Source organism: Azospirillum sp. UENF 312511, from assembly GCF_058780635.1.
In genome coordinates, this window is record NZ_JBSNCG010000003.1 from 62,384 (window position 1) to 117,624 (window position 55,241).

The 55,241-nt window shown below is 67.7% G+C and carries 51 protein-coding genes, 1 tRNA gene and 1 riboswitch (1 of these 53 cut by a window edge); of the genes, 19 read left to right on the forward strand and 33 right to left on the reverse strand.

The genetic code is table 11. The features are described from left to right. Window positions 1-82: 82 nt before the first annotated feature. Window positions 83-784, reverse strand: a complete 702-nt coding sequence (locus ACWPN7_RS11620; protein ID WP_038528061.1) for a LuxR C-terminal-related transcriptional regulator — start codon at window positions 782-784, stop codon at window positions 83-85. A gap of 352 nt (window positions 785-1,136) precedes the next feature. Between ACWPN7_RS11620 and ACWPN7_RS11625 the strand changes: the two genes are divergently transcribed. Further along, window positions 1,137-1,799: a LuxR C-terminal-related transcriptional regulator gene (locus tag ACWPN7_RS11625; protein ID WP_103040962.1), complete on the forward strand. Its 663-nt coding sequence runs from the start codon at window positions 1,137-1,139 to the stop codon at window positions 1,797-1,799. A 47-nt stretch (window positions 1,800-1,846) separates the two neighbouring features. Here ACWPN7_RS11625 and ACWPN7_RS11630 read toward each other — a convergent pair whose 3' ends face one another. After that, window positions 1,847-2,419, reverse strand: coding sequence for a type 1 glutamine amidotransferase domain-containing protein (locus tag ACWPN7_RS11630; RefSeq protein WP_038528065.1), 573 nt, complete (start codon window positions 2,417-2,419; stop codon window positions 1,847-1,849). 129 nt (window positions 2,420-2,548) lie between these two features. On the opposite strand from ACWPN7_RS11630, the gene ACWPN7_RS11635 reads away from it, so the two are divergent. Further along, window positions 2,549-3,298, forward strand: a complete 750-nt coding sequence (locus ACWPN7_RS11635; protein WP_038528068.1) for a PRC-barrel domain-containing protein — start codon at window positions 2,549-2,551, stop codon at window positions 3,296-3,298. An 18-nt stretch (window positions 3,299-3,316) separates the two neighbouring features. On the opposite strand, the gene ACWPN7_RS11640 is transcribed toward ACWPN7_RS11635, so the two are convergent. Then, window positions 3,317-4,630: a D-amino acid dehydrogenase gene (locus ACWPN7_RS11640; RefSeq protein ID WP_459198060.1), complete on the reverse strand. Its 1,314-nt coding sequence runs from the start codon at window positions 4,628-4,630 to the stop codon at window positions 3,317-3,319. A gap of 272 nt (window positions 4,631-4,902) precedes the next feature. Here ACWPN7_RS11640 and ACWPN7_RS11645 point away from each other — a divergent pair, with 272 nt between their 5' ends. Further along, the gene (locus ACWPN7_RS11645; protein ID WP_149651602.1) at window positions 4,903-6,444 is read left to right on the forward strand and encodes a sigma-54-dependent transcriptional regulator; all 1,542 of its coding nucleotides are present in this window, start codon (window positions 4,903-4,905) and stop codon (window positions 6,442-6,444) included. Window positions 6,445-6,452: 8 nt separating this feature from the next. Here the strand turns inward: ACWPN7_RS11645 and ACWPN7_RS11650 are convergent, their stop codons facing one another. Further along, window positions 6,453-6,683: an FmdB family zinc ribbon protein gene (locus tag ACWPN7_RS11650; protein ID WP_094306268.1), complete on the reverse strand. Its 231-nt coding sequence runs from the start codon at window positions 6,681-6,683 to the stop codon at window positions 6,453-6,455. A 124-nt stretch (window positions 6,684-6,807) separates the two neighbouring features. Between ACWPN7_RS11650 and ACWPN7_RS11655 the strand changes: the two genes are divergently transcribed. Then, window positions 6,808-7,359 (forward strand): gamma carbonic anhydrase family protein, encoded by a 552-nt coding sequence (locus ACWPN7_RS11655; RefSeq protein WP_149651603.1) that lies wholly within the window; start codon window positions 6,808-6,810, stop codon window positions 7,357-7,359. Window positions 7,360-7,381: 22 nt separating this feature from the next. Here the strand turns inward: ACWPN7_RS11655 and ACWPN7_RS11660 are convergent, their stop codons facing one another. Then, window positions 7,382-8,131 (reverse strand): sulfite exporter TauE/SafE family protein, encoded by a 750-nt coding sequence (locus ACWPN7_RS11660; RefSeq protein ID WP_014240297.1) that lies wholly within the window; start codon window positions 8,129-8,131, stop codon window positions 7,382-7,384. A 346-nt stretch (window positions 8,132-8,477) separates the two neighbouring features. Between ACWPN7_RS11660 and ACWPN7_RS11665 the strand changes: the two genes are divergently transcribed. Further along, window positions 8,478-8,927, forward strand: a complete 450-nt coding sequence (locus ACWPN7_RS11665) for a CBS domain-containing protein (RefSeq protein WP_038528081.1) — start codon at window positions 8,478-8,480, stop codon at window positions 8,925-8,927. Between the two features lie 68 nt (window positions 8,928-8,995). Here ACWPN7_RS11665 and ACWPN7_RS11670 read toward each other — a convergent pair whose 3' ends face one another. Both ACWPN7_RS11670 and ACWPN7_RS11675 read right to left on the reverse strand, forming a co-directional pair. Beyond that, entirely contained in the window at window positions 8,996-10,741 is a 1,746-nt protein-coding gene (locus ACWPN7_RS11670; RefSeq protein ID WP_459198058.1) for a PEP/pyruvate-binding domain-containing protein, read from the reverse strand. Between the two features lie 248 nt (window positions 10,742-10,989). Next, window positions 10,990-11,742 (reverse strand): NUDIX hydrolase, encoded by a 753-nt coding sequence (locus ACWPN7_RS11675; protein ID WP_459198057.1) that lies wholly within the window; start codon window positions 11,740-11,742, stop codon window positions 10,990-10,992. Window positions 11,743-11,934: 192 nt separating this feature from the next. On the opposite strand from ACWPN7_RS11675, the gene pyk reads away from it, so the two are divergent. Beyond that, window positions 11,935-13,398, forward strand: coding sequence for a pyruvate kinase (gene pyk / locus ACWPN7_RS11680; RefSeq protein WP_038528090.1), 1,464 nt, complete (start codon window positions 11,935-11,937; stop codon window positions 13,396-13,398). Window positions 13,399-13,463: 65 nt separating this feature from the next. Here pyk and ACWPN7_RS11685 read toward each other — a convergent pair whose 3' ends face one another. Together ACWPN7_RS11685 and ACWPN7_RS11690 are read right to left on the reverse strand one after the other, a co-directional pair. Next, window positions 13,464-14,153, reverse strand: coding sequence for a GntR family transcriptional regulator (locus ACWPN7_RS11685; protein ID WP_014240292.1), 690 nt, complete (start codon window positions 14,151-14,153; stop codon window positions 13,464-13,466). Window positions 14,154-14,323: 170 nt separating this feature from the next. Continuing rightward, on the reverse strand, window positions 14,324-14,944 hold the full coding sequence (locus tag ACWPN7_RS11690; RefSeq protein ID WP_051658082.1) for a thiamine phosphate synthase: 621 nt from the start codon (window positions 14,942-14,944) through the stop codon (window positions 14,324-14,326). A 198-nt stretch (window positions 14,945-15,142) separates the two neighbouring features. Here ACWPN7_RS11690 and gcl point away from each other — a divergent pair, with 198 nt between their 5' ends. From gcl to oxlT (ACWPN7_RS11715), 5 genes are all read left to right on the forward strand, one after another. Next, window positions 15,143-16,912, forward strand: a complete 1,770-nt coding sequence (gene gcl, locus ACWPN7_RS11695; RefSeq protein WP_103040958.1) for a glyoxylate carboligase — start codon at window positions 15,143-15,145, stop codon at window positions 16,910-16,912. Window positions 16,913-17,119: 207 nt separating this feature from the next. Next, window positions 17,120-17,917: a hydroxypyruvate isomerase gene (hyi, locus tag ACWPN7_RS11700; RefSeq protein WP_038528102.1), complete on the forward strand. Its 798-nt coding sequence runs from the start codon at window positions 17,120-17,122 to the stop codon at window positions 17,915-17,917. 79 nt (window positions 17,918-17,996) lie between these two features. Next, the gene (glxR, locus tag ACWPN7_RS11705; RefSeq protein WP_200476052.1) at window positions 17,997-18,905 is read left to right on the forward strand and encodes a 2-hydroxy-3-oxopropionate reductase; all 909 of its coding nucleotides are present in this window, start codon (window positions 17,997-17,999) and stop codon (window positions 18,903-18,905) included. Between the two features lie 258 nt (window positions 18,906-19,163). Continuing rightward, window positions 19,164-20,426, forward strand: coding sequence for a glycerate kinase type-2 family protein (locus ACWPN7_RS11710; protein ID WP_149651609.1), 1,263 nt, complete (start codon window positions 19,164-19,166; stop codon window positions 20,424-20,426). A 255-nt stretch (window positions 20,427-20,681) separates the two neighbouring features. Beyond that, the gene (oxlT, locus tag ACWPN7_RS11715; RefSeq protein ID WP_137114424.1) at window positions 20,682-21,980 is read left to right on the forward strand and encodes an oxalate/formate MFS antiporter; all 1,299 of its coding nucleotides are present in this window, start codon (window positions 20,682-20,684) and stop codon (window positions 21,978-21,980) included. Between the two features lie 85 nt (window positions 21,981-22,065). Here the strand turns inward: oxlT (ACWPN7_RS11715) and thiC are convergent, their stop codons facing one another. Then, a complete protein-coding gene (gene thiC / locus ACWPN7_RS11720; protein ID WP_407824788.1) occupies window positions 22,066-23,907 on the reverse strand; it encodes a phosphomethylpyrimidine synthase ThiC in 1,842 nt (613 codons plus the stop codon). 116 nt (window positions 23,908-24,023) lie between these two features. After that, a riboswitch (TPP riboswitch) is annotated at window positions 24,024-24,136 on the reverse strand. 204 nt (window positions 24,137-24,340) lie between these two features. On the opposite strand from thiC, the gene ACWPN7_RS11725 reads away from it, so the two are divergent. Beyond that, window positions 24,341-24,529 carry a hypothetical protein gene (locus tag ACWPN7_RS11725; protein WP_038528112.1) on the forward strand — a complete coding sequence of 63 codons (189 nt, stop codon included), beginning with the start codon at window positions 24,341-24,343 and terminating at the stop codon, window positions 24,527-24,529. A gap of 71 nt (window positions 24,530-24,600) precedes the next feature. Here the strand turns inward: ACWPN7_RS11725 and oxlT (ACWPN7_RS11730) are convergent, their stop codons facing one another. Continuing rightward, window positions 24,601-25,863: an oxalate/formate MFS antiporter gene (gene oxlT, locus ACWPN7_RS11730; RefSeq protein ID WP_149651612.1), complete on the reverse strand. Its 1,263-nt coding sequence runs from the start codon at window positions 25,861-25,863 to the stop codon at window positions 24,601-24,603. 453 nt (window positions 25,864-26,316) lie between these two features. After that, window positions 26,317-27,519, reverse strand: a complete 1,203-nt coding sequence (locus ACWPN7_RS11735; RefSeq protein WP_459198056.1) for an MFS transporter — start codon at window positions 27,517-27,519, stop codon at window positions 26,317-26,319. 104 nt (window positions 27,520-27,623) lie between these two features. Between ACWPN7_RS11735 and ACWPN7_RS11740 the strand changes: the two genes are divergently transcribed. Continuing rightward, complete coding sequence (locus tag ACWPN7_RS11740; RefSeq protein WP_492273287.1) at window positions 27,624-28,511, forward strand: LysR family transcriptional regulator; 888 nt, start codon at window positions 27,624-27,626, stop codon at window positions 28,509-28,511. Between the two features lie 270 nt (window positions 28,512-28,781). Here the strand turns inward: ACWPN7_RS11740 and sucD are convergent, their stop codons facing one another. The 4 genes from sucD to oxc form a co-directional block, all read right to left on the reverse strand. Beyond that, window positions 28,782-29,657, reverse strand: a complete 876-nt coding sequence (sucD, locus tag ACWPN7_RS11745; RefSeq protein WP_014241630.1) for a succinate--CoA ligase subunit alpha — start codon at window positions 29,655-29,657, stop codon at window positions 28,782-28,784. A gap of 1 nt (window position 29,658) precedes the next feature. After that, window positions 29,659-30,855, reverse strand: coding sequence for an ADP-forming succinate--CoA ligase subunit beta (sucC, locus tag ACWPN7_RS11750; protein WP_492273288.1), 1,197 nt, complete (start codon window positions 30,853-30,855; stop codon window positions 29,659-29,661). Between the two features lie 234 nt (window positions 30,856-31,089). Continuing rightward, a complete protein-coding gene (gene frc / locus ACWPN7_RS11755; protein ID WP_038528124.1) occupies window positions 31,090-32,367 on the reverse strand; it encodes a formyl-CoA transferase in 1,278 nt (425 codons plus the stop codon). 112 nt (window positions 32,368-32,479) lie between these two features. Next, window positions 32,480-34,051 (reverse strand): oxalyl-CoA decarboxylase, encoded by a 1,572-nt coding sequence (gene oxc, locus ACWPN7_RS11760; protein WP_492273486.1) that lies wholly within the window; start codon window positions 34,049-34,051, stop codon window positions 32,480-32,482. Between oxc and ACWPN7_RS11765 the strand changes: the two genes are divergently transcribed. Next, entirely contained in the window at window positions 33,972-34,235 is a 264-nt protein-coding gene (locus ACWPN7_RS11765) for a hypothetical protein (protein ID WP_492273493.1), read from the forward strand. The two genes, oxc and ACWPN7_RS11765, sit on opposite strands and share 80 nt — an antisense overlap. Window positions 34,236-34,279: 44 nt before the next feature. On the opposite strand, the gene ACWPN7_RS11770 is transcribed toward ACWPN7_RS11765, so the two are convergent. Beyond that, entirely contained in the window at window positions 34,280-34,969 is a 690-nt protein-coding gene (locus ACWPN7_RS11770; RefSeq protein ID WP_038528128.1) for a GntR family transcriptional regulator, read from the reverse strand. Between the two features lie 544 nt (window positions 34,970-35,513). Between ACWPN7_RS11770 and ACWPN7_RS11775 the strand changes: the two genes are divergently transcribed. Next, complete coding sequence (locus ACWPN7_RS11775; protein ID WP_014240280.1) at window positions 35,514-36,215, forward strand: CBS domain-containing protein; 702 nt, start codon at window positions 35,514-35,516, stop codon at window positions 36,213-36,215. Between the two features lie 75 nt (window positions 36,216-36,290). Here the strand turns inward: ACWPN7_RS11775 and ACWPN7_RS11780 are convergent, their stop codons facing one another. From ACWPN7_RS11780 to ACWPN7_RS11810, 7 genes are all read right to left on the reverse strand, one after another. Then, entirely contained in the window at window positions 36,291-37,685 is a 1,395-nt protein-coding gene (locus ACWPN7_RS11780; protein WP_137140486.1) for an NAD(P)(+) transhydrogenase (Re/Si-specific) subunit beta, read from the reverse strand. Between the two features lie 2 nt (window positions 37,686-37,687). After that, complete coding sequence (locus ACWPN7_RS11785) at window positions 37,688-38,122, reverse strand: NAD(P) transhydrogenase subunit alpha part 2 (RefSeq protein ID WP_014240278.1); 435 nt, start codon at window positions 38,120-38,122, stop codon at window positions 37,688-37,690. 13 nt (window positions 38,123-38,135) lie between these two features. Then, complete coding sequence (locus ACWPN7_RS11790) at window positions 38,136-39,326, reverse strand: Re/Si-specific NAD(P)(+) transhydrogenase subunit alpha (RefSeq protein WP_459197647.1); 1,191 nt, start codon at window positions 39,324-39,326, stop codon at window positions 38,136-38,138. Between the two features lie 261 nt (window positions 39,327-39,587). Then, the gene (locus tag ACWPN7_RS11795) at window positions 39,588-40,043 is read right to left on the reverse strand and encodes a CBS domain-containing protein (protein ID WP_200475478.1); all 456 of its coding nucleotides are present in this window, start codon (window positions 40,041-40,043) and stop codon (window positions 39,588-39,590) included. A 99-nt stretch (window positions 40,044-40,142) separates the two neighbouring features. Beyond that, window positions 40,143-41,168: a 2-dehydropantoate 2-reductase gene (locus ACWPN7_RS11800; protein ID WP_014240275.1), complete on the reverse strand. Its 1,026-nt coding sequence runs from the start codon at window positions 41,166-41,168 to the stop codon at window positions 40,143-40,145. A gap of 260 nt (window positions 41,169-41,428) precedes the next feature. Next, window positions 41,429-41,911 carry a GNAT family N-acetyltransferase gene (locus tag ACWPN7_RS11805; RefSeq protein ID WP_149651135.1) on the reverse strand — a complete coding sequence of 161 codons (483 nt, stop codon included), beginning with the start codon at window positions 41,909-41,911 and terminating at the stop codon, window positions 41,429-41,431. 155 nt (window positions 41,912-42,066) lie between these two features. Next, window positions 42,067-42,996, reverse strand: a complete 930-nt coding sequence (locus tag ACWPN7_RS11810) for a histone deacetylase family protein (protein ID WP_459197648.1) — start codon at window positions 42,994-42,996, stop codon at window positions 42,067-42,069. 488 nt (window positions 42,997-43,484) lie between these two features. Here ACWPN7_RS11810 and oxlT (ACWPN7_RS11815) point away from each other — a divergent pair, with 488 nt between their 5' ends. Beyond that, window positions 43,485-44,786 (forward strand): oxalate/formate MFS antiporter, encoded by a 1,302-nt coding sequence (oxlT, locus tag ACWPN7_RS11815; protein WP_492273289.1) that lies wholly within the window; start codon window positions 43,485-43,487, stop codon window positions 44,784-44,786. A 93-nt stretch (window positions 44,787-44,879) separates the two neighbouring features. Here oxlT (ACWPN7_RS11815) and ACWPN7_RS11820 read toward each other — a convergent pair whose 3' ends face one another. From ACWPN7_RS11820 to ACWPN7_RS11840, 5 genes are all read right to left on the reverse strand, one after another. Then, on the reverse strand, window positions 44,880-45,086 hold the full coding sequence (locus ACWPN7_RS11820; protein WP_407825898.1) for a hypothetical protein: 207 nt from the start codon (window positions 45,084-45,086) through the stop codon (window positions 44,880-44,882). 121 nt (window positions 45,087-45,207) lie between these two features. After that, window positions 45,208-46,047, reverse strand: coding sequence for an aldo/keto reductase (locus ACWPN7_RS11825; RefSeq protein ID WP_407825897.1), 840 nt, complete (start codon window positions 46,045-46,047; stop codon window positions 45,208-45,210). Between the two features lie 232 nt (window positions 46,048-46,279). After that, window positions 46,280-46,355: transfer RNA gene (locus tag ACWPN7_RS11830), tRNA-Glu, on the reverse strand. 123 nt (window positions 46,356-46,478) lie between these two features. Continuing rightward, the gene (gene recJ, locus ACWPN7_RS11835) at window positions 46,479-48,278 is read right to left on the reverse strand and encodes a single-stranded-DNA-specific exonuclease RecJ (protein WP_459197649.1); all 1,800 of its coding nucleotides are present in this window, start codon (window positions 48,276-48,278) and stop codon (window positions 46,479-46,481) included. A 103-nt stretch (window positions 48,279-48,381) separates the two neighbouring features. After that, complete coding sequence (locus ACWPN7_RS11840) at window positions 48,382-48,630, reverse strand: helix-turn-helix domain-containing protein (RefSeq protein WP_038528152.1); 249 nt, start codon at window positions 48,628-48,630, stop codon at window positions 48,382-48,384. A gap of 147 nt (window positions 48,631-48,777) precedes the next feature. On the opposite strand from ACWPN7_RS11840, the gene ACWPN7_RS11845 reads away from it, so the two are divergent. After that, window positions 48,778-49,176 carry a hypothetical protein gene (locus ACWPN7_RS11845; RefSeq protein ID WP_456511449.1) on the forward strand — a complete coding sequence of 133 codons (399 nt, stop codon included), beginning with the start codon at window positions 48,778-48,780 and terminating at the stop codon, window positions 49,174-49,176. 167 nt (window positions 49,177-49,343) lie between these two features. On the opposite strand, the gene ACWPN7_RS11850 is transcribed toward ACWPN7_RS11845, so the two are convergent. After that, window positions 49,344-50,348 carry a sensor histidine kinase gene (locus ACWPN7_RS11850; RefSeq protein WP_103041013.1) on the reverse strand — a complete coding sequence of 335 codons (1,005 nt, stop codon included), beginning with the start codon at window positions 50,346-50,348 and terminating at the stop codon, window positions 49,344-49,346. Between the two features lie 134 nt (window positions 50,349-50,482). Between ACWPN7_RS11850 and ACWPN7_RS11855 the strand changes: the two genes are divergently transcribed. After that, on the forward strand, window positions 50,483-50,758 hold the full coding sequence (locus ACWPN7_RS11855; RefSeq protein ID WP_459197650.1) for a transposase: 276 nt from the start codon (window positions 50,483-50,485) through the stop codon (window positions 50,756-50,758). 126 nt (window positions 50,759-50,884) lie between these two features. Beyond that, window positions 50,885-51,979, forward strand: coding sequence for a glycerol dehydrogenase (locus ACWPN7_RS11860; RefSeq protein WP_454018260.1), 1,095 nt, complete (start codon window positions 50,885-50,887; stop codon window positions 51,977-51,979). A 78-nt stretch (window positions 51,980-52,057) separates the two neighbouring features. On the opposite strand, the gene glpX is transcribed toward ACWPN7_RS11860, so the two are convergent. The 3 genes in view from glpX to ACWPN7_RS11875 are tightly spaced (at most 43 nt apart) and all read right to left on the reverse strand, a layout consistent with a single transcriptional unit that may run on beyond the window. After that, window positions 52,058-53,050 carry a class II fructose-bisphosphatase gene (glpX, locus tag ACWPN7_RS11865; protein WP_014240259.1) on the reverse strand — a complete coding sequence of 331 codons (993 nt, stop codon included), beginning with the start codon at window positions 53,048-53,050 and terminating at the stop codon, window positions 52,058-52,060. A 43-nt stretch (window positions 53,051-53,093) separates the two neighbouring features. Beyond that, window positions 53,094-54,401: a homoserine dehydrogenase gene (locus tag ACWPN7_RS11870; RefSeq protein WP_492273290.1), complete on the reverse strand. Its 1,308-nt coding sequence runs from the start codon at window positions 54,399-54,401 to the stop codon at window positions 53,094-53,096. Further along, window positions 54,401-55,241: the 3' portion of an LL-diaminopimelate aminotransferase gene (locus ACWPN7_RS11875; protein ID WP_014240257.1), read on the reverse strand. Its footprint extends 434 nt past the window's final position; only the last 841 of its 1,275 coding nucleotides appear in the window; its start codon lies off the right edge, out of view — the gene reads right to left on this strand; the stop codon is at window positions 54,401-54,403. The genes ACWPN7_RS11870 and ACWPN7_RS11875 overlap by 1 nt, the downstream gene beginning before the upstream one ends.

The window sequence follows — 55,241 nt, forward strand, 5'->3', positions numbered from 1 at the left end:
AAGTCTCCGCAGGCCGCAATGGCGGGCCGGCCGTCTAGCCATAAAGGCATGGTTCGGATGGATAAACCGCTCCGAAGGGGGGTCAGGCGTCCTCGGGGAAGCATCCGCTGCGGGCGGCCACGACGGCGACTTGGGTGCGGTTGCGCACGCCGAGCTTCTGCATGATGGCCCGCACATGGACCTTCACGGTGCCCTCCAGCACGCCCAGCTCCCGCGCGATCTCCTTGTTGGAGTGGCCGGCCAGCAGAAGCTGGAACACGTCGCGCTGCCGGTCGGTCAGACGGTCGAGGATCTGGCCCGAGGGGCGCGCGACCTCCGCCGCGACGTTGCCCGACAGGACGGCCCGCGGCAGCGGCAGGAAGGTCTCCCCGGTCAGCGCCAGGGAGATCGCGTGCTCCAGCACCGCCGTGGAGCTGGTCTTCAGGATGTAGCCCCTGGCCCCCAGCCGCACGCTGTCCACGATGTCCGCCACCTCGTCCGACCCGGAGATGACCAGAAGCGGGCGGTTTCCCAGCACCTCGACCATGCGGCGAACCCCGTCGCGCCCGCTGCGGTCGCCCAGATTGAGGTCGAACAGGACCAGCGTCAGATCCGGCGTGCGGTCGGCGATGGCCATCGCCTCGTCCAGCGAGCCAGCCTCCAGCACCTGCGCGTCCGGGTGGATCTCCCCCACCGAGAGGGCGAAGCCGTGCCGCACCAGGGGGTGGTCGTCCACCACCAGAAATGTCTGCGCCCTGCCGGCCACCGACCGCTCCTTGCCGCGCGTCTGCAGCTGAACTTCCATTGCTTTGCTACCCCATCAAGCCGCCGAAAGCCGCTCTGGAAAACAAAAGAGCCCCAAACCAGCCCGGCTTTCTGTCCAGCGGAAAAGTATAAAGATACCTCTTTTGGACTTTGCAGAAGCGACGCCATGCGAATTTCTATCGTTTCGAAGCCATTTATGATTCATTCGTATCGAGCTTCTTCCAAGCATCTTGCGCCGCTTCCTGTCCATCCGTATAAATCATCGGGACAACCAGCGTAAAGCACGCTTTTTCGATACAATAAAGGCGGCTTTTTTCCCTTTTCCCCGGCGAAACGGACAACGATTGGCGTTGTGCGCTGCTCGTCACGGGTGGCGTCGCGGAGGAGTTTCGATGAGAACGTGGAACGTCATGCTCGTGGACCATGACCGGCTGTTTTCGGCGGCGCTGGGAACGCTCATCAGCGGCGGCCCTTTCCGCGTCTGCCACCACGCCACGACGGTGGAGGATGCCGAGGCGGCCATCGCGCAGGGCGTGCAGCCCGACCTGATCGTGGTGGCCCTGGGGGATGCGACGAACGACGAGGCCGGCGGGGTGAAGCGCCTGCGCGCCGCCACCAGCGCCCGCATCGCGGTGCTGGCCGACGCCATCGCCGACCGCACGCTGTCGCTGTCGCTGAAGGCCGGCGCCGACGCCTACCTGAACAAGTCGATGTCGAGCGAGTCCCTGCTGCGCGCCCTGCAGCTGGTCATGCTGGGCGAGGTGGTCTACCCCACTCACGTCGCCAGCCTGCTGATCGCCAACGCCAACAGCGAACGTCCGCAGCCGGAGCGCGCCCAGCCCGCCAACAACGAGCTGTCGAAGCGCGAGATCCAGATCCTGCGCTGCCTGCTCGCCGGACAGTCGAACAAGGCCATCGCGCGCAACCTTCACATCACGGAATCGACTGTGAAGATGCATTTCAAGAACGTGATGCGGAAGATCAACGCCCAGAACCGCACGCAGGCCGCGGTGTGGGCGATCCAGAACGGCCTGTCGCCGCTGGCGTCCGTCTAGAGAGTTCGTCCCCTCTCCCAGCGCAGGGGAGAGGGGACGGTGCATCGTCACTCCGCCGCGTGGCGGTGGCCGCCATGGCGGCCTTCGGCGAACTCCTCCACCATCTTGCGGCAGAAGGCCGGCAGATCGTCCGGCTTGCGCGAGGTCACCAGCCCCTGATCGGTGACCACCTCGCTGTCCTCCCAATTCGCCCCAGCGTTGCCGAGATCGGCCTTCAGCGACGGCCAGGAGGTCATGCGCTTGCCCTTCGCGCCGCCCGCGTCGATCAGCGTCCAGGGGCCGTGACAAATTGCGGCGATGGGCTTGCCCGACTGGACGAAGCTGCGCACGAAATCGATGGCTTTGGGCTCCAGCCGCAGCGCGTCGGGGTTGATGACGCCGCCCGGCAGAACCAGCGCGTCGAAGCCGCCGGGGTCCGCCTGATCGAGCGTGACGTCCACATCCACCCGGTCGGCCTTGTCGTGGTGGTTCCAGCCCTGGATTTGCCCGCCCTGGGGCGCCACGATCCGCACCTCGGCGCCTTCGTTGCGCAGCGCCTTCACCGGTTCGGTCAATTCGACCTGCTCGAAGCCGTCGGTCGCCAGAACGGCGACGGTCTTCTTCTCAAGTTTTCCTGCCATGGGATCACCTCCTCGGTTGGCCTGTCCGGTCAGCAACCGGCGTACCTCTGGGGAGTTCCCTCTGGAACCGCCGCGCACCCCCCATGTTCCCTTTGACGGACCGCGCGTCACAATCGGGAGCACAGACCCATGCGTTACAGCGGCACTTCGGCGGGCATCCTCGCCGCGTTCGCCATCGCCACGTCCCTGACCCTGGGCGTTCCTCAACCCGCCCAGGCACAACCCTCTCACTCCGCCGAAACGGTGCGGACCACGGAGGCGTCCTACCCCCGGCTCTACCAGGGCTGGCGGGCCGGCGTGATCGTCGGCACCGAAGTTGAGGGATTGCTCGGCGAGGAGCTTGGGCAGGTGGTGGATCTCGTCGTCGGCCCGGACGGACGGCTGGAAAGCGCGGTGATCGAGGCCAGCGGCATGCTCGACGTCGGCGAGGCGCGCTTCACCGTTCCCTGGCACCAGCTCATGCCCGGATCGGTGGACGGCGTCCTGGCCTATCCCGTTGCCGGCCCCGACACGCTGGACCTGATCCGGCGCCAGCAGCAGGCGGCCAGCCGCCCCGGCGACTGGCGCGTCTCCGCCCTGATCGGCCAGCCGGCCAACACCGCGGGCGACGCGACGGAAGCCGGCTTCTTCGGCACGGTGGAGGATCTGGTGTTCGACCGCAACGGCGCGCTCAAGGCCGTCGTGGTGACGCCGGAGCCGGAGGGCGAAGGCCCCTACGCCGTCGCCTGGAAAGCGGCGGCGCTGGAGCCGGGCCTGACCTCCGTCACGCTGCAGGCGACGCCGGAGCAGGTGAAGGCGCTCGGCTCCTTCGACGCGGCGCGCATGAAGGAGTTCAACACCGCGCGCCTGAACCAGGGTGCCCAGGCGCGCCAGGAGTAAACCCGCGCGAAAACGCGCTTATCGGGCCGCCGGGCGGGCCACGCCGCCGACCGTCGGGCGGCTCGCCGAGGCGGCGGAACGGCCGTAGCGGGCAACGGTCAGCCCGTCCATGTCGATCTCCGTCTGGCGCCCGCCGACCACGTCGGCGACCACCCGGCCCGAGCCGGCGGCCATCGTCCAGCCCAGCGTGCCGTGGCCGGTGTTGAGGAACAGGTTGCGCACCGGGGTCGGCCCGACGATCGGGGTTCCGTCCGGCGTGTTGGGCCGCAGGCCGGTCCAGAACTCCGCCTTCGACAAGTCGCCGCCCGTGGGGAAGAGGTCGCCCACCACATGGTCGAGCGGGCCCCGGCGGCCCGGACGCAGCGTCAGGTCGAAACCGGTCAGCTCCGCCGTGCCGCCGACGCGGATGCGGTCGCCCAGGCGGGTCACCGCGATCTTGTGCGTCTCGTCCATCACCGTGGATTCCGGGGCGCCCGCCGGATCGACGATGGGCAGCGTCAGCGAATAGCCCTTCACCGGATAGACCGGCAGGTCCAGCCCGAACGGCTTCACCAGCGTCGGGGAGTAGCTGCCCATGGCGACGACGTAGGAGTCGGCGGTCAGCGTGCCGGCGTCGGTGACCACGCCGGTGACGCGGCGCCCGTCGCTCTCCAGCTTGCGGATGCCGGTGTTGTAGCGGAACTCCACCCCCAGCTCCGTCGCCACCGCGGCCAGCGCGTTGGTGAAACGGAAGCAGTCACCCGTCTCGTCACCGGGCAGCAGCAGGCCGCCGACGATCTTCTCCTTCACCAGGCGCAGAGCCGGCTCGACCGCCGCACAGCCCTCAACGTCCAGCAGGCTGTAGGGCACCTTGAAGCGGTCGAGGACGGCCATGTCGGTGGCGGCGGCATCCACCTGCTTCTGGGTGCGGAAAACCTGGAGCGTGCCCTTGGCGCGCTCGTCGTAGCGGATGCCGGTCTCGTCGCGCAGGGCGCGCAGGCAGTCGCGGCTGTATTCGGCCAGCCGGACCATGCGGCCCTTGTTGATCTCGTAGGAGCGCTCGTTGGCGTTGGCCAGCAGCTTCAGGCACCAGGACCACATGGCCGGGTCCATCTTCGGCCGGATCACCAGCGGGGAGTGCTTCATCAGCATCCACTTCACCGCCTTCGCCATCAGGCCGGGCGCTGCCCAGGGGGCGGAGTAGCCCGGCGACACCTCGCCCGCGTTGGCGTAGCTGGTCTCCAGCGCCGGGCCGGGCTGCCGATCCACCACCGTGACCTCGTGGCCGGCCTTCGCCAGGAAATACGCGGTGGAAACGCCGATGACGCCGCTGCCGAGGACGATGACGCGCATGTGAAGGCTCCCGAGATCACGGATTTGTTCGCATCCCATTCGCAAACGCGGTGCCAAGTGCCGGAAGCCGCGGAAACGCTGGAGCGGACGGTTTGGCGCCGGACAAAGCTGTACATGAATCGTTACATGGCGGCCGGAAAGCGCTTCCCGCTCCCCTGATAAACAGAGCCAGAACAGAGATTTGTCATCACCGTACAAAAAGCGTTACGGTGTACACGGATGTTTACGGACGCGACCATCGTGGTACACTCATCCCTCCACCGGGGAGAGCCATGCGCATCGACGTCCTGTTTGCCGACCGGGTCGGCATCGCCCACGAGATCCTGGCCGTTCTCGCCAAGCGGCGCCTGAACGTCGTGGCGGTGGAAGTGGACCCGCCGCACATCCACATCGACGCGCCGGAGCTGGACGTGCCGGGTTTCGGCGCGCTCGACGCCGCGCTGCGCGCCGTGCCGGGAGTGGAGTCCGTCACCCCCATCGACATCCTGCCCGGCACGCGGCGACGGCTGCATCTGGACGCCCTGCTGGCCGCACTGCCCGACCCGGTTCTGGCGGTGGACCGCGCCTGCCGCATCGTGGTGGCGAACGCCGCCGCCGCGACGGTCGCCGGGCGCAGCGAGGCCGCCCTGACCGGCGCCGACTTCGGGCGGCTGTTCGGCGACGCCGAGCTGTCCGACCTGCTGGTGGACAACGGATTCCGCCTCGCTGCCGGGCAGGAGGTCACGCTGAACGGCCAGCCCTTTCTGCTGGACGCCACGCCCATCGTGGAGGACGGGCGCTCCGCCGGCGGGGTGGTCACCCTGTTCGCGCCGAGCCGGCTGGGCGAGCGGCTGAACGCGCTGCAGAATTTCGACGAGGGCGGCTTCGACCGTATCCTCGGCGAGTCCGCCCCGGTCCGCTCGCTGAAGGCGCGGGCGGCGCGGGTCGCGGCGGTGGACGCGCCGCTGCTGATCCTGGGCGAGACGGGCACCGGCAAGGAGTTGATCGCCCACGCCTGCCACCGCGCCAGCCCGCGCCGCGACAAGCCCTTCCTGGCGCTGAACTGCGCCGCCGTTCCGGAGAGTCTGGCGGAGAGCGAGTTGTTCGGCTACGCCCCCGGCTCCTTCACCGGGGCGCAGCGCGGCGGCAAGCCCGGCCTTTTGGAACTGGCCCACGGCGGCACCGTCTTCCTCGACGAGATCGGGGAGATGTCGCCCTACCTCCAGGCCAAGCTGCTGCGCTTCCTGAACGACGGGCGCTTCCGCCGCGTCGGCGGCGACCGCGAGCAGACGGTGGACGTGCGCGTGGTCAGCGCCACCCACCGCGACCTCGACGCCATGGTCGCCGAGCACAGCTTCCGCGAGGACCTGTTCTACCGGCTGAACGTGCTGTCGCTCCAAGTCCCGGCGCTGCGCGAGCGCGGCGACGACATCCTCCTGCTCGCCCGGCACTTCATCGCCCGCGCCTGCGCCCAGGCCCGCCGCCCGCCCTGCCGGCTGACCGTGGCGGCCAGCGCCGCCCTGCTCGCCAACCCCTGGCCGGGCAACGTCCGCCAGTTGGAGAACGTCATCTTCCGCGCCGTGACGATGAGCGACGGCGCCTATCTCGACACTGCGGACCTAGAGTTGGCCGGGGCGCGCATGGACGCCGAAACCGGCGGCGAGCCCGCCGAGCCGTCCAGTTGGGACGAGGCGGCGGCGGCGTTCGAGCGCGGCCTGCTGCGCCGCCTCTACCCGCGCTACCCGTCGAGCCGCAAGCTGGCCGCCCGGCTCCACACCTCGCACACGATGATCGCGAACAAGCTGCGGAAATACGGGATACCGGAAGGGACGTGAGCGCCGCGCTAAATGCGCGAGCGTTCCGCCTTGCTGTAGTTGCTGAAATGGCCCTCCGCGGCGGCGGCGCGGCGGGCGGTGTTCAGGAACTTGTCGGCCTTGGTGTCCGGCGCAATGCGCGCCACCTTCCGCTCCAGCGCCGCCGATCCGCAGGAGGCGCAGACGGGCGTATCCGACGAGCGCACCAGCGCTTCGAAGTCGTGGTCGCAGGCGGTGCAGCGGTAGGAGTAAAGCGGCATGGGAGTCCTCACACGGGTCGGGAACCAGGCGCCCCATCCTATCACGTAATTTTCTTATGGGTATAGCGCAGTGCAGCATTCTCACGCCGGCGGTCTGTTCCGCGGTAGGATGCCCAGACGAAGAATGAAGGAGGAACGGGTGATCTACGCCTTCAACGACAAGGTCCCGCAATTGTCGCCCCACTGCTGGGTGGCTCCCAGCGCCACCGTCGTCGGCGACATCCTGCTGGAGGAGGACGTGTCCGTCTGGTGGGGCGCGGTCATGCGCGCCGAAGAGGAGCGCATCCACATCGGCGCCGGCAGCAACGTCCAGGACAACGCCGTCCTCCACGTCGATCCAGGCTTCCCGCTGCTCATCGGCAGGAACGTGACCATCGGACATCTGGCGATGGTGCACGGCTGCACCGTCGGCGACGGCAGCCTGATCGGCATCGGCGCCACCGTCCTCAACGGCGCCCGCATCGGCCGCGATTGTCTGATCGGCGCCCACGCCTTCATCGCCGAGGGCAAGGAGATCCCCGACCGCTCGCTGGTGCTCGGCGCGCCGGGCAAGGTGGTGCGCACGCTGTCGGACGAGGATGTGGAGCGCATGCGCGCCCCCGCCGCCGTCTACCAGCAGCGGTGGAAGAGCTACGCCAAGGGACTGCGCCCGATCACCATCTCCGGCCAGCCCTGACCGGCGCCGGCGTGGGGCGCCCTCAGGCTCCGGCGCCCCTGATGAAGAAGTACAGGGTCAGCCCCACGCCGATCGACACCACCACCCATTTCATCACGTCGCGGCTGACCCGCTTCGCCGCGTGGGCGCCGGCATAGCCGCCGGCGATGGCCGACACCGCCATGACGGCGGTTTCCGGCCAGGACACCGCGTCGGACAGGCAGAAGGCTGCCACCGCCGCGCCGTTCATCAGCGCGGCCAGCAGGATGCGCAGACCGTTCATGGCGTGGATGTCGCGCAGGCCGAACAGGGTCAGCGCCGCCAGCATCAGGAAGCCGATTCCACCACCGAAATAGCCGCCGTAGATGGCGATGACGAACTGCACGACCAGAACGGAGCGACCGCTCAGCCGCAGCCGGGCGGCCAGCGCCGGCATGAAGCTGCCCACCGCGAAGACCGCCGTCGCGAACAGGAGAAGCCAGGGCACCAGCCCGGCGAAGGCGCGGTCCGGCGTGGTCAGCAGAAGAATCGCCCCGACCACCCCGCCGACGAGGCTGACCACGGAGAAGGCGGTGACGCTGACCTCCGTCACGCCACGGATCTCGTTGCGGTAGGCCCAGGCGCTGGCCATCTGGCCGGGGAACAGGGCGACGGTGCTCGACACGTTGGCGCTGACCGGCGGCACCCCGGCGAACAGCAGCGCCGGAAAGGTGATGAAGGCCCCGCCCCCGGCGACCGCGTTGAGAACGCCCGACGCGAACGCCGCGACCATCAGCAGCACCATGGCAAGCATCGCACCCCCACCGTCAGCTTCTTTATGTATTTGGCATGCCAGCTATCGTTGTGGGCACCCTGACAAACGCCATAGGAGGCGGATGAACGCCGAGACTGTGGCTGCGCGGTTCAATAAACGCGTCGCACGAAAAATGCGATTTCGCTGATTGTTTGCTACATTAGCCATTGACGTGCCGTGGCATCTGGTATACCAAATATCCATCACCTGCCACTGCCCGATGCCCAGGTGCCGCCGACGGCCTTCGACCGGCCCGACGCGGTTCCACCGGTCAAGCTCCGGTCCCCCGCGGGGGTCTCCGTGCAGGGCGCGCTTACGCAACCCGCTGTCTGGTGGAGGGCTCGCCATGAAAGTCGCCGACATTCTTCGGACCAAGGAATCCCGCGTCGTCACCGTCCGTTCCGGCGAAACCATCGAGGAGGCGATCCGGCTGATGCGGTCGGAGAACATCAGCGCCCTGGTGGTCAAGGACGTCTGCCGGACCGAGGGCAACGCTGTAGCCGGCATGCTGTCGGAGCGCGACGTGGTCTATGCGCTGCTGGAGCGCGGCGCGTCCGTCCTGAAGACGCCGGTCTTCATGCTGATGTCACGCGCGCCGCAGACCTGCTCGCCCGACGACAGCCTCGTCCACGCTCTGGAGCTGATGGACCGCCACCACATCCGCCATCTGCCGGTGCTCGACGGCGCCACGCTGGTCGGCGTCGTCAGCGCCCGCGACTTCACCAAGCTCCAGCTCACTGAGATGGTCGCCCACGCCCAGCCCCCGGCGCAGGATACCCCGCTCTACGCGCACTGACCGCGGCCCGGAAGCGAAAAGGCCCGTCGTCCCCTCGGACGACGGGCCTTTTTCATGGCTTCAAACCATCACGCGCCAACGCCCTCGTCAGCCCCCTCGGCCCAGCGCAGCAGCAGGGCCACGGCTTCCGGCGGCTCGGGGCGGATCATCGGCACGCTGCCCAGGATCACATGCCCCGCCCCGCCGTCCACGGTGATGATCTCACCCGCCCGGACGGTCAGATCGCCCACGGTCATCACGCCAGCCGCCGGATCGACGCGCAGCATGCGCGCTCCGGTGACGCAGGGCAGCCCCATGGCACGGGCGACGGTGGCGGCATGGCTGGTCGCCCCGCCACGGGCGGTCACCACCGCGCAAGCCACCTGCATGCCGTGCACGTCGTGGGGAGAGGTTTCCGGACGGCACAGCACCACCGCCACGCCCTCCGCCGCCAGCCGGACCGCCTCGTCCGACGTGAAGACCGCGGCACCCGTGGCAGCACCGGAGGAGGCCGGCAGGCCACGGGCGATCACCTCGCGGGGCGCGTCCGGATCTGGAATGGGGCGCAGGCTGTCCGCCAACGCCGGCAGGTCGGCGCGCTGCACCGCCTCGGCCCGCGAAATGATGCCGGCCTGCGCCATTTCCGTGGCGATGCGCACTCCCGCCTCCGGCGTCCGCTTGCCGGCGCGCGACTGGAGGATGAACAGGCGCCCCTGCTGAACGGTGAATTCGATCTCTTGCATGTCGCCGAAATGGCGCTCCAGACGGTCGGCGATGCGGCCCAGCTCGGCGAATGCCTCGGGGGCGACCGCCTCAAGGGACGCGTCGGCGCCGGTCAGCGGCCCCGGGGTGCGCAGGCCGGACACGATGTCCTCCCCCTGGGCGTCGGCCAGGAACTCGCCGCACAGCACGGCCTCGCCGGTGGAGGGATCGCGGCTGTGGGCGACGCCGGTGCCGGAGGCGCTGCCGCGGTTGCCGAACACCATCGCCTGCACGGTCGCCGCGGTGCCCCAGTCGTCGGGAATGCCGTGCACCGCCCGGAAGGCCACGGCGCGGGCGTTGCTCCAGGAGCGGAAGATGGCCGCGATGGCGGCGAAGAGCTGGGTCCGCGCGTCCTGCGGGAAGGGCTCCCCTGCTTCGCGCTCGATCACCGCGCGGTAGGAGGCGGCCACAGCGCGCCAGTCGGAGGCGCCCAGGTCGGCGTCGCGGGTCAGCCCGCGCATTTCCTTGTAGGCCTCCAGCGCCGCGTCGAAGACGTGGGCGCCAACCCCCTGCACCACCGTGCCGTAGGTCTGGATCAGCCGGCGGTAGCAGTCGTAGGCGAAGCGGGCGTCGCCGCTCCGCGCCGCCAGCCCCGCCACCGTCGCGTCGGTCAGGCCGAGATTCAGGATCGTGTCCATCATGCCGGGCATCGAGGCCCGCGCGCCCGACCGCACGGACACCAGCAGCGGGTTCTCCGACCCACCGAAGCGGGCGCCCGCCACGGCTTCCAGCCGGGTCAGTGCCTCCTCCACCTGGGCCGTCAGTCCGGCGGGAAAGCCGCCCTGCCCGGCGCGGTGCCGGCGGCTGGCCTCCGCCACAATGGTGAAGCCCGGCGGCACCGGCACCTCCAGCCGCGCCATCTCGGCCAGCCCGGCGCCCTTGCCGCCCAGCTCCGCCAGCATGCCGCCGTGCCCCTCCGCACCGCCACCGCCGAAGGCGTAGACCCACCGCTGTCCACCGGCTGCCTGTCCATTGGCCGCCGGCAGCGCCGGGTGCCCGGCAACCACGGCGGCACCGACGGCGATGGCGCCGTTGGTGTCGGTGGAGCCTTGGATGATGGACTGGTGGAGCATGGACCTATCCTCGCGTCGGCGTGGTGTTCAGGCACCCTGTGGACATGAACGGAAAATTTCTCCGGTCAAACCGATATCTTATTTCTTCATATTGCCACTTTACGAACTGAGTGCAATGCACAAATAGTCGCATTTGCGACGATAACGCTTCGGCGGCGAAAAAAGGCACGGGAAATTCCGCATAGCGGAATTTTAGGCGAATTGTTGCTCGGAAATTCTGGTTGGAAATGCGCGGCGGTCTCAGGCGATCAGCCCAGCCGCGCCTGCTCCAGGGGGACCTGCGTCAGGGGATAGCCGAGCCCGTCCGGGATGCGCAGCACCGGCCCCTCAGGGGTGTCGGCGGGACGGGGCACAATGGCCGTCAGGGGGTGGAAGCGCGCGGCCTCCTCCATCGCGTGCCGGACCGTGCGGCAGCCGGCCAGACGCAGCAGGGTCATGCGGGTGGCGAAGACCAGCGACAGCCGCTCCGCCTCCGCCTCGACCAGGATGGCCCGCGGCGTGCCCCAGAATCCGGCGACCGCCTCCACCCCGTCGACCACGGCAGTCTGGCGCGGCGGCGCCTTGGCGAGGAAGAACAGGGTGTCGTAGCGCCGCCACACGCTCTCCGGCGTGACCCAACGGGCGAAGGGCACCAGCGCCGCCACGTCCGGCTCCAGCCCCGCGGCCAGCAGCCGGTCCAGGAAGGTCCCGCCCGACGCGCTGCGCAGCCCGTCGAGAAGGGCGGCGTCCACCGTGCCGCCGGCCAGCAGGAGGCCGCATTCCTCGAACGCCTCGCGGATCGCGGCCATCCGCTGCGGCATGTCGTCGGTCAGCGGCAGGGACAATTCCCGCCAGGGCAGCTCGCTGTCCTCCGCGTCCAGCCGCCCGCCGGGAAACACCGTGGCGCCGGGCGCGAAGCGAAGGTCGCGGTGGCGCTGGATCATGAAGACCTCCAGCCCGTCCACGCTGTCGCGCAGAAGGATCAGGCCGGCGGCGGAAAGCGGCTCGACAGGCGTGTTCATGGCATCGTCCTGGCTGATCGCGGGCGCCCAGTGTCGGCCCAGGGCTCACCCCCGGTCAAACCAACCGTGTGACTTCCCGCTATGTGGAAAAGCCATAGCGGCGGTTTGACCCCCGCCCTGCCCCGGTCGCAGCATCACCCCAAGCACCACCCAGTCATTGTCAAGTCATCGCCCTCTCAGGAGGCCCGCGCCATGCAGCGCAACCGCAGCACCAAGATCGTCGCCACTCTGGGGCCGGCCAGCTCGACCTACAGCCAGATCTTCGCCCTCGCCGAGGCCGGCGTGGATGTCTTCCGCCTGAACGCCAGCCACGGCACGCAGCGCGACCACGCCGAGCGCTACCGCCAGATCCGCGCGGTCGAGGAGACGGTCGGGCGCCCCATCGGCGTGCTTCTCGATCTTCAGGGTCCGAAGCTGCGCGTCGGCACCTTCAAGGAGGTGGCGGTGATCCTGGCCGGCGGCGACCGCTTCCGCCTCGACCTCGACCCGACCCCCGGCGACCGCAGCCGCGTCTGCGTCCCGCATCCAGAGATCTTCGCCAGCCTGGAGCCGGGCCACGAGCTTCTGCTGAACGACGGGCGCATGCGCCTGCGCGTGCTGAGCTGCGGCCCCGACCACGCCGAGACCGAGGTCATGGTCGGCGGCACGCTGTCCGATCGAAAGGGCATGAACGTCCCCGGCACCACGCTGGCCCTCAGCGCCCTGTCGGAGAAGGACCGCAGCGACCTGCAGTTCGGCCTGACGCTGGGCGTGGATTGGATCGGCCTCAGCTTCGTGCAGCGGCCCGAGGATATCCTGGAGGCGCGCGCCCTGATCGGCGACCGCGCCCACATCATGACCAAGGTGGAGAAGCCCGCCGCCCTGCCCCGGCTGGAGGAGATCATCGCCCTGTCGGACGCGGTGATGGTGGCCCGCGGCGACCTCGGCGTGGAACTGCCGCCGGAGGACGTGCCCGGCCTGCAGAAGCGGATGATCCGCCTGAGCCGCGCCGCCGGCAAGCCGGTGATCGTCGCCACGCAGATGCTGGAATCCATGATCACCGAGCCGACGCCGACGCGCGCCGAGGCGTCGGACGTGGCGACCGCCGTCTATGACGGGTCGGACGCCGTGATGCTGTCGGCGGAATCCGCGTCGGGCAAGCATCCGGTGGAGGCCGTGGCGATGATGGACCGCATCATCCGCCGGGTGGAGCGCGATCCCCTCTACCGCCGCATCATGGACTCCGAACATCCGAGTCCGGAGGCGACCACCCCGGACGCCCTGTCCGCCGCGGCGCGCCAGATCGCCGAGACCATCTCGGCCGCCGGCATCGCCACCTTCACCAGCACCGGTTCCACCGCGCGCCGCGCCTCGCGCGAGCGGCCGACCGTGCCGATCCTCGGCCTCAGCGCCGAACGCGGGACTGCCCGCCTGCTGTCGCTGGCCTGGGGCGTCCATCCGGTCTGGACCGCCGACGTGGCGAATTTCGCGGAGATGGTCGAGCGGGCGAGCCTCGTCGCCGCTCAGGAGGGCATCGGCGCCCCCGGCCAGTCCCTGATCGTGACGGCGGGCGTCCCCTTCGGAACGCCCGGCACCACCAACAGCCTGCGCGTGGTCACGATCACCGCGAACGGTCTGAACAGCGTGACGACCGCGAAGCTCCACGAGCCGGTCTGACGCCCGTGTCCGTGCCCCCTCCCCCTCACCGGGGGCGGGGCACCCTCACTCCAGGAAATCGCCCCTTACTCCAGGAAGTCGCAATGCTTCTCGACGTGCGCCGCCAGACCCAGAGTGTGGTCGCGGATCAGGTGTTCGGCCTGATCGACGTCGCGGCGTTCCAGGGCCTTGATGATTTCCTTGTGGTCGTTGATCGACCGCTCCGCCCGGTTGTCCTGACCGATGGTCAGCTTGCGGATCGCGCGGATGTGGATGAACAGGTTGTCGGTCATCTCCTGGATCAGCTTGGACCCGCTGAGCCGGATGATGCTCTTGTGGAAGGCGATGTTGGCGTCGGAGTATTCGTTGACATGCTCCTTGGGGTTCCGCATCTCGAAGTTGCGGAACAGGTCCCACAGGGTGCGGATGTCCTCGTCGGTGGCCTGCGTCGCGACCATCCGTCCGGCCATGCTCTCCAGCGCCGCCCAGACCTGGATCATCTCGACGATCTCGGCCTTGGTCTTGCGGATGACGAAGATGCCCCGGCGCGGCTGGAGGCGGATGAACCCCTCCTGCTCCAGCAGGGTCAGCGCCTCGCGGATCGGCGTCCGGCTGACGCCCAGCAACTCGCTGAGCTGCCGCTCCTCAAGCCGGATCTCGTCGTTATGGTCGTAGATGTCCATTTGCGAGATGGCTTGCTTCAACGCATGGTACGCTTGGCTGCGGAAGGTCGTTCCGGTGTCGAGCGGCTGGACGTTGATCGGCGGAGGGTTCATGGTCGGCACCGTTCCTCAATGCTGGCCGTCCGGAAACACCCCACTGTGCGCCGGCCCGGTCGTGCGAAAGGCATCGCATCGTTTTCGTATATGAGATACCAGATGCACATTTCGGGCTGAAAAGTCCAGGATTACGATAAAGATAGGGTGGCTCCGCCCGCCGCTCGTCCTTACGGTTGTCCACCTTTCAAGGCCTTGAGCAATTCGGGCAGGCGGTCCGGTGTCCGCATCGCCGTGCCCATGACCGCCACTCCGGCGGCTCCCGCGGCCAGACAGTCTCCGATAGTGCCCGACTCCACGCCGCCAAGCGCAATGATGGGCAGCGGGGACTCCGCGGCCAAGCGTCTCAGCGCCTCCGTTCCGATCGGCGGGCCGTAGCCTGGCTTGCTCGGCGATGGAAAGACGGGCGACAGAGTGACGTAGTCCGCCCCGCCCGCCGCGGCCCGCCGAATCCCCTCCGCGTCGTGGGTCGAGAGCCCGACCAGCGCGCCGGGACCAAGCCGCCGCCGCGCCGCCGCCACATCGGCTCCTTCCGGCAGATGCACCCCGTCCGTCCCCGCGGCCAGCGCCAGATCCGGATCGCCGTGCAGCGTGACCACGGCTCCCCAGGGCCGCGCCCGCTCCACCAGCGCGTGGGCCAGGGCGACCTGCCGCGACTCGTCCAGATCCTTCTCGCGCAGCGACAGCCAGCGCAGCCCGCCGGCGAACAGGCGCGCCGCCAGATCCGGCAGGGGCTGCGCCGCCTGCCGCCGGTCCGTGATCGCCAGGAGGCGGGGACTCGGGATCGCCATCATCCGCTCACGATGACAGCGCCATCGGGACTGTGCAAGTGCAGCATAATTGTCCGAAGCACCGTGAAGGACTGCCCCGTTCGGCGCGATTTCCATCACGCGGAAAGGATTCGCCAACATTTTGCCAATAGCCGCCCCGCTGATGAAAGCTCAATCCAACGCAACAGCGACCCGTTACGCGAGGGAGGAGACCAAGCCATGGCTAGGATGATGGCGATTGAAGCGGCGGTGCATGTCCTGGAAAAGGAAGGCGTGTCCGTTTGCTTTGGCGTCCCCGGAGCGGCCATCAATCCGTTCTACGCGGCGCTGCAACGCAACGGCCGCATCGGCCACGTTCTTGCGCGCCATGTCGAGGGCGCTTCGCATATGGCCGAAGGCTACACGCGCGCCAAGGCCGGCAACATCGGCGTGTGCATCGGCACCTCCGGCCCCGCCGGCACCGACATGATCACGGGCCTCTATTCGGCCTCCGCCGACTCCATTCCGATCCTGTGCATCACCGGCCAGGCGCCGCGCGCCCGCCTGCACAAGGAGGATTTCCAGGCCGTGGACATCCCGTCCATCGCCAAGCCGGTCGCCAAGTGGGCGGTCACCGTGCTGGAGCCGGGGCAGGTCCCCTACGCCTTCCAGCAAGCCTTCCATCTGATGCGCTCCGGCCGTCCCGGCCCGGTGCTGCTCGACCTGCCGATCGACGTGCAGATGGCCGAGATCGAGTTCGATCCCGACGCCTACGAGCCGCTGCCCACCTACAAGCCGGCGGCGACCCGCGCCCAGGTGGAGAAGGCTCTGGCCATGCTGAACGCGGCGGAGCGTCCGCTGCTGGTGGCCGGCGGCGGCATCATCAACGCCGACGCCAGCGACCGTCTGGTCGAGTTCGCCGAGATCGCCGGCCTGCCGGTCATCCCGACCCTGATGGCCTGGGGCGCCATTCCGGACGATCACCCGCTGATGGCCGGCATGGTCGGTTTGCAGACCGCCCACCGCTACGGCAACGCCGCCATGCTGGCGTCGGACTTCGTGCTGGGCATCGGCAACCGCTGGGCCAACCGCCACACCGGCTCGGTCGACGTCTACACCAAGGGCCGCAAGTTCGTGCATGTGGACATCGAGCCGACCCAGATCGGCCGCGTCTTCGCGCCGGACCTGGGCATCGTGTCCGACGCCGGGGCGGCGCTCGACCTCTTCATCGAGGTGGCGAAGGAGTGGAAGGCCGCCGGCAAGCTGCGCGACTGGTCGGAGTGGGTGAAGACCTGCCAAGTCCGCAAGCGCTCCATGCTGCGCCGGTCCGACTTCGCCAACGTGCCGATCAAGCCGCAGCGCGTCTATCAGGAGATGAACAGCGCCTTCGGCGAGGACGTCTGCTACGTCTCGACCATCGGCCTGTCGCAGATTGCCGGCGCACAGTTCCTGCACGTCTACAAGCCGCGCCATTGGATCAATTGCGGTCAGGCCGGCCCGCTCGGCTGGACCCTGCCGGCGGCGCTCGGCGTGCGGGTGGCCGATCCGAAGCGCAAGATCGTCGCGCTGTCCGGTGACTACGACTTCCAGTTCCTGATCGAGGAGCTGGCGGTGGGCGCCCAGTTCAAGCTGCCCTACATCCACGTTCTGGTGAACAACAGCTATCTCGGGCTGATCCGGCAGGCGCAGCGCGCCTTCCAGATGGACTTCCAGGTCCAGCTCTCCTTCGAGAACATCAACGCCCCGGAGATCGGCGTCTACGGCGTGGATCACATCGCGGTGGCCGAGGGTCTGGGCTGCAAGGCGATCCGCGTCACCGACCCGGACAACCTGCAATCCGCCTTCGCGCAAGCGCAGCAGTGGATGGACGAGTTCCAGGTCCCGGTGGTCGTCGAGGTCATCCTGGAGCGCGTCACCAACATCGCCATGGGCACGGAGATCAACAACATCACCGAGTTCGAGGACGTGCTGGACGTGCCCGCGGACGAGCCGGAGCTGGTGCGGGTCTGATCGGCACGCCGCGCGCCCAAATCCCCTCCCCTGCGAAGCGGGGGAGGGTCAGGGTGGGGCAAGCGGCTCCGCCAGATCCACAGTTCCGCAGGGTGAAAAAGCGTCATCCCCGCGTTGACGCCCCCACCGTCACCCTTCGATCCTGACCGTCAACCGGCCAAGCCTGTAACGAACATCCGGCCCGAAACGAACATCCGGGAGAGAGACATGCCCAAGTTCGCCGCCAACCTGACGATGCTCTACAACGAGTTGCCCTTCCTCGACCGCTTCGCCGCGGCGGCGAAGGACGGCTTCACCGGCGTCGAGTATCTGTTCCCCTACGCCTTCGAGAAGGACGCGCTGGTCGAGCGGCTGGCCGCCAACCGGCTGACCCAGGTCCTGCACAACCTGCCGGCGGGCGACTGGGACGCGGGCGAGCGCGGCATCGCCGTCCTGCCGGACCGCGTCGGCGAGTTCCAGGACGGGGTGGGCCGCGCCATCGAATACGCCACGGCGCTGGGCTGCAAGCAGATAAACTGCCTCGCCGGCAAGGCCCCGGCGGGCGTGGCGGCGGACGCGCTGGAGCGCACCTTCGTCGAGAACCTGTCCTTCGCCGCCAAGGCGCTGAAGCAGGCCGGCATCCGTTTCCTGATCGAGCCGATCAACACCCGCGACATTCCGGGCTTCTACCTGACCAACACCGCGCAGGCGGAACGGATTCTGGAGGCCGTCGGCTCCGACAACCTCTTCATCCAGTACGACGTCTATCACATGCAGATCATGGAGGGCGATCTCGTCCCGACCATACAGCGCCTGCTGCCGAAGATCGCGCATGTCCAGATCGCCGACAATCCGGGCCGCAACGAGCCGGGCACCGGCGAGATCAACTACCCCTTCGTCTTCGCGGCGCTCGACCGGATCGGCTACGACGGCTGGGTCGGCTGCGAATACAAGCCGGCCAAGGGGACCAGCGAAGGGCTGGGCTGGATGCGCGCCGCCACCCCCGGCGAGACCGTAGCCGCCTGAGGGCCGCCGCCTAATGGCCGCCACCTGATCGCCCACCCCATTTCGACCGCCCGAACACAGAAGATTTGAGGACACAGCCATGAACGTTGGATTCATCGGTCTCGGCATCATGGGCCGCCCCATGGCCGGTCATCTGGCCGACGCCGGCCACACCCTGTTCGTCTACGACATCAACCCGGCTCCGGAAGACCTGCTCGCCAAGGGCGTCACGGCCTGCGGCTCCAGCCGCGAGGTGGCGCAGAAGGCCGACATCGTCTTCACGATGGTCCCCGACACCCCCCATGTGCAGGCCGCCCTGTTCGGCCCGAACGGCGTCGCCGAGGGTCTGTCCGCCGGCAAGATCGTCGTGGACATGTCGTCGATCTCCCCGATCGAGACCAAGGCCTTCGCCCAGCGCATCAACGAGCTGGGCTGCGACTACCTCGACGCCCCGGTGTCCGGCGGTGAGGTCGGCGCCAAGGCCGCCTCGCTGACCATCATGGTCGGCGGGCCGGACAAGGCCTTCGAGACGGTGAAGCCGCTGTTCGAGAAGATGGGCAAGAACATCACGCTGGTCGGCGGCAACGGCGACGGCCAGACGACGAAGGTCGCCAACCAGATCGTTGTCGCCCTGACCATCGAGGCGGTGGGCGAGGCCCTGCTGTTCGCGTCCAAGGCCGGCGCCGACCCGGCGAAGGTCCGTCAGGCCCTGATGGGCGGCTTCGCCTCCTCGCGCATCCTGGAGGTGCATGGCGAGCGCATGGTGAAGCGCACCTTCGATCCGGGCTTCCGCATCGAGCTGCACCAGAAGGACCTGAACTTGGCCCTGTCCGGCGCCCGCGCGCTCGGTGTGTCGCTGCCCAACACGGCGACCTGCCAGGAGCTGTTCAACGCCTGCGCCGCCCAGGGCGGCAAGGCCTGGGACCACTCCGGCATGGTCCGCGCGCTGGAGCTGCTCGCCAACCACGAGATCGGCCAGAACCACCGCGTGACCGAACCCGCGGAGTGAGGCTGTTTCTTTCTCCCTCTCCCGCCCCGGGAGAGGGAGGGGCCCATGCGCCGCATGGGAGGGTGAGGGTGCCGCCAAGAATACGGGACTGATCCTCGGGCCATCCTCACCCGCCCGCTTTGCGGCCCCCCTCTCTCATGATGTGAGAGGGGTGAAAGCACTCCCCATTGCCCCCTGCGCCAAATTCGTTAGCATTCCCAGCACATGAGGACCGGCGCCGACAAACGGCGCGGCTCAGGGAAGGGACAGAACCGAACCATGACGACCACCGATCCCCGCGCGCTTCTGACCGACATGTTCCGCGCCGCCGTCGCTTCGGCGCAGCCGGCGCTGTGCGTGCCGCCGCATCTTCCGGAACCGCCGAAGGGCCGCACGGTCGTCGTCGGTGCCGGCAAGGCCGCGGCCTCCATGGCGAAGGCGGTGGAGGATCACTGGAAGGGTCCGCTGTCCGGTCTGGTCGTCACCCGCTACGGCCACAACGTGCCCTGCGAGCGGATCGAGGTGGTCGAGGCGTCGCACCCCGTCCCCGACGAGGCCGGCCAGCAGGCGGCAAAGCGCATCCTCGACATCGCCGCCTCGCTCGGCCCCGACGACCTGATGCTCTGCCTGATCTCCGGCGGCGGCTCCGCCCTGCTCGCCCTGCCCGCGCCCGGTATCTCCATGGCCGACAAGCAGGCGGTGTCCAAGGCGCTGCTCCGCTCCGGCGCGAACATCACCGAGATGAACTGCGTGCGCAAGCACCTGTCCGCCATCAAGGGCGGGCGGCTGGCCGCGGCGACCAAGGCGCGGGTGGTCTCGCTGGTCATCTCGGACGTGCCGGGCGATGACCTGTCGGTGATCGCCTCCGGCCCCACCGTGCCCGACCCGACCAGCTACGCCGACGCGCTGGCCGTGCTGGAGAAGTACGGGATCACCCCGCCGCAGCCGGTCATGGACCATCTGCTGGCCGGGCGCGACGAGAGCCCGAAGCCCGGCGACCCCCGGCTGGAGCGCGTCAGCACGATCCTCGTCGCCACCCCGCAGATGGCGCTGGAGCGCGCGGCGGAGGTCGCCCGCAAGGCCGGCGTCACCCCGGTCATCCTCGGCAACGCTCTGGAGGGCGAGTCGCGCGAGGTGGCGCTGGTCCATGCCGGCATCGCCCGCCAGATTGTCGAGCACGACCAGCCCGCGGCCAAGCCCTGCGTCCTGCTGTCCGGCGGCGAGACCACGGTGACCGTGCGCGGCAAGGGCCGCGGCGGGCGCAACGCCGAGTTCCTGCTGGCGCTGACCGTGGCGCTGGACGGAATGAAGGGCGTGCACGCCCTGGCCGCCGACACCGACGGCATCGACGGGACGGAGGACAACGCCGGCGCCCTGCTCTCCCCCGACACGCTGGCCCGCGCCGCCGAGGCCGGCGTCAACGCCAAGGAACGGCTGGCCGACAACGACGGCTACAGCTTCTTCAGCGCGCTCGGCGACCTGCTGGTGACCGGGCCGACCCTGACCAACGTCAACGACTTCCGCGCCGTTCTGGTCCTGTGATGGGTGGGGCGCCGCCGGCCGATTTGATATATCACTTACGGCCAGAGCGGCGCCCGCTCACGAAAATTTGTTGATGACTCCACGGATTATCCGCCACACTCACCGTCAAGGCATCACGAATATGGCGTCTGGCATGCCACAAGCATCCAACCGGGCCGCCCCGTTCGAAGGATAAAGCGAAGCGGTCGGGCACCGAACGCACCCCGCGCGCGCCAGGACAAGAACGAGATCGCGGACCCATCCGGGAGGAACCATATGCGCCAAACCGGTGCGCGGAGCGCCCTGCCTGTCGGCGGGCGTTGGATGCAGTTGCTTGCCGGCGTCATCTGCATGTCGATGATCGCCAATCTCCAGTACGGGTGGACCCTCTTCGTCGAACCCATCGACGACAAGCACGGCTGGGGCCGTGCGGCCATCCAGGTGGCCTTCACCATCTTCATCGTCACCGAAACATGGCTGGTGCCTGTCGAGGGCTGGTTCGTGGACCGCTTCGGCCCGCGGATCGTCGTGCTGTTCGGCTCGGTGCTCTGCGCCGCCTCCTGGGCGCTGAACGCGGTGGCGGATTCTCTGCTCGTGCTCTACGTCGCGGCGGCCATCGGCGGCATCGGGGCGGGCGCCGTCTATGGCACCTGCGTGGGCAACGCGCTGAAATGGTTCCCCGACCGGCGCGGTCTGGCCGCCGGCATCACCGCGGCGGGCTTCGGAGCCGGCTCCGCCCTGACGGTGGTGCCCATCGCCACGATGATCGAGACCTCGGGCTACGAGGCGACCTTCATGGCCTTCGGACTGGGCCAGGGGCTCGTGGTCTTCGCGCTCGCCTGGCTGCTGGTCGCCCCGCCCTCCGCTCCCCTCGCCCGCGGCGGCTTCGCCGCCCCGCCCGCGCAGCGGCAATACACGCCGAGCCAGATGGTCCGCACCCCGGTCTTCTGGGTCATGTACGCCATGTTCGTGATGGTGGCCGGCGGCGGGCTGATGGCGACGGCCCAGCTCGGCCCGATTGCCCAGGACTTCGGGCTGGCCCACGCGCCGGTCAGCATCCTCGGCCTGACCCTGCCCGCCCTGACCTTCGCCCTGTCCATCGACCGGGTGCTGAACGGGCTGACGCGCCCCTTCTTCGGTTGGGTGTCCGACCACATCGGGCGCGAAAACACCATGTTCATCGCCTTCGCCATCGAGGCGGTGGGCATCGTGGCGCTCAGCCTCTACGGCCGCGACCCGGTGGCCTTCGTGCTGCTGACCGGTCTGGTCTTCTTCGCCTGGGGCGAAATCTACAGCCTGTTCCCGGCCTGCTGCGCCGACACCTTCGGGTCGAAGTTCGCGGCGAGCAACGCCGGGCTGCTCTACACCGCCAAGGGCACGGCGGCGCTGCTGATCCCCTTCGCCAACATCATCGCCGACGCGACGGGAAGCTGGCACGCGGTCTTCCTGCTGGCCGCCGCGGTCAACGCGCTGGCCGCCGTGCTGGCGCTGTTCGTCCTGCGCCCGATGCGCAACCGCATGGCCGCCGGGTCGCTGGACGCGCGCAGCGGCCGGAGCGTGACGGCAACACCCTGACGCTCTTTTCCCCTTTCCCCCCGCTTGGGGAAGGAGCCGAAGCGAGGGGGCGCCCGTGAGGGCGTCCCCTTTTCGATTCGGGAGGTCAGTCCGCCGCCTGCCCCTCCTCCAAATAAATCTCCCCGCCCTTGGCGCGGAAGCTCTCCGACATCTCGGCCATGCCGGAGTTGGCGTACTCCCGCACCTCCTGCGTGATCTTCATCGAGCAGAACTTCGGCCCGCACATCGAACAGAAATGCGCGACCTTCGCCCCCTCCGCCGGAAGGGTCTGGTCGTGGAAGCGCTCTGCCGTCTCGGGGTCCAGCGACAGATGGAACTGGTCGCGCCAGCGGAACTCGAAGCGGGCGCGCGACAGGGCGTCGTCGCGTTCCTGGGCGCCGGGATGGCCCTTGGCGAGGTCGGCGGCGTGGGCGGCGATCTTGTAGGTGACCACGCCCACCTTGACGTCGTCGCGGTCCGGCAGCCCCAGATGCTCCTTGGGCGTGACATAGCAGAGCATCGCCGTGCCGAACCAGCCGATCATGGCGGCTCCGATGGCGCTGGTGATGTGGTCGTAGCCCGGCGCGATGTCGGTGGTCAGCGGCCCGAGCGTGTAGAAGGGCGCCTCGCCGCACAGCGCCAGCTGCTTGTCGACGTTGGCCTTGATCTTGTGCATGGGCACATGGCCCGGCCCCTCGATCATCACCTGCACGTCGTGCTTCCAGGCGATCTTGGTCAGTTCGCCCAGCGTCTCCAGCTCGGCGAACTGGGCGGCGTCGTTGGCGTCGGCGATGGAGCCGGGGCGCAGCCCGTCACCCAGCGAGAAGGCGACGTCGTACGCCTTCATGATCTCGCAGATCTCCTCGAACCGCTCGTAGAGGAAGCTCTCGCGGTGGTGGGACAGGCACCATTTCGCCATGATCGAGCCGCCGCGCGACACGATGCCCGTGGTGCGCTTGGCGGTCAGCGGGATGTGCGCCAGACGGATGCCGGCGTGGATGGTGAAATAGTCCACCCCCTGCTCCGCCTGCTCGATCAGCGTGTCGCGGAAGATCTCCCAGGTCAGGTCCTCGGCCTTGCCGCCGACCTTCTCCAGCGCCTGGTAGATCGGCACGGTGCCGATCGGAACAGGGCTGTTGCGCAGGATCCATTCGCGGGTGGTGTGGATGTTGCGGCCGGTGGACAGGTCCATCACGGTGTCGGCGCCCCAGCGGATCGACCAGACCATCTTGTCGACCTCCTCCCCCACCGAGGACGCGACGGCGGAGTTGCCGATGTTCGCGTTGATCTTGGTGAGGAAGTTGCGGCCGATGATCATCGGCTCCGATTCGGGGTGGTTGATGTTGGACGGGATGATCGCCCGCCCGCGCGCCACCTCGTCGCGGACGAACTCCGGGGTCACATGGTCGGGGATGGAGGCGCCGAAGTCGTCACCATCCCGCGCCGCCGCCTCGGCCAGCCGCTGGCGGCCCAGATTCTCGCGAACGGCGATGTATTCCATCTCCGGCGTGACGATGCCGGCTCGGGCATAGGCCATCTGCGTGACCGCCCGGCCCGGCTTGCCGCGCAGCGGACGGCGCCCGGCGCGGTCGAAGACGGGCACGGCGCGCGTCTCGCCGACGCGCAGCCCGTCGTCCTCCGGACGGACCTCGCGGCCCTCATAGGCCTCGACGTCGCCGCGGGCCTCGATCCAGGAGCGGCGCAGTTCGGCCAAGCCGCGGCGGATGTCGGTCTGCACGGCGGGATCGCTGTAGGGGCCGGAGGTGTCGTAGACGCGCACCGGTGGCTCGCCGCCGCCGACATGGATGTCGCGCATCGCCACGCGCAGGTCGGGGAAGCGCTCCCCGGCCACATGGACCTTGCTGGACGACGGCAGCGGGCCGGTCGTCACCGAGAAATGGTCGGACGGCGCGGCCTTCTGGGAAGCGGGGGGAAGAGTGTCGGGCATCTGCTGTGGATCTCCATCGCACATAGGATCGTTGGAGACCCGGGTGTGACGGAGCGGCAGAACGGACGACCGGAGCGGTCCCCATGGAGGGGTGCGCAATGGGGATGCGCGTGACCATGGCCCGTTTGTTCCTGTCCCTACGCCGGTACGACCCGGATCAGGTTCAAAGGGTTCGGCGCCTTACGGCATCATCTCAGCCCCGTGCTATGGGGCTCCCCTTGGAACGTCGCCATGCTGAACCATCCGCCCCACCCACGTCAACGCTATTCAAGGCGCGATTCACGGCGAATCCCACCCGATCAATACAATTGGCGCGATTCTGGTATCCATTATCTGGTATACAAAATCCTATTGCGCAGCCTGAGCCGGCCCCCTATGCTGCATCACAACAACAAGAAGCAACGCCCCCTCCCGAGTGCCCGGAGCCTGTCCCATGCTCGAATCCCAGATGATCGCCTTCGTCGCCCTGGCCGGCCTGATGGGCCACGGCCTGACTTTGCTGATGCGGGAGGACGACGAGTGGACTTCCGATCCGCAGGACGAGCAACCGGACGGCCTCTGGTCGTCGGACCGCTTCAACCAGTCCGGCGAGGGCCACAACCGTCCCTTCTTCCTGGAATGAAAGAAGGCCGCCGCGCGGGGTGCGCGCGGCGGCCGTCATTCGAGACAAGAAACTGAAACTTCGCGGGCCAATCAGTGGCCGGGCTGCACCGCCAGCCCACCCGCACCCTGCTGGGCGGCGAGTTCGGCGTTGCGGGCGTGGTGCTTGCGCAGCATGGGCCGCAGGATCGCGATGGCGCAGAAGGCCGCGATGAGGTCCATGGTGGCGCAGATGTAGAGCACGGTCGCCCAGGTGCCGGTGGCTTCCATCAGCAGGTTGCCCAGCGGGACCAGCAGGGCCGCGACGCCCTTGGCGCAGTACAGCACGCCGTAGATCTTCGCCGCATGCTTGGTGCCGAAGGTGTCCGCCGAGGTGGCGCTGAACAGGCTGTACACTTCGCCCCAGGCCAGGAACACCAGACCCGACAGGATCAGGAACATGATCGGGTCGTGGCCGAAGCGGCTGAGCATCAGGATGCCGAGGCCTTCAAAGGTGAAGGCGATGAACATGGTCGCTTCACGGCCGATGTGGTCGGAGACGAAGCCGAACAGCGGACGGGAGATGCCGTTCATCACGCGGTCGAGCATCAGCGCGAAGGGCAGAGCCGCCATGGTGATGCCGAACAGGCTGATCGGGGCTTCCTTCACGCCCAGATCGTGGGCGATCACGCCGAGCTGGGCCACCGCCATCAGACCGCCCGAGACGGTGCAGATGAACATGACCATCATGACCCAGAAGACCGGCGTCTGCAGCGCTTCCTTGAGCGTATAGTCGCGGCGGGACTGCAGGACCTTGGTCGAGGCCTTCACCTGATCCTTCTGCGGGGCGCGCAGGAAGTAGGCGGCGATGAGGATGATCGTGCCCTGCAGCAGGCCGAACCAGAAGAAGGTCGCCTGATAGCCCGAGGAGTGGATCATGTTGGCGATCGGCAGGATCGTCACGGCCGAGCCGGCGCCGTAGCCGCCCGCGGTCAGGCCGACGGCAAGGCCGCGCTTGTCCGGGAACCACTTCAACGCGCTGTTGACGCAGGTGGCGTAGACGCAGCCGACGCCGATGCCGCCGATGGCCGAACCGACATAGAGCATGCCGAGCGAGCCGGCGTAGCTGTCGATGATCCAGGAGAGGCCGGTCATCACGCCGCCGAAGGCGACGATGGCGCGGGGGCCGTAACGGTCGATGAAGTAGCCTTCGATGGGGGTCAGCCAGGTCTGGACGACGACGAAGACGGTGAAGGCGGTCTGGATCGAAGCGCGGGTCCAGCCATGGGTGGCCTGGATTTCCGGCACGAAGAGCGTCCAGGCGTACTGGATGTTGGCCGCGGCGACCATGCAGACGATGCCGACGACGATCTGCATCCAGCGCGCGCCTTCGGAGATGGGCGCCTGCGAGCCGCCGGAACTGTTAAAAGCTGGCCTCTGGGATTCTGTCGATCCAACCATCATTCCCTCCCGTGGGATTGCGACGCTTTGATACCGGGCATGAGGGTCCCCTTGGGCGGGCGAGCGGCGTCCGAGCGAGCGTCCGCATCGCCGCGTCATGGGCGGCCTTGTTCCGTGCCGATGTGAGTCATGGTTCAATGATGAGCTGGAGAGCCGGTCACGCCGTCCCTGCGTTCGTGGCGCTCCAGATACGGCATATGGTATGCCAGAGACATGATTGTTGGCAACACGAACTTTTGGCGTGTTGCCCTTTTCATCCAAAAATTTTTCGGGCTTTCGAAAGCCGGACAATCGAGAGGGTTGGCCCCGCCCTGAGGACGGGACCCGATGGTGCTCAGTGCGGTCGCGGAAAGGAGAGGACGAGCGGCCTCAGGCAGCCGCGGAGGCAGCGCGGGACGAGGCGGTGACAGCGAGCGCCGCTATGGCCGCCGCCAGCGGAATGAAGGACACCCACAGCACCGAATCCCAGCCGAAGGCGGCCAGCAGCCCGCCCGACGCAAAGGACCCCACCGCCATCGTGCCGAACACAATGAAGTCGTTGAGCGACTGTACCTGCGTCTTCTCCTCCGGACGGTGGCACTCCAGAACGAGCGCGGAGGCTCCCAGGAAGCCGAAGTTCCAGCCGACCCCCAGCAGGATCAGGCTGACCCAGAAACTCACCACGTCGATGCCCCCCAGCCCGACCGCGGCGGAGGCGGCGATCAGGCCCAGGCCGGCGAACACGATCCGGGACGGGCCGAACCGTTCGACCAGCCGCCCGGTGACGAAGCTCGGGGCGTACATGGCGATCACATGCCATTGCAGGCCGAGGTTGGACACCTCCTGGGACAGGCCGCACAGCCGCATCGCCAGCGGTGCCGCCGTCATGATGAAGTTCATCAGAAGATAGGAGACGACCCCGCACAGCACGGCGGTGACGAATCGCGGCTGGCGCGCGATGACGCCAAGCGGCCGTCCCCCGGCGGCTTCCGCCGCGGTCGGCATCGGCAGCCGCACGCCGACCAGCACCAGAGCGGACAGTGCTGCCACGGCGGCCTGGGCGAAGAAGGTCGCCAGGAAAAGGTGCGGCGGCCAGACATCCATGGTGACGGTGACGAGCTGCGGTCCGATCACCCCGGCGAACACCCCTCCGGCCATCACGGCCGACATCGCCCGCGGCCGCCGCTCCGGTTCGACACAATCGGTCGCGGCGAAGCGGAAGGACAGAACCACGGCGGCGTAGGCGCCCCCGGGAATCATCGCCGCGCAGAACAGCCAGAAGCTCCCCAGAATCACCGCCAGGGCGGACAGCAGCCCGACGAGCACACCGCAGCCCGTCCCCGCCAGGAAGGCGGCGCGCCGCCCATGCCGCCGGGCGATGGCCCCGGCGGGAATGGTGCAGACCGCCATGCCCACGACGAAGACGGAGAGCGGCAGCGTGGCCAGCGCCGGGCTGGGAGCCAGCGTGTTCCCGACGATGGCGCCCGTCGCATAGACCACCACCGCATTGGCGCCGGCCAGCGCCTGCGCGGTCGCCAGCCGCAGAACGTTCGCTGTCCCGTGCGCGTAAAAGTTGGTGTCGGCTTGGCTCATGACGGTTCTCGGGACTGGCTCTGTAACAGTTGCCCCAGGCTTACCGACCCGCCATCATGAATAGAAGTGGTATGTTTTCATGATTGGATGAGCCGGAGTCATGAATGCTTGATCGCCAGATACTCGCGATCCTCCGGGAGGTGGATCGGGCGGGCAGCGTCACCGCCGCCGCCGAACGCCTGAATCTCAGCCAGTCGGCGCTGAGCCACACGATGCGCAAATTCCAAGAGCGCTGCGGCGTCGAAATCTGGACGAAGAGAGGGCGGAGCCTCCGCTTCACCCAGGCCGGCGGGCATCTTCTGGCGTTGGCGCAGCGCCTGCTGCCGCAGTTCGAGCACGCCGAACGGATTCTCGCCGATTTCGCGTCGGGCCGCCGCGGGGCGTTCCGGGTGGGCATGGAATGCCATCCCTGCCAGGCTTGGCTGATGCGGATGACCGCCCGCTATCTCACGCAATGGCCGGACGTGGATTTCGAGGTCCGCACCGCCTTCCGCTTCGACGGCCTGGGCGCGCTGCTCGACAACGAAATCGATCTGCTGATCACGCCCGACCCCATCGAAGCCGCCGATGTCCTGTTCACGCCGGTCTTCGACTACGAACTCGTCCTCGTGGTGCATGACGCGCATCCGCTTGCCGCGCGGGGTGTGGCGCAGCCCGAAGACCTGCGTGCGGAGGAACTGATCACGGTCCCGGTCAGCCTGGAGCGGCTGGACGTCTACACCCGCTTCCTCGTCCCCGCCCACTGCCGTCCGCTTCGCCACAAGACCGCGGAGTTGACCGACCTGATGCTCCAGCTCGTCGCCGCCCGGCGCGGGGTCACCGTCCTGCCGGACTGGCTGGTGCGGGAGGACGGCGCCGGCCTGCCCGTCCGCTGCGTGCGGCTGGGGAGCGAGGGGATCGGCAAGAGCATTCATCTCGGCGTCCGCCGCGGCGAGGAAAGCGTGGACTACATCGCCGGCTTCCTCGCCCTCGCCCGGACGATCGATCGGTAAGCGCAAAAAAATGGCCGTGCTGTTGCCAGCACGGCCAGTGATTTCGAGAGGCTCGCATAAATGCAGAGCAACAACCCGCCCGATACAAAGGGTGAAGCACCCTGTGCAAGACCAAGATGACTGGTCAGACCACTCACCGCAACGCTTCTCCGATGGCTTTCCACATTGCGGAAACAGCCACATTTCATTTTGAATACACAACAAAGAAGACCGCGCCGTCGCCGGCGCGGTCAGTCACTTCGGGGAAAACACCACTGCGACGAAAACGGATCAGCCCTTGAAGACCTTCAGCATGGTGGAACCCAGGCTGGCAGGGCTGTCGGCGACGGCGATGCCGACGGACTTCATGAACTCGATCTTGAAGTCCGCGGTGTCGTTGCCGCCGGAGATCACCGCACCGGCATGGCCCATGCGGCGGCCCGGAGGCGCGGTGCGTCCGGCGATGAAGCCGACGACCGGCTTCTTCGTCCCGGAGTCGCGGATGAACTCCGCGCCCTTGACCTCGGCGTCGCCGCCGATCTCGCCGATCATGATGATGCCCTCGGTCTCCGGGTCCTTCAGGAACAGCTCCAGGCTGTCCACGAAGTTCGTCCCGTTCACCGGGTCGCCGCCGATGCCGATGCAGGTCGTCTGGCCCAGCCCCGCCGCGGTGGTCTGCGCCACCGCCTCGTAGGTCAGCGTCCCCGAGCGCGAGACGATGCCGATCTTGCCGCGCTTGTGGATGTGGCCCGGCATGATGCCGATCTTGCACTCGTCGGGCGTGATGATGCCCGGGCAGTTCGGCCCGATCAGCCGGGTCTTGGAGTTGCCCAGCGCCCGCTTGACGCGCACCATGTCGAGCACCGGGATGCCCTCGGTGATGCACACCACCAGCGGGATCTCGGCGTCGATCGCCTCCAGGATGGCGTCGGCCGCGAACGGCGGCGGCACGTAGATGACGCTGGCGTTGGCGCCGGTCTTCTCGACCGCGTCGGCCACCGTGTCGAAGACCGGCAGGTCGAGGTGCTTGGTGCCGCCCTTGCCCGGGGTGACGCCGCCGACCATCTTGGTGCCGTAGGCGATCGCCTGCTCGGAATGGAAGGTGCCCTGGGCGCCGGTGAAGCCCTGGCAGATCACCTTCGTGTTCTTATCGACGAGAACAGCCATCTCACGCGGCCTCCTTCACGGCCTTGACCACCTTGTCGGCGGCGTCGGCGAGGTTGTCGGCCGAGAGGATCGGCAGACCGGACTCGCTGAGGATCTTCTTGCCCAGCTCGACGTTCGTGCCTTCCAGACGGACGACCAGCGGAACGTGCAGGTGCACCTCGCGGGCCGCCGCGACCACGCCTTCGGCGATGACGTCGCAGCGCATGATGCCGCCGAAGATGTTGACCAGGATGCCTTCGACGTTCGGGTCGGAGAGGATCAGCTTGAAGGCCGCGGTGACGCGCTCCTTCGTGGCGCCGCCGCCGACATCGAGGAAGTTGGCCGGCTCGCCGCCGTACAGCTTGATGATGTCCATGGTCGCCATCGCCAGGCCGGCGCCGTTGACCATGCAGCCGATGTTGCCGTCCAGTTTGACGTAGTTGAGGCTGTGCTTGGCCGCCTCGATCTCGGCCGGATCTTCCTCGGCCTCGTCGCGCAGCTCCTCGACGTCCTTGTGACGGAACAGGGCGTTGTCGTCGAAGGCCATCTTGGCGTCGAGCGCCAGGATCTCGCCTGAGCCGGTGACGATCAGCGGGTTGATCTCGACGATCGCGCAGTCCAGCTCGGTGAACGCGCGGTACATGGCGGTCAGGAACTTCGCCGCCGCCCCGACCTGCTTGCCTTCGAGGCCGAGCGCGAAGGCGACCTTGCGGGTGTGATAGCCCTGGATGCCGGTGGCCGGATCGACGGCGACCTTGACGATCTTCTCCGGCGTGTTGTGGGCGACCTCCTCGATCTCCATGCCGCCTTCGGTGGACGCCATGATGGTGACGCGGCCGGTGGCGCGGTCGACGAGCATGCCGAGATACAGCTCGCGCTTGATGTCGGCGCCTTCCTCGACGTAGAGGCGCTTGACCTCGCGGCCTTCCGCACCGGTCTGCTTGGTGACCAGCACGTGGTTCAGCATCTCGGCGGCGTTCTTGCCGACCTCCTCGACGGACTTGACGACGCGGACGCCGCCCTTGCCCTCGGGGTTGCCCTTGAAGCGGCCGGCGCCGCGGCCGCCAGCATGGATCTGCGACTTCACGACCCACACCGGGCCACCCAGCTCGCGGGCAACGCTCTCAGCCTCCTCGGGAGAGAACGCGACGCCGCCGCGGGGCACCGCGACGCCGTACGTCTTCAGCAGGCCCTTGGCCTGATACTCATGGATGTTCATGGCTGTCTTCGGGTGTTTAAAATGGAAGGGTGCGGGGCGCAGGCCGGCATCGGCGCTGACGCTTTCCGCGCCGGCACCCTGCGTCCTGTGCTGAATCCGTGGAAGAATAACGGTGTGAGCCTGCGGCTCACCGGATGTATGCGTCAACGCCCCCGCTCTTCGGGACTGCGTGCGCCTGTTATCCGTGCTGCATGGAACGGGCGTCCCGACGGGACGCCCCTGCCACGGCTGTCTTTACTCGGCGGCCATGCGGGGAACGACCAGCCCCAGCGCGCCGCTGTCGCGAACCTCGCCGATGCGGCGTTCGTCGAAGCCGAGCACCTCGCGCAGGATCTCGTCGGTGTGTTCGCCCAGCAGCGGCGACCGCGTGACCTCGGTCGGGCTGTCCGACAGCTTGATCGGGTTGCCGACCGTCAGGTACTTGCCGCGCGTCGGGTGATCGACCTCGACGATGGTGCCGGTCTCGCGCAGCGACTGATCCTCCGCCAGCTCCTTCATCGACAGGATGGGGCCGCAGGGGATGTCGTACTTGTTCAGGATCTCCATGACCTCGAACTTCGTCTTGGTCATGGTCCATTCTTCGACGGTCGCGAAGATGTCCTTCAGGCGCGGCAGGCGCGCGGCGGGCGTCGCGTAGTCCGGATCGGTGACCCATTCCGGCTTGCCGATGACGTCGCAGATCTTCGCCCACACGGGCGCCTGGGTGATGAAATAGATGTAGGCGTTGGGATCGGTCTCCCAGCCCTTGCACTTCAGGATCCAGCCCGGCTGGCCGCCGCCCGAGGCGTTGCCGGCGCGCGGCACGGTGTCGCCGAACTCGCCGTTGGGGTACTGCGGGTACTCTTTCAGTGGGCCGCGCTCCAGCCGCTGCTGGTCGCGCAGCTTGACGCGGCAGAGGTTCAGCACGGCGTCCTGCATGGCCGCCAGCACCTTCTGGCCGCGCCCGGTCTGGGTGCGCTGGTAGAGCGCCGTCACGATGCCCAGCGCCAGATGCAGGCCGGTGCCGCTGTCGCCGATCTGGGCGCCGGTGACCATCGGCGGGCCGTCGTCAAAGCCGGTCGTCGAAGCCGAGCCGCCGGCGCACTGCGCGACGTTCTCGTAGACCTTGCAGTCCTCGTAGGGACCGGGGCCGAAGCCCTTGACCGAAGCGACGATGATGCGGGGGTTCAGCTCCTGGATGCGCTCCCAGGTCAGGCCCATGCGGTCGAGCACGCCGGGGGCGAAATTCTCGACCATCACGTCGCAGATGCGCACCAGATCCTCCAGGACGCGCTTGCCGTCCGGGTTCTTGGTGTCCAGCGTGATGGACCGCTTGTTGTGGTTCAGCATGGTGAAGTAGAGGCTGTCGGCCTCGGGCACGTCGCGGAGCTGGCCGCGCGTGATGTCGCCCTCGCCTGGACGCTCGACCTTGATCACGTCGGCGCCGAACCACGCCAGAAGCTGCGTGCAGGTCGGACCCGACTGAACATGGGTAAAGTCCAGAACCCGCACGCCTTCAAGAGCTTTTCCCATCGTCGTTCCTCCCGGTGGTGCTCTGTGTCTGAAAAGGGCGACCCCACCCCTCGCTGGCAGGGCCGCCCGGCCTGGAACCGGAGAACCGGCGTCCTTGGTTACCGCTCGATCGTCAGGTCTTGGGACCCTTGCGAACGGCGCTGGTGGGGTTGAGGCTGCCGATGTTGCCGCTCTCCGACCCGGCGTTGGGGTCGATCACCGCGTTGATCAGCGTCGGCCGGCCGCTGTCCATCGCCGCGCTGACCGCGCGGTACAGCTCGTCCGGCGTCGTCACGTTGACGCCCGCGCCGCCGAAGGCCTCCATCATCTTGTCGTAGCGCGAGTCCGGAACGAAGACCATCGGCGACGGGTCCGACCCGCCCGTCGGGTTCACGTCCGTCCCCTTGTAGATGCCGTTGTTGTTGAACACCACGATGCACACCGGCAGGTTGTAGCGGCAGATCGTCTCGACCTCCATGCCCGAGAAGCCGAAGGCGCTGTCGCCCTCAACCGCCAGCACCGGCTTGCCCGACTCCACCGCCGCGGCCACCGCGAAGCCCATGCCGATGCCCATCACGCCCCAGGTCCCGACGTCCAGGCGCTTGCGCGGCTGGTGCATGTCGATGATCCCGCGCGCCAGGTCCAGCGTGTTGGCACCCTCGTTCACCAGCAGAGCCTCGGGCCGCTCCTGCACCACCCGGCGCAGCGCGCCCAGCGCGCCGTGGAAGTTCATCGGCGAGGCGTTGCTCATCAGCTTGGGCGCCATCTTGGCGATGTTCGCCTCCTTGCGCGCCGACACCGCCCCCGTCCACTCCGCCGGCGGCGGCGTCCAGCCCTTCGCCATCCCGGCGGTCAGGGCCGACACGCACGACCCGATGTCGCCGACCAGCGGCGCCACGATCGCCACGTTGCTGTCCATCTCGCGCGGCTCGATGTCGATCTGGATGAAGGTCTTCGACCCCGGCTCGCCCCAGGTCTTGCCCTTGCCGTGCGACAGCAGCCAGTTCAGACGCGCGCCCACCAGGACCACCACGTCGGCGTCCTTCAGCACCATCGAGCGCGCCGCGCCGGCCGACTGCGGGTGGGTGTCGGGCAGCAGACCCTTGGCCATGCTCATCGGCAGGAACGGGATGCCGCTCTTCTCGACCAGTTCGCGCACAGCCTCGTCGGCCTGGGCATAGGCGGCGCCCTTGCCGAGGATGATCAGCGGCCGCTTGGCGCCCTTCAGCACCTCCAGCGCGCGCGCCACCGAGTCCGGCGAGGGCAGCTGCGCCGGGGCGGCGTCGACCACCTTGACCAGCGAGCGGGCACCCTCGGCGGCGTCCATCACCTGCGAGAACAGCTTGGCCGGCAGGTCGAGGTAGACGCCGCCCGGACGGCCCGACACCGCGGCGCGGATCGCGCGGGCCACGGCGATGCCGATGTCCTGGGCGTGCAGCACGCGGAAGGCCGCCTTGCACAGCGGCTTGGCGATGGCCAGCTGGTCCATCTCCTCGTAGTCGCCCTGCTGCAGGTCGACGATCTCGCGCTCCGACGAGCCGGAGATCAGGATCATCGGGAAGCAGTTGGTGGTGGCGTTGGCCAGCGCGGTCAGGCCGTTGAGGAAGCCCGGCGCCGAGACGGTCATGCACACGCCCGGCTTCTTGGTCAGGAAGCCGGCGATCGCCGCGGCGTTGCCGGCGTTCTGCTCGTGGCGGAAGGAGATGAACTCGCAGCCCCTCGCCCTGGGCCATGCGCAGCAGGTCGGAAATCGGGATGCCCGGCACGACGTAGAGGTTCTCGATGCCGTTGAGCTTGAGGGCATCGATGACGAGCTGGAAACCATCCGTCAGCGCCGGTTCCGCATCGGTGGCGGCCGTGGCTTGGTTGTTGAGGACTGTGACGGCTGACATAAGGGTTACTCCTCCCCAACTCTTATTCGGTTCACGATCGGTCAATCGAGAAAATCGCAGTGCTGTTCGACATGGCGGGCCAGCCCCAGCGTGTGCTCGCGCACCCGCCGCTCGGCCAGGTCGGCGTCGCGCCGGGTCAGGGCGTCGATGATGTCGCGGTGCTCGACGATGGACGTCTCGGCCCGGCCGCCGCGGCGCATGGTGACGCGGCGGATGGCCCGCATGTGGATGAAGAAGCGGTCGGTCAGGTCGGCGATGAGCGTGCAGCCCGAGGCCTGGATGATCGACTGGTGGAAGGCGACGTTGGCGTCGGAATACTCCAGCACGTGGTCGGCCAGTTCGCCTTCGGCGAAGCGGTCGAAGGTCTCGTGCAGGTCGGCCATGCCGCGCTCGTCGGCGCGCTCGACGAAGAGGCGGGCGGCCATGCCCTCCAGGGCGGCGCAGACGGTGATCATCTCGATGATCTCCGCCTTGGTCTTGCGGACCACGAAGATGCCGCGGCGGGGCATGGAGCGGATGAAGCCCTCCTGCTCCAGCAGCGCCATGGCCTCGCGCACCGGGGTGCGGCTGACGCCCAGCGCCTCGCAGAGCTGGCGCTCGTCGAGGCGGATCTCGCTCGGCCCGCCGTAGATGTCCATCTGGGTGATGGCCTGGCGCAGCGCCTGGTAGGCCTTGGCCTTGAAGCTCATCCCCTGATCCAGTGGCGCGACCGAGAAACTCATCATCTGCATTGGCGTTCCCGTCCCTCTCTCTCCGCCCCTGGGAATGATCCGGGGTTTCCCCGGTTGACGGGGTTTGGGCCGCGCTTTCATTGCCCCGGAGAGGGAAGCGGCTTGGATTGGAGATACGGTATACCAGATGCCAGTTCATGACAAGCGGATATGTTCGGATCGCGGACTGTTTCTTCGATGAACGACGACGCGACGATTCCTCCGCCACGGCCCGGCAATTCTGCGCCTTCTGCCGCTTTCTGGCATATCGTATACGGTATCCACATGCCGCATGACTGGTATACCGAATCCACCGTGGTTGCGGCGGATCGCTGGGGGTACAAACGTTCTTGGAACTACACGCATTCCTCCCTGTAGATTCCCCCACCTGACGGCTCCGCGGCTTCCTGCCAGCGGAGCCTTCTTTTTTCTCCGCCCGCAAAATTTGCCCGACTGTGGAATTTGCCCTGCGGCAAATTGGTATACCGTACACCAGACAGTTTCACCGCACTTCTCGTGTGTGTATGTTGGCTGGGTCAACGAATCAGGCAAACGGAGGAAAGCCATGAAAGCTGCGGACATCATGACCCGTCAGGTGGTCACCATCGGTCCCGACGCCACGGTGACCGAAGCCGCGAAGCGCATGCTGGAGAACCGGATCAGCGGCCTGCCCGTCTGCGATTCGAACGGGCGCCTGCTCGGCGTCATCAGCGAGGGCGACCTGCTGCGACGGACGGAGACCGGCACGGTGCGCCGGGCCTCCTGGTGGCTCGCCATGTTCGCGGGCGCGCCGAACCAGGCCGCCGACTACACCAAGTCCCACGGCCGCCACGTGCGCGACGCGATGACCGAGTCGCTGATCTCCGTCACGGAGGAGACCCCGCTCGACGAGGTCGTCCGCCTGATGGAGGGCAACCGCATCAAGCGCGTTCCGGTGCTGAACAACGGCAAGCTGGTCGGCATCGTCAGCCGCGCCAACCTGCTGCACGTCCTCGCCAGCATCGCGCCGGACGTCTCCCCCGCCGCCGCGGACGACCGCGTCGTGCGCGACCGGCTTCTGGAAACCCTGCGTGCGCAGCCCTGGGCGCCGGAGATCAGCGAAAACATCGTGGTGCGCAACGGCGTCGTGCATCTCTGGGGCAGCGTCCGCACCGAGGCGCAGCGTGACGCCATTCGCGTCGCCGCGGAGAATACACCCGGCGTCACCCGCGTGGAAAATCACCTGATCATCGTGGATCATGTCGCCGAAGGCGCGGTCGGCTTCTGATCCGGTTGCCGATACGGCAACAAAAAAGCCCCTTCCCGGCTCGTCCGGGAAGGGGCTTTTCCTTTCAGCAGGCCTTTACTCGGTGGCCTTCACGACCTCTTCGGTGACCTTCTTGGCGTCGCCGAACAGCATCATGGTGTTGGGACGGAAGAACAGCTCGTTCTCGACGCCGGCGTAGCCGGCGGCCATGCCGCGCTTGATGAAGAACACCGTCTTGGCCTTCTCGACGTCGAGGATCGGCATGCCGTAGATCGGCGATTGCGGATCGGTCTTGGCCGCCGGGTTGGTCACGTCGTTGGCGCCGATCACGAAGGCGACGTCCGCGGTGCTGAAGTCGCGGTTGATGTCCTCCAGCTCGAACACCTCGTCGTAGGGCACGTTGGCCTCGGCCAGCAGCACGTTCATGTGCCCGGGCATGCGCCCCGCCACCGGATGGATGGCGTACTTGACCTCGACGCCCTCCTTCTTCAGCAGGTCGGCCATCTCGCGCAGCGCGTGCTGGGCCTGAGCCACCGCCATGCCGTAGCCGGGGACGATGATCACCGACTGGGCGTTCTTCATGATGTAGGCCGCGTCCTCCGGCGAGCCAGCCTTGACCGTGCCGCGCTCGCCGCCGCCGGCCGCTGCCGACGCCGCCCCGCTGTCGCCGCCGAAGCCGCCCAGGATGACGTTGAAGATCGAGCGGTTCATGCCCTTGCACATGATGTAGGACAGGATCGCGCCCGACGAGCCGACCAGCGCGCCCGTGACGATCAGCAGGTTGTTCTGCAGCGTGAAGCCGATGCCCGCTGCCGCCCAGCCCGAGTAGCTGTTCAGCATCGAGATGACCACCGGCATGTCGGCGCCGCCGATCGGCAGGATCAGCAGCAGACCGAGCGCCAGCGACACGGCGACGATCAGCCACATCGGGGCATCGGCGTTGCTCTGCACCAGCCAGACGATGAGCAGGATGGTGAGGATGCCGAGGCCGGCGTTGAGGTGGTGCTGGAAGGGGAAGACCAGCGGCTTGCCGGTGACCAAGCCCTGCAGCTTGGCGAAGGCGACGATCGAACCGGTGAAGGTGATGGCGCCGATGGCGGTGCCCAGCGCCATCTCGACCAGCGAACCCTTGGCGATGGCGCCGGGGACGCCGATGCCATAGGCCTCGGGCGAGTAGAAGGCCGACAGCGCCACGAACACCGCGGCCAGACCGACCAGCGAGTGGAAGGCGGCGACGAGCTGCGGCAGGGCGGTCATCTCGATCTTCTTGGCGATGACGTAGCCGATGCCGCCGCCGATCGCGATGCCGAGCACGATCATCCAGTAGGACTGGACGATGGGCAGGGCCAGCGTGGTCAGCACGGCGATGGTCATGCCGGCCATGCCGAAGAAGTTGCCCTGGCGGGAGGTCTCCGGGCTGGACAGGCCGCGCAGCGCCATGATGAAGCAGACCGAGGCGACCAGATAGAGAAGGGCGGACAGGGTTTCCATGGTTACTTGCCCTTCTTCTTGAACATCGACAGCATGCGCTGGGTGACCAGGAAGCCGCCGAAGATGTTGACGCTGGCCAGGATGACCGCGAGGAAGCCCATGATCTTGGAGAAGCCGAAACCGGCCGGGCCGGCGGCGATCAGGGCGCCGACGATGATCACCGAGGACACCGCGTTGGTCACCGCCATCAGCGGCGAGTGCAGCGCCGGCGTCACCCGCCACACCACGTAGTAGCCGACGAAGCAGGCCAGCACGAACACCGTCAGGCCGGTGATGAAGAAGTTGCCGTGGCTCGCCGCGTCCAGGACGGGCGCCGGGATCGGCATCGCGTGGGTCATCTGGGCAACCTGGACCTGAAGCTCCGCCGTCTGGTTGGTCAGGGTGAGGAGCGAGTGGCGGAAGGCCTCAATCTGGCTCGCGGGATCGGGATGTTCCATGGAAGCCGCCTCCTCAGACGGTCTGGACTTCGCGGACCGTGTCCGCGAAGGCGGGATGGACGACCTGCCCATCGCGGGTGAGCGCGATGGCCTTCACGATCTCGTCGTCCCAGTTGAGCGTGACGCGACCCTTTGTGTTGTCTTCGGGGTCCTTGTTGTGCAGCGACTGCAGCAACGCGAGCAGGTTCTTGGCGTACAAGAGCGAGGCGCTCTCGGCGATGCGGCTGGGGTAGTTGGCGTGGCCGACGATCTTCACCCCGTTGTCGGTGACGACGACCTTGCCCAGCTCCGAGCCCTCGACGTTGCCGCCCTGCTCCACCGCCAGATCGATCAGCACCGAGCCCGGCTTCATCGACGCCACATGCTCGCGCGTCACCAGGATCGGCGCCTTGCGCCCGGGGATCAGCGCCGTGGTGATGACGATGTCCTGCTTCTTGATGTGCTCGGCCACCAGCGCCGCCTGCTGGCGCTTGTAGTCGTCGGACATCTCCTTGGCGTAGCCGCCCGCGGTCTCGGCCTGTTTGAACTCGTCGTTCTCCACCGCGACGAAGCTGCCGCCGAGGCTCTGCACCTGCTCCTTGACCGCCGGGCGCACGTCGGTCGCCGAGACGATGGCGCCCAGCCGCTTGGCCGTGGCGATGGCCTGCAGGCCCGCCACACCGACGCCCATGATGAAGGCGCGGGCCGGCGGCACCGTGCCCGCCGCGGTCATCATCATCGGGTAGGCCCGGCCGTACTCGCTGGCAGCATCGACCACCGCCTTGTAGCCGGCGAGGTTGGCCTGCGAGGACAGCACGTCCATGACCTGGGCGCGGGTGATGCGCGGCATGAACTCCATGGCGAAGGCGTTCACCCCGGCCGCGGCGTAGGCCGCCACGTGGTCGCGGCTGTTGTAGGGGTTGAGGATGGCGAACAGCAGCGCGCCGCGCTTGATCAGCGCCAGCTCGTCGAGGTCCCCTTCCCCGGCCAGCAGCGGGCGCTGCACCTTCAGCACGATGTCGGCATCGGCCAGCGCCGACGCGGCATCCGGCGCGATCTCCGCACCGGCGTCCTGGTACACCCGGTCCGGCAGGTTCGAGCCCAGACCGGCCCTGGTCTCGACCACGACGTCGAGACCGAGACCTTTGATCTTCTTGACGGTTTCCGGAGACGCCGCGACGCGATTCTCGCCCGCGCGCCGCTCCCTGGGTATGGCGATTTTCATGGTTGTTGATTGCCTCCCAAAGCAATCGGCAGGACGAGGCGTCAGCGCTCCGGCCTCGACGGCGGGCGGCCTCGGCGGGCGGCCCGCCGGTCAAATTCTCGAATGATGTCGGTGCCGGCCAGCGACGAGGCGTGGTCCGGCGTCAGTCCCGCAGGGCGGCGGAGCGGTCACCCGGGATGGATGCGGGTGACCGCCTCCGGACCACCGCCGCCGTCATGGGAAGGCTGCCCCGGGCACGACCGCCCGGGGCACCGTCGTCCGTCACTGGGCCGCGGCGACGGGATAGCTGACGACCTCGGCCGGCTCGGCGTCCGGCGGGGCGGCATCAAGCTGCGCCTTGATGAGATCGCGCACGCTGACCACGCCGACCAGCGAGGCACCGTCCAGAACGGGGATGTGGCGAATGGTATGCTCGTCCATCAGCTGGAGCACGTGACGGACGGAATCGCCCGGCGTGCAGCAGACAGGATGGTGGCTCATCACCGCCGTGACCGGCAGGGACAGGATGCCCGGCCCGCGGTCGGTCAGGCTGCGCACGATGTCGCGTTCGGAAATCACCCCGACGACCGTGTTGCCCTCGGTCCGGCAGACGTCCTTGACCACCAGCGCGCCGGTGTTTTCGGCCTTCAGAAGACGCAACGCCGTTTCCACGGTTTCGTTGATGCGCACCGTGCCGATGCGCGTCCCCTTTCGGCGGAGAATGTCTTCAACCCTCATGACGCTCCTCCTGTGAAGCGATTGTCCGGCCCCTCGGCGTTGCTTCGCTTCGTCGTTGGGGGCGTTGGTTTCTGTGTGCGGGGCCGGACGGTGTCCGCCCTACTGGGCGGCGACCGCGGGGGCGGCCTCGGACGATGCCCGCTGCGGGCGGGTGTAGCAGTCGGCGATCTCGCCGCGCTGGCGGACGAGCGCCAGGACCACGTCGATGGTCGGGGTCGCCACGCCGACCATGCGGCCCATCTCCTGGACCACCGACAGCAGGGCGTCGATCTCCATCGGACGGCCGCGCTCCAGATCCTGGAGCATCGAGGTCTTGTGCGCACCGACGGCGCCGGCACCGTTGATGCGGCGCTCCACATCCACCCGGAAATGCACGCCCAGACGGTCGCCGATCTCCTTGGCCTCCAGCATCATCGACTTGGCGACGGCGCGGGTTTCCGGATCGGAGCAGATGACGTCCAGCGTGGCGTGGGTGAGCGCGCTGATCGGGTTGAAGCAGAGGTTGCCCCACAGCTTCAGCCAGATCTCGTCGCGGATGCGGTCGAGCACCGGGGCGCGCAGGCCGCCGGCCTCCATCGCCGCGCTGAGCTTCTTCACGCGGTCGGACTGGCTGCCGTCCGGCTCGCCCAGCGAGAACTTGTCGCCGTAGATGTGCTGAATGACGCCGGGCTCGACGACTTCGGTCGCGGGGTAGACGACGCAGCCGATGGCGCGCTCCGGGCTCAGGCCGTTCCACTGGATGCCGCCCGGATCGACGGTGTCGAGCACGCGGCCTTCGAACTCGCCGCCGTTCTTGTAGAAGTACCAGTAGGGGATGCCGTTGACCGCGGTGACCACGGCGGTGTCCTTGCCAAGCAGCGGCTGGATGGCGTTGACGACGCTGGGAACGGAGTGGGCCTTCAGACCGATGATGACGTAGTCCTGCGGGCCGAGTTCCGCCGCGTTGTCGGTGCAGCGGGGGTGGACGACCGTTTCTTCCTCTCCGACGATCAGCTTCACACCGTTCTCACGCATGGCCGTGAGATGGGCGCCGCGCGCCACGAGGCTGACATCCGCGCCGGCCTGGTGGAGACGCACACCCAGATACCCGCCGATGGCCCCGGACCCAAAGATGCAGATCTTCATAACCCGTTTCCTCTCCCCCAATTATCGGCCACGCGCCGCGCAGCCTTTGCAGTAACCCCAATCAATCAGCACACCGAACAAATACGGAGTTTGGTATACCAGATACCAGATGTCAACTGGCAAAATAGACCCTGACGAGGGAGGGGCATGATCCGGAATCGGGCGAGAATCCTGGGTTTTCCAACGAAAGTTCGAGCATGGAAAACCGGACGCCCGGCCCGTCCGGACGCCCGGTTCGCGGGTCCATCCGGTGAGTGGGATCAGGTGAGCGGCAGGACGAGCTGGAACGCCTTAACCGTCATGCGCTTGCGGTGATAGAAGCGGTGCGCGTCGCCGCGCTGGACGCCGGAGATGATTTCCATCTGGGCGCAGCCCTTTTCACGGGCCTGGGCGGCCAGCCAATCGAACAGCTTGTCGCCCAGACCGAAGGAACGGTGCTTCGGCGAGGTGACGAGATCCTCAACATACATATAGCGACCGCGCGACAGCGTCTCGTGAACGCGGAAGCCGCCGCAGCCGGCCACCTCGCCGTCGATGCGCAGGAGCGCCATGTTGTAGCCGTCCTCCATCTGGCGGCGGATCTGGGCGGCGTAGGCGTCGGGATCGGTCATGTGGGTGCGCAGTTCCTTCACCACCGCGTAGCTGTCGGCGATGTCGGCGTCGGTCTTCGCCAGGGTGATCTCGATGGTGGGCTGGCCCGAAGCGTTCTGAGCGGCGTTCTGTTCGGCGATCCGCTGGTCCATCGTGCGTAACTCCCGTTTTTTTGTGTGTTCGAGGGACTCTGTTCGTCTCTCTGGTATTTGGTATACCAGATAATCCGTGCAGGAAGCAACCGACCTTATGGTGCAGCTGCGCAAAGTCCCTCGAAATCACCCGGGCTTCGTCGTCCGAGCCCCGGTCAGGCGCGCATCAGGGCCTGGAGATGGGCGGCGCACCCTTCGGCGAGCCCCACCATGTCGTAGCCACCCTCCAGCACCGTCACGACCCGGCCATCGCACAGCCGGTCCGCCGCCTCGACCAGCTTGCGCGTCGCCCATTCGAAATCCGGGCCGGTGAAGTTCAGCGACGCCAGAGGGTCGCGGGCGTGGGCATCGAATCCGGCGGAGATCAGGATCAGCTCCGGCTGGAACTCCTCCAGCGCGGGGAGGATGCGGCGCTCCATGGCTTGGCGGAACTCCACCGTCCCGGAGTGGGGCGGCAGTGGTGCGTTGACGATGTTGTCGGCGACTCCGGTCTCGCTCATCGAACCGGTGCCGGGATAGAGCGGCGACTGGTGGGTCGAAGCGAAGAACAGGTCGGCGTCGTCCCAGAACATCGCCTGGGTGCCGTTGCCGTGGTGCACGTCGTAATCGACCACGGCGACGCGGGTCAGGCCACGCCGCTTGCGGGCGTGCTCGGCACCGACCGCCACGTTGTTGAAGACGCAGAAGCCCATGGCCCGGGCCGGCTCGGCGTGGTGGCCACAGGGGCGGACAGCACAGAAGGCGTTCTTCGCCGTCCCGTCCAGCACCGCGTCCACCGCCGCGCAGACCGCGCCAGCGGCCCGCAGGATCGCCGAGCGCGAGGTGGGCGACAGCACGGTGTCGGCGTCCAGCCGGGCATGGCCGCTGTCCGGGACCGCGTTCAGCACGGCGTCCACATAGGCCGGGTCATGCACCCAGCGCAGCTGCTCGACGTCCGCTTCCGGGGCCTCGAAGCGGGGCAGATCGCGGAACTCGTCGCGGTCCAGAACCTCCCACACCACGGCGATTCGCTCGGGACGCTCCGGGTGACCCGGGCCGGTGTCGTGCGCCAGGAAGTCCGGATGGGTGAAAATGGCGGTGGTCATCGAGTCTTCTCCTCCCCTGTACCGATGATTTGAAGCTGGTCGATCGCGCGACGGCGCGGAAGCGGCATGCCATCCCGAGTCGACGCGCGCTCTTGCCTTATATGTATACCAGATACCAGAATGGGCCAAATCGCTTTGCTGACGAACCGTCAGCACTGCAACCGTCCAAGCGCAAGAACCCCTATTCAGACAAAGGCCATCAGCGCTTCCGAAGGTGGTAGAGCAGCCCTTGCATGCCGAGTCTGTTTGTTACGCTGACAAACAGCTTGCGCCGGAAACTGTATCTGGCATACCATATCTCTAATGCCAAAAACGCTCACCCCGCGAGCTTAAGCCGCCCACACCAAGCGGCCGGTTCCACGGTCAGGCCAAGGCGATGGAGACGACCCGGCACACCACGGGGACGCCTCCGGTCAAAGAACAAAAACAACCCGACTCAAAAAATCAAAAGACCGCTTCGCAAAGAGATCGCTTCTAGGAGGAGAGAAATGCACCAAGCCCTCACGGAGGCCCCGAAGGGCCCCCTCGGTGGCCGCTGGTTCCAGCTCGTCATCGGCGTCATCTGCATGTCGATGATCGCGAACCTGCAGTATGGCTGGACTCTGTTCGTCGAGCCCATCGACCAGAAGCATGGCTGGGGCCGTGCGGCCATCCAGGTGGCCTTCACCATCTTCGTCGTCATGGAAACCTGGCTGGTTCCCGTCGAAGGCTGGTTCGTCGACAAGTTCGGCCCGCGCATCGTCGTCCTGATCGGCGGCGTGTTCTGCGCCGCGGCCTGGGCGGTCAACTCGGTGGCCAACTCGCTTGCCATGCTCTATCTGGGCGCGGCGCTGGGCGGCATCGGCGCCGGCGGCGTCTATGGCACCTGCGTGGGCAACGCGCTGAAGTGGTTCCCCGACCGCCGCGGCCTCGCCGCCGGCCTGACCGCCGCCGGTTTCGGCGCCGGCTCGGCCCTCACGGTCGTTCCCATCGCCAACATGATCCACTCCTCGGGCTATGAAGCCACCTTCATGACCTTCGGCATCGGCCAGGGCGCGGTGATCCTCGCGCTGGCGTGGTTCCTGGCGGCGCCGAAGAAGGGGCAGGTTCCGGAGGTCTCCCGCTCGTCGGTGTCGCAGACCCGCGAGAGCTACACCCCGGTCCAGATGCTGAAGACCCCGGTCTTCTGGGTGATGTACGCCATGTTCGTGATGGTGGCGGCGGGCGGCCTGATGGCGACCGCGCAGCTCGGCCCGATCGCCAAGGACTTCCACCTGGACGGCGTTCCCGTCAGCATCATGGGCCTGACCCTGCCGGCGCTGACCTTCGCCCTGTCGATCGACCGCGTGCTGAACGGCGTCACCCGTCCCTTCTTCGGCTGGGTGTCCGACCACATCGGCCGCGAGAACACGATGTTCATCGCCTTCGCCCTGGAGTGCGTCGGCATCCTGGCGCTGAACCAGTGGGGCCACAACCCCGTCGCCTTCGTGATCCTGACGGGTCTGGTGTTCTTCGCCTGGGGTGAGATCTACAGCCTGTTCCCGGCGCTGTGCGGCGACTCCTTCGGCTCGAAGTTTGCCACCACCAACGCCGGCCTGCTGTACACCGCCAAGGGCACCGCGTCGCTGGTCGTTCCCTTCGCCAACGTGGCGGTCGCCTCGACCGGCAGCTGGCAGGCGGTGTTCTTCTTCGCCGCCGCGGTCAACGGCATCGCCGCCCTGCTGGCCATCTTCGTCCTGAAGCCGATGCGCGCCCGCCAGATCAACGAGAGCCTCCCGGCCTCGAAGCTGGCGGCGGAGCCGGCCCAGTAAGGCACCGGACGCACCATCAGCACACGAACGCAATCGGGCCGGGAAATTTCCCGGCCCGATTTGCTTGTGGGGAAACAGGTTTTTGGGAAACGGTCAGAGCCCGCGCGGGAAGGACGCCCAGGACGGGCCGCCCTCGATCTCCTCCTGCGCCTTGCGCGCCTTCTTCACCCGGCGGAGATGCCGGGGCGACCAGGGATCGCGGACCGGCATGCCGGCGGTAACGACCTCGGCGGTCAGAATCCGCGCCACGACGACGGCGAAGCCCGACAGCAGCATGGACAGAAGAACGATGGCGAGCATGCTTCGATTCCCGGATGAGCCACACGCGGACTCAGGCATGCCTGATTCCGCAATGCAGCATACATAGGCCGTTCGGCCAGGGAAATCGAGTCCGCCACCGCAAGCGCGGCGCTTCGCCGCGCTACAGCATCTCCAGCGGGCGCGGCCCGCGCGGCGGTGGGAAGGCCCGGTCGAGGTCCGCGAGATCCTGTTCGTCGAGCCGCAAATCGGCGGCGGCCCGGTTGTCGCGGACATGGGCGGGGTCCGACGCCTTGGGGATGGCGACCACCCCGTCCTGGCGCAGCAGCCAAGCCAGCCCGACCTGGGCCGGCGTCGCGCCGTGCCGCTCGGCGACGCGGCGAAGCTCTGGATGGCGCAGCATCCGCCCCTGCTCGATCGGCGAATAGGCCATGATCGGAATGCCCCGCCCACGGCACCAGGGCTGCAGGTCGTACTCGATTCCGCGGCGCGTCAGGTTGTAGAGGAGTTGATTGGTCTGCACCCCCTCCCCGCCCGGCGTGCCGACCAACTCTTCCATATCCTGGAGATCCAGGTTGCTGACGCCCCATTGGCCGATCTTGCCGTCGCGCATCAGCGTGTCGAAGGCCTCGATGGTTTCGGAAAAATCGTGGCTGCCGCGCCAGTGCAGCAGATAGAGGTCGATGCGGTCGGTGCGCAGACGCTTCAGGCTGCGTTCACAGGCCGCGATGGTGCCGCGGCGGCTGGCGTTCATCGGCAGCACCTTGCTGACCAGGAACACCTCGTCGCGGCGCCCGGCGATGGCCTCGCCGACCACCTCCTCCGCCCCGCCGTCGGCGTACATCTCCGCCGTGTCGATCAACGTCATGCCGAGGTCGAGGCCGAGCCGCAGCGCCGCCGCCTCCCGCGCGCGGTCGCGGCTGTCCTCGCCCATGTACCAGGTGCCCTGACCGAGCACCGGAACGGCGGTTCCCGAAGGAAGGCGTGTCGTCGGAATGGTCATGGATGTCTCCCGTTCCCTTGGCCCCATCGAAGGGCGTGAGGAACGTTAGTCCACGGAGCCACCCCAGGAAACCGCCCCTTGGCGCTATTTCGACGGGCGGGAGAAGCCGGCGACCACGGCGCGGCGAAGGGATCACCTGCAGCCGGCAAAGGCGCCGATCAAATGACGCCTGAAACGACAAAAGCTCAGCCAAGGGCTGAGCTTTCGAAACCGGTGCCAACCTGTGAGAAGGTGGCGTCCCCAAGGGGATTCGAACCCCTGTCGCCGCCGTGAAAGGGCGGTGTCCTAGGCCTCTAGACGATGGGGACGTCGTTGGCGTGGCGGGATTACTAATGGGATGACGGCCCGAGCGCAAGCGTTTTTTCCAACTCCTTTCTACCCCGTTCGCGTATGCCCCCCATGCACCATCTCCACGGCGAATTTGTTTGCATTCACATGGTTTGGGAGGGTGCGGCGTCGTCGATCAGGAGCTGGACTCCCTCCGCCCCGTTCCAGCGGTCGATGCGCAGGACACCGGCGATGTGGAAGGGCGATCCGCGGCCCATCAGCAGGGCTTTCCCCATCTCGCTCTCCAGCGCGCGGAAGGCGATGGCCTTCAGCCGGGCGCCGTCGCCACCTTGCAGGATGCAGCGGACATGATTCGCCCCGACCACGTCGGCCCGCACCACGCGGGCGTCGGTGACGGCGAAGCGCGGCTCCGCGTTGCCGGTGCCGAACGGGCCGAGCTGGTTCAGACGGTCCACCAGGGACGTGTTCGCCGCCCCCACGGACAGCGCGCCGTCCAGCTCCAGCGTCGGCACCAGCGGGGCCGCGGCCACCTGTTCGGCGACGCGGCCGGTCAGGAAGGCCTGCAGGTCGGCCAGCTTGCTCCCGGCCACGGTGAAGCCGGCCGCCATGCGGTGCCCGCCGCCGGCCATCAGCAATCCCTCCTGCCGCGCCGCGATCACCGCCGCCCCGAGATCGACCCCGCGCACCGAGCGGCCAGAGGCCTTGCCGATCACCGTGCCGTCCGCCCCCTCTTCCAGGGCGATGACGCAGGCCGGGCGGCTGTAACGCTCCTTCAGGCGGCTGGCGACGATGCCGATCACGCCGGGGTGCCAACCCTCCCCCGCCACGAAGACCAGCTCGGCCAGTTCCTCGGCGTGCTCCTCCAGCCGGGCCATGGCGTCGGCGAGCACGCCCTGCTCCACCGTGCGGCGCTCGGCGTTGTGGGCCTCCAGCTTCTGGGCCAGTTCCATCGCCTCCATGGGGTCGTCGGTGGAGAGCAGCCGCGCCCCGAGGTCCGACGCGCCGACGCGCCCGCCGGCGTTGACCCGCGGGCCGAGCACGAAGCCGGCGTGGTAGGCGTCCGGCTTCTCCTTGACCCCGGCGACATCGGACAGGGCGGACAGGCCGGGGTTGGCGCGCCGCGCCATCACCTTCAGCCCCTGCGCAACCAGGGCGCGGTTCAACCCCGTCAGCGGCACCACGTCGCACACCGTGCCCAGCGCCACGAGGTCGAGCCATTCCATGAGGTTCGGCTCGTTGCGGCCCGCGTAGAATCCGGCGCTGCGCAGCGCCCGGTTCACCGCCACCACGGCCAGGAAGGTGACCCCCGCCGCGCACAGCGTGCGGTAGGCGCCGTCCTCGTCCAGCCGGTTCGGGTTGACCAGGGCGACGGCCGGCGGCAGGCGCGGTTCCGCCGCGTGATGGTCGAGCACCACCACCTCCAGCCCGGCCTCCGCCGCCGCTTCCAGCGCCGCGAAGGCGGAGATGCCGCAATCCACCGTCACGACCAGCCGCACGCCCTCGGCCTTCAGCCGCAGCAGCGCCGGGCCGTTGGGGCCGTAGCCCTCCTTCATGCGGTCGGGCACGTAGATGCGCAGATCCGCCCCCACCGCCCGAAAGAAGCGCCGCAGCAGCGCGGAGGAGGTGGCGCCGTCCACGTCATAGTCGCCGAAGACGGCCACCGGCTCGCCATCCATGATCGCGCGGGCGATGCGCTCCGCGGCGATGTCCATGTCCTTGAAGCGGGAGGGGTCGGGAAGCAGCGCCTTCAGCGTCGGGTTCAGGAAGCCGTCGCACGCCTCCTCGGTCACCCCACGGGCGGCGAGCACCCGCCCGACGATCTCCGGCAGCCCCCGCCCCTGCGCCAGCCCCCAGGCCAGCCGCTCGTCGTAGGGCCGCGCCTGCCAGCGCTTACCGGACAGGGAATGGGCGACGTTCAGGAAGGCGGGAACGGTGTCGGTCATGCTGCCCAGGATGCCACGGATCGGAATGGCCGAAGCCATAGCAGAAGTAGGGCGGCGGGGGCCAGCGGGTGGGGGCAAACCAGGAAGCAGATGCTCTACTCCTTCAGCCCTCCGGCTCAGCGGGAAATGGCTGCCGAAACCGTAACCCCGGTCCCTTCCCGTCCGCCTCGTCGATGAACTCCAGACCGTTGCTTTCGAACAGTGTGCGCAGTTCGGCCACGGTGCGGTCACGCATGCGTTCACCCCGCTCGAAGCGGACAATCGTGTTCGGCGACATGCCGGTTGCCGACGCCACGTCGCGCACTCCCCAACCGAGTGCCGTACGGGCGAGTTTGCATTGAATGGGGCGCATTAGTTACCACGCAACTATTTTCTTGAGGAGCGAAAGGCGCCCTGTTATGGTGACGCTGTAACCAATTCAAAGAATCTCCAACCGGATGGCGTGCGGCAACACCCCGCCCGGACAGGCTCAACCCGCGCCAACCAGGAGCATCGGATCATGGCTGATTCCGACGATAGCACAGCTTTGCCCACGTTATCCCACCCTGCCCTCGGTCCGGGCTTTGTTCGCCTGCCCGTGCGGACGGACTCGCCGGGATTGCGGGATCTGGACGTGCTCACAGCACCGCTCGCTCACTGGGACCGGGTGCCGGAGGCCGGAGCCGTGCGGGGCATGGTGGCGGCGAAGGAGCGACTCCAACAGTTGGAACCGCGCTGCCTGGGCGACGCCGTGGCGCTGCTGATGACCGTCACGGTGGCCGGGGGCGATTGCACGCCGCCCGAAACGGTGGCGATGATCACGCGGTCGGTGGCTTTCCTCACGGCTGACGCGCCCCACTTGCGGCGCCCTGAGTTGGAACATCTGGTGCTCGCTTACGCCATGCACATGCATCGGTGAAGGACGGCACCCCGCCACTGTTGCCCACTATTTGTTAGGGCGCTTCTGCAAACCGGTGCCGGGTTGCGAATGCTTCTGCCTGGAAGACCTGTTGGCGGTTGAGCGCCGCTGTTAGCGTACGGGCTTTCCATTCTTGCAAGGCGGGAAAGCGCAGTGTCGACTGGAGCCTAGCCTGGACGCGGAACAGGAAAACGGAGCATTGCCTGAATCCCACCTTCCGTTCGGGACTGTATGTCCAGCTTGCCTCGAAGCTGCAACGCCAGCTGCTGCACGATCTGACGCCCGAGACCCGTCCCTTTCGGCTGGTCCGAGGTGAACCCGACGCCATTGTCGCTGACGCACAGAACGTACTCGTCTGCCTCCTGCCGAAACGAGAGATCAACCCAGCCTGCCTGCGCGTCGGGGAAGGCGTACTTGACCGCGTTGGTAACGAGTTCGTTGGCAATGGTGCCGACAGCGACAGCCGTGTTCATGTCCAAGTCCACGCTGTCCGCGCGGGCGCTCAAGGCAATCGGTCGCACGCCCACCATGCCCAGCTGGAGGTCCTCCACCAAGCTCTCCAGAAACTCCTTTACGTTTACGATGCTCGCCCCATCGACCCGGCGCAGGCGGCCATAGATGCGGGCCAACACACCGATGCGCTCAATGGTCCCTTGCATCATCGCTTGGGCGTTTTCCGGCCGCATGGCCGCCAAGGTCAGCTGGGCGGAGATCATTTGGAGATCGTTGCGGATGCGGTGATGGATCTCCTGCAGCATGAGATCCTTTTCCCGATCTGACGCAGCCAGCTTTTCCCAGGACTGGCACAGCTCCTCGAGCGTCGTGCGCAGCATTTCCGTGATCGCGGCGATACCAAGCCCCAGGCCGACATAGATCATGAAGGCCAACTGGTCGCCATGATCGGCGATCCAGAGATCACCCCGCGGTTCCATGAACAACCACGCCGCGAAACCACCAGATAGGAGAACGGCGATAAAACCAGACGCGCGGTCGAACAGCAGTGAGACCAGGAAAATTGCAGGGATGTATAGAAGGAAGGGGTATTTGCTCAGGATGGGCTCAAGGACGTAACGCAACAGCGTCGTGATAGCAATGATCACGGCTGTAACCCCGTATCGCACCCAGATCGATTGTGGGGCCTTGGGGAGGAACTGAAGAAGCAGGTTTTCCATACCTTAATCCGATCAAGCCGGCAGACGGGTATGGACAACACATGAGGGCCGTCTTCGGTCACAGAACGGATGTTCCGGAAAACGGTGGGCCTCTGCTTCCTCGCCCCCATCTGGTTCGGATGGTACGCCTTGAGTTGACGAAACCGGAACGGCTGGCCGCCGACAAAGCCTGCAGCAGCGGCGTGATCTGCCGCGCCCTGCACCGCCGCGGCATCCAGCCAGCGATCCCGACCAAGAGAAACGAGCGCCCGGAGCCGACGTTTGATTGCACCGCCTATCGCGAGTGTAACCGTGTGGAGCGCCGGATCGGCCTGTTGAAGCAGTTCCGCCGGATCGCCACCCGGTACAAGAAGTGCGCCGCCAACTACCTCGCTATGATCACCGTCGCCGCCATCCTTCTATGGCTCTGACCTTTGCAGAAGCGCCCCAACACAAAGGCAGTGGATTTATTTGCTGCGCCGCAACTTGAGGCAGGTCATTGCGGAGGCAGAAGAGTCTTGCTCCACTGCGGGTACCAATCCGCGGAGGAGGGAACCATGATCACCACGGCGATCTTTCCGGCCCGCTACGTCCAGGGCAACGGCGCCCTCGACAGTCTGGGCGAGGATCTGGCCCGGCTGGGCAAGACGGTTCTGGCCGTCACCGACAGCTTCGTCCTGAAGACGCTGAAAGGCCGGCTGGTCGAGGCCGCCGCCGGGCGCGTCGAGATGAACATCCAGGAATTCCGTGGCGAGTGCTCCGACGAGGAGATCGAGCGGCTGACCGGCCTCGCCCGCGCCATGGGCGCCGACGTCGTGGTCGGCATCGGCGGCGGCAAGGCGCTCGACACCGCCAAAGCGGTCGCCCACGCGCTGGACGCGCGCACCGCCATCGTCCCGACACTCGCCTCCACCGACGCGCCGTGCAGCGCCCTGTCGGTGATCTACACGCCGGAGGGGGCGTTCAAGCGCTACCTCGTGCTGCCGCGCAACCCCGACCTCGTGCTGGTCGACACCGGTGTGGTGGCGAGCGCGCCGGTGCGCTTCCTCGTCTCCGGCATGGGCGACGCCCTGTCCACTTGGTTCGAGGCGGAGGACTGCCGCATCAAGCGCGGCGGCAACATGACCGGACGCGTCGGCCCGATGACCGCCTTCGCGCTGGCCCGGCTGTGCTACGACACGCTTCTGGAGTATGGCGTGCTCGCCAAATCGGCCTGCGAGCAGGGCGTGGTCACCCCGGCGCTGGAGCGCATCGTCGAGGCCAACACGCTGCTGAGCGGGCTGGGCTTCGAGAGCGGCGGGCTGGCGGCGGCCCACGCCGTCCACAACGGCCTGACCGCGCTGGAGGAAACGCACCATTGCTGGCACGGCGAAAAGGTCGCCTTCGGCACGCTGACGCTGCTGATCCTGACTGACCGGCCGCCGGCGGTGCTGGACGAGGTCTACGGCTTCTGCAAGGCGGTGGGGCTGCCGACGACGCTGGCCGAGATCGGCCTTGCCGGCGTGTCGGACGAGCGGCTCCTGCTGGCGGCGGAGCGGGCCTGCGCCGAGGGCGAGACCATCCACAACGAGCCACACGAGATCACCCCGCAGCGCGTCCTGGCCGCCATGAAGGCCGCCGACGCCGAGGGACGGCGGCGCAAGGGCCTGTAGTCTCCGAAAAAGGAGAAATCTCCAAAAAAGAAAGGGGCGCGCGGCGGATGGCCGCGCGCCCCTTTTTCTTAAGCAGCCTTACGCCATGCTCGGCTTGCGCTGCAGGTTGTGGTGCGCCTCGACGTAACGCACGGTGCCCGACTTGGAGCGCATGATCACCGAGTGGGTGGTCGCACCGCCGGGGAAGCGGCGGACACCGCGCAGCATGGCGCCGTCGGTCACGCCGGTCGCGGCGAACATGACGTTGCCGCTGGCCAGCTCGGTCAGGCTGTACTTCTTGTTCAGGTCCTTGACGCCCCAACGGGCGGCGCGGGCCTTCTCGTCGTCGTTGCGGAACAGCAGACGGCCCTGGAACTGGCCGCCGATGCAGCGCAGCGCCGCCGCGGCCAGAACGCCTTCCGGCGCGCCGCCGGAGCCGACATACATGTCGACGCCGGTGCCGGCCTGGCTGGTGGCGATCACGCCCGACACGTCGCCGTCGTTGATCAGCATGATGCGCGCGCCGGCCTCGCGGACGCGGGCGATCAGCTCGGCGTGGCGCGGACGGTTCAGGATGCAGACCAGCAGCTCCTGCACCTCGGTGCCCTTGGCCTTGGCCAGAGCCTTGAGGTTGTTGGCCGGCGTCTCGTCGAGATCGACCACGCCTTCCGGCAGGCCGGAACCGACGGCGATCTTGTCCATGTAGACGTCGGGGGCGTTCAGGAAGCCGCCCTCGTCCGCCATGGCGATGACGGCCAGCGAGTTCGGGCCGCCGGTGGCGCAGATGGTGGTTCCTTCCAGCGGGTCGAGCGCGATGTCGACCTTCGGCCCGCGGCCGATGCCGGCACCGACCTTCTCGCCGATGTAAAGCATGGGCGCCTCGTCGCGCTCGCCCTCGCCGATCACGACGGTGCCGTCGATGTAGAGGGTGTTGAGCGCCTGGCGCATGGCGTCGACCGCGGCCTGGTCGGCAAGCTTCTCGTCACCGCGGCCCATCAGCAGCGACGCGGACAGCGCGGCGGCCTCGGTGACGCGGACGGCTTCCAGAGCCAGGTTCCGGTCCATACCGGACAGGTCGACATGAACGGACATGGTGTTCTCCCCCGAATCGATGCTCGGTTCTTCTATGGTTCGGTCAAAACTGTTCGATGCGGATCATGCGCGGCGGCTCGACCACCAACTCCTTGTCGGCGATGGTGGCAAGCGCGCGCTGCATGGCCGCCTCTTCGGTGTCATGGGTGGTCAGGACCACCGGCACCGCTTCACCGGGGGCGCGCCCGCGCTGCAGGAACTGCTCCATGGAGACGTTCTGGTCGCGCATGGCCGCCGCAACATCCGCTATCACGCCGGGACGGTCCACGACCATCAGGCGTACGTAGTACGACCCCCGGCGCGCCTCCATCGGCGACGGCTGCGCCTCGGAAAGCTGGGCCGCCGGCACGCCGAAGGTGGGGGTGGAGCGCCCGCGGGCGATGTCGATCAGGTCGGCGACCACGGCCGAGGCCGTCGGTCCCTCGCCGGCGCCGCGGCCGACGAACAGCACGCGGTCCACGAAGTCGCCCTGGGCGATCACGGCGTTGAACACGCCGTCCACCGCCGCGATGGGCGCCGCCTTCGGCACCATGCAGGGGTGCACGCGCTGCTCGATCCCGTGATCGGTGCGCCGGGCGATGCCCAGCAGCTTGATCCGGTAGCCGAGCGCGTCGGCGTAGTCGAAGTCCACCGCCGAGACGTGGCGGATGCCCTCGACATGGACGCTCTTGAAGTCCACCGGCGTGCCGAAGGCCACCGAGGTCAGGATCGCCAGCTTGTGCGCGGCGTCCACACCGTCTATGTCGAAGCTCGGGTCGGCTTCCGCGTAGCCCAGCTTCTGCGCGTCGGCCAGCACGTCCGCGAAATCGCGGCCGGTGGTGCGCATCTCCGTCAGGATGTAGTTGCAGGTGCCGTTGAGGATGCCGTGCACCTCCGACACCCGGTTGCCCGCCAGCCCCTCGCGCAGCCCTTTGATGATCGGGATGCCGCCGGCCACCGCCGCCTCGAAGCCGATGGCGAGGCCCGCGGCCTCCGCCTTGGCCGCGAGCGCGGTGCCGTGATGGGCGAGCAGCGCCTTGTTGGCGGTGACGACGTGGCGTCCCCGCTCCAGCGCCAGTTCGACGGTCTCCTTCGCCGGCCCCTCGGACCCGCCGATCAGCTCGACCACCACATCCACGCCGGGATGGGCGGCGAGCGCCACCGGATCGTCGTACCATTCGACCGTCGACAGGTCGACGCCGCGGTCCTTGCCGCGCGAGCGGGCGCTGACCGCCACCACCTCGATGCGGCGGCCGCAGCGCTGCTCGATCAGGTCGGCCTGCCGCTCCAGAAGCTTCAGAACGCCCGCGCCGACCGTGCCCAGGCCCGCGACGGCGATTTTCAGGGGGCCTGTTTTGTGGGAGTCGGACATCAGACTTTCGCTTTCTCCGGATCGAGGAGGGCGGCGCGCGCCGCCGGGTCCTTGCTCGCCGCCGCACCGGCGGCGTTGGAGCGGAAGAACTCCTTGATGTTGCGGGTCGCCTGACGGATGCGGTGGACGTTCTCCACCAGCGCCAGACGGACATGGCCGTCGCCGTACTCGCCGAAGCCGATGCCCGGCGCCACGGCCACCTTGGCTTCCTGCAACAGCAGCTTGGAGAACTCCAGCGAGCCGAGATGGGCGAAGGGCTCCGGGATCGGCGCCCAGGCGAACATCGAGGCCGACGGGCTCGGCACCGTCCAGCCGGCCGAGGCCAGACCCTCGATCATCACGTCGCGGCGCTGGCGGTACATGGTGCGCACCTGCTCCACGCACTCCTGCGGGCCGTTCAGCGCGGCGGTCGCGGCGACCTGGATCGGCGTGAAGGCGCCGTAGTCCAGATACGACTTGATGCGGGCCAGCGCGGTGATGAGCTTCTTGTTTCCGGTGGCGAAGCCGATGCGCCAACCGGCCATCGAATAGGTCTTCGACATCGAGGTGAATTCGACGGCCACCTCGCGCGCTTCCGGGATCTCCAGGATCGAGGGCGGCGGCTCACCGTCGAAGAAGACCTCGGCGTAGGCCAGATCCGACAGGATGTAGATGCCGTGCTTGCGGCAGAACTCGACGATCGGGCGGTAGAAGTCGAGGCCGACCACCTCCGCCGTCGGGTTGGACGGGTAGTTCAGCACCAGCGCCAGCGGCTTCGGCACGCTGTGGCGCACGGCGCGCTCCAGCATGATCATGAAGCTGTCGATGTCGGTGGAGGTGCCGTTGGCCTGCCCCACCGGC

What these genes read in the sequence shown, in the direction of transcription:
- ACWPN7_RS11770 (WP_038528128.1), bottom strand. Translation starts at nt 34,969, where the DNA reads ATGCAGATGATGAGTTTCTCGGTCGCGCCACTGGATCAGGGGATGAGC.
- ACWPN7_RS11625 (WP_103040962.1), top strand. Translation starts at nt 1,137, where the DNA reads ATGAGAACGTGGAACGTCATGCTCGTGGACCATGACCGGCTGTTTTCG.
- ACWPN7_RS11620 (WP_038528061.1), bottom strand. Translation starts at nt 784, where the DNA reads ATGGAAGTTCAGCTGCAGACGCGCGGCAAGGAGCGGTCGGTGGCCGGC.
- ACWPN7_RS11840 (WP_038528152.1), bottom strand. Translation starts at nt 48,630, where the DNA reads ATGCGCCCCATTCAATGCAAACTCGCCCGTACGGCACTCGGTTGGGGA.
- ACWPN7_RS11635 (WP_038528068.1), top strand. Translation starts at nt 2,549, where the DNA reads ATGCGTTACAGCGGCACTTCGGCGGGCATCCTCGCCGCGTTCGCCATC.
- ACWPN7_RS11710 (WP_149651609.1), top strand. Translation starts at nt 19,164, where the DNA reads ATGACGACCACCGATCCCCGCGCGCTTCTGACCGACATGTTCCGCGCC.
- ACWPN7_RS11630 (WP_038528065.1), bottom strand. Translation starts at nt 2,419, where the DNA reads ATGGCAGGAAAACTTGAGAAGAAGACCGTCGCCGTTCTGGCGACCGAC.
- ACWPN7_RS11640 (WP_459198060.1), bottom strand. Translation starts at nt 4,630, where the DNA reads ATGCGCGTCATCGTCCTCGGCAGCGGCGTCATCGGCGTTTCCACCGCG.
- ACWPN7_RS11650 (WP_094306268.1), bottom strand. Translation starts at nt 6,683, where the DNA reads ATGCCGCTTTACTCCTACCGCTGCACCGCCTGCGACCACGACTTCGAA.
- glpX (WP_014240259.1), bottom strand. Translation starts at nt 53,050, where the DNA reads ATGTCCGTTCATGTCGACCTGTCCGGTATGGACCGGAACCTGGCTCTG.
- glxR (WP_200476052.1), top strand. Translation starts at nt 17,997, where the DNA reads ATGAACGTTGGATTCATCGGTCTCGGCATCATGGGCCGCCCCATGGCC.
- recJ (WP_459197649.1), bottom strand. Translation starts at nt 48,278, where the DNA reads ATGACCGACACCGTTCCCGCCTTCCTGAACGTCGCCCATTCCCTGTCC.
- ACWPN7_RS11825 (WP_407825897.1), bottom strand. Translation starts at nt 46,047, where the DNA reads ATGACCATTCCGACGACACGCCTTCCTTCGGGAACCGCCGTTCCGGTG.
- ACWPN7_RS11860 (WP_454018260.1), top strand. Translation starts at nt 50,885, where the DNA reads ATGATCACCACGGCGATCTTTCCGGCCCGCTACGTCCAGGGCAACGGC.
- oxlT (WP_492273289.1), top strand. Translation starts at nt 43,485, where the DNA reads ATGCACCAAGCCCTCACGGAGGCCCCGAAGGGCCCCCTCGGTGGCCGC.
- ACWPN7_RS11785 (WP_014240278.1), bottom strand. Translation starts at nt 38,122, where the DNA reads ATGGAACATCCCGATCCCGCGAGCCAGATTGAGGCCTTCCGCCACTCG.
- gcl (WP_103040958.1), top strand. Translation starts at nt 15,143, where the DNA reads ATGGCTAGGATGATGGCGATTGAAGCGGCGGTGCATGTCCTGGAAAAG.
- ACWPN7_RS11675 (WP_459198057.1), bottom strand. Translation starts at nt 11,742, where the DNA reads ATGAACACGCCTGTCGAGCCGCTTTCCGCCGCCGGCCTGATCCTTCTG.
- ACWPN7_RS11670 (WP_459198058.1), bottom strand. Translation starts at nt 10,741, where the DNA reads ATGCTCCACCAGTCCATCATCCAAGGCTCCACCGACACCAACGGCGCC.
- ACWPN7_RS11790 (WP_459197647.1), bottom strand. Translation starts at nt 39,326, where the DNA reads ATGAAAATCGCCATACCCAGGGAGCGGCGCGCGGGCGAGAATCGCGTC.
- oxlT (WP_137114424.1), top strand. Translation starts at nt 20,682, where the DNA reads ATGCGCCAAACCGGTGCGCGGAGCGCCCTGCCTGTCGGCGGGCGTTGG.
- ACWPN7_RS11820 (WP_407825898.1), bottom strand. Translation starts at nt 45,086, where the DNA reads ATGCTCGCCATCGTTCTTCTGTCCATGCTGCTGTCGGGCTTCGCCGTC.
- pyk (WP_038528090.1), top strand. Translation starts at nt 11,935, where the DNA reads ATGCAGCGCAACCGCAGCACCAAGATCGTCGCCACTCTGGGGCCGGCC.
- ACWPN7_RS11690 (WP_051658082.1), bottom strand. Translation starts at nt 14,944, where the DNA reads ATGGCGATCCCGAGTCCCCGCCTCCTGGCGATCACGGACCGGCGGCAG.
- hyi (WP_038528102.1), top strand. Translation starts at nt 17,120, where the DNA reads ATGCCCAAGTTCGCCGCCAACCTGACGATGCTCTACAACGAGTTGCCC.
- ACWPN7_RS11740 (WP_492273287.1), top strand. Translation starts at nt 27,624, where the DNA reads ATGCTTGATCGCCAGATACTCGCGATCCTCCGGGAGGTGGATCGGGCG.
- ACWPN7_RS11665 (WP_038528081.1), top strand. Translation starts at nt 8,478, where the DNA reads ATGAAAGTCGCCGACATTCTTCGGACCAAGGAATCCCGCGTCGTCACC.
- ACWPN7_RS11645 (WP_149651602.1), top strand. Translation starts at nt 4,903, where the DNA reads ATGCGCATCGACGTCCTGTTTGCCGACCGGGTCGGCATCGCCCACGAG.
- ACWPN7_RS11765 (WP_492273493.1), top strand. Translation starts at nt 33,972, where the DNA reads ATGCACACGCCCGGCTTCTTGGTCAGGAAGCCGGCGATCGCCGCGGCG.
- ACWPN7_RS11775 (WP_014240280.1), top strand. Translation starts at nt 35,514, where the DNA reads ATGAAAGCTGCGGACATCATGACCCGTCAGGTGGTCACCATCGGTCCC.
- ACWPN7_RS11725 (WP_038528112.1), top strand. Translation starts at nt 24,341, where the DNA reads ATGCTCGAATCCCAGATGATCGCCTTCGTCGCCCTGGCCGGCCTGATG.
- ACWPN7_RS11870 (WP_492273290.1), bottom strand. Translation starts at nt 54,401, where the DNA reads ATGTCCGACTCCCACAAAACAGGCCCCCTGAAAATCGCCGTCGCGGGC.
- ACWPN7_RS11805 (WP_149651135.1), bottom strand. Translation starts at nt 41,911, where the DNA reads ATGGACCAGCGGATCGCCGAACAGAACGCCGCTCAGAACGCTTCGGGC.
- sucD (WP_014241630.1), bottom strand. Translation starts at nt 29,657, where the DNA reads ATGGCTGTTCTCGTCGATAAGAACACGAAGGTGATCTGCCAGGGCTTC.
- ACWPN7_RS11795 (WP_200475478.1), bottom strand. Translation starts at nt 40,043, where the DNA reads ATGAGGGTTGAAGACATTCTCCGCCGAAAGGGGACGCGCATCGGCACG.
- ACWPN7_RS11780 (WP_137140486.1), bottom strand. Translation starts at nt 37,685, where the DNA reads ATGGAAACCCTGTCCGCCCTTCTCTATCTGGTCGCCTCGGTCTGCTTC.
- ACWPN7_RS11800 (WP_014240275.1), bottom strand. Translation starts at nt 41,168, where the DNA reads ATGAAGATCTGCATCTTTGGGTCCGGGGCCATCGGCGGGTATCTGGGT.
- ACWPN7_RS11735 (WP_459198056.1), bottom strand. Translation starts at nt 27,519, where the DNA reads ATGAGCCAAGCCGACACCAACTTTTACGCGCACGGGACAGCGAACGTT.
- ACWPN7_RS11850 (WP_103041013.1), bottom strand. Translation starts at nt 50,348, where the DNA reads ATGGAAAACCTGCTTCTTCAGTTCCTCCCCAAGGCCCCACAATCGATC.
- ACWPN7_RS11810 (WP_459197648.1), bottom strand. Translation starts at nt 42,996, where the DNA reads ATGACCACCGCCATTTTCACCCATCCGGACTTCCTGGCGCACGACACC.
- oxlT (WP_149651612.1), bottom strand. Translation starts at nt 25,863, where the DNA reads ATGCAGATCGTCGTCGGCATCGTCTGCATGGTCGCCGCGGCCAACATC.
- ACWPN7_RS11685 (WP_014240292.1), bottom strand. Translation starts at nt 14,153, where the DNA reads ATGAACCCTCCGCCGATCAACGTCCAGCCGCTCGACACCGGAACGACC.
- sucC (WP_492273288.1), bottom strand. Translation starts at nt 30,855, where the DNA reads ATGAACATCCATGAGTATCAGGCCAAGGGCCTGCTGAAGACGTACGGC.
- thiC (WP_407824788.1), bottom strand. Translation starts at nt 23,907, where the DNA reads ATGCCCGACACTCTTCCCCCCGCTTCCCAGAAGGCCGCGCCGTCCGAC.
- frc (WP_038528124.1), bottom strand. Translation starts at nt 32,367, where the DNA reads ATGGGAAAAGCTCTTGAAGGCGTGCGGGTTCTGGACTTTACCCATGTT.
- ACWPN7_RS11845 (WP_456511449.1), top strand. Translation starts at nt 48,778, where the DNA reads ATGGCTGATTCCGACGATAGCACAGCTTTGCCCACGTTATCCCACCCT.
- ACWPN7_RS11660 (WP_014240297.1), bottom strand. Translation starts at nt 8,131, where the DNA reads ATGCTTGCCATGGTGCTGCTGATGGTCGCGGCGTTCGCGTCGGGCGTT.
- ACWPN7_RS11655 (WP_149651603.1), top strand. Translation starts at nt 6,808, where the DNA reads ATGAAGGAGGAACGGGTGATCTACGCCTTCAACGACAAGGTCCCGCAA.